The 57,671-nt window shown below is 37.0% G+C and carries 54 protein-coding genes and 2 pseudogenes (2 of these 56 cut by a window edge); 38 read left to right on the top strand and 18 right to left on the bottom strand.

Going from position 1 to position 57,671, the window contains the following annotated elements:
- Positions 1–2,114 (top strand): annotated as a pseudogene (locus J2S13_RS02305) (Tn3 family transposase); it begins 853 nt to the left of the window's first position.
- Between the two features lie 331 nt (positions 2,115–2,445).
- Here the strand turns inward: J2S13_RS02305 and J2S13_RS02300 are convergent.
- The 4 genes from J2S13_RS02300 to J2S13_RS02285 are packed head-to-tail and all read right to left on the bottom strand — an operon-like array spanning position 2,446 to position 8,991.
- Positions 2,446–3,165, bottom strand: coding sequence for a hypothetical protein (locus J2S13_RS02300; protein ID WP_307256071.1), 720 nt, complete (start codon positions 3,163–3,165; stop codon positions 2,446–2,448).
- Positions 3,155–4,906: a site-specific integrase gene (locus J2S13_RS02295; protein WP_307256070.1), complete on the bottom strand. Its 1,752-nt coding sequence runs from the start codon at positions 4,904–4,906 to the stop codon at positions 3,155–3,157. The genes J2S13_RS02300 and J2S13_RS02295 overlap by 11 nt, the downstream gene beginning before the upstream one ends.
- 4 nt (positions 4,907–4,910) lie before the next feature.
- A complete protein-coding gene (locus tag J2S13_RS02290; protein WP_307256069.1) occupies positions 4,911–7,661 on the bottom strand; it encodes a hypothetical protein in 2,751 nt (916 codons plus the stop codon).
- On the bottom strand, positions 7,642–8,991 hold the full coding sequence (locus tag J2S13_RS02285; RefSeq protein WP_307256068.1) for a site-specific integrase: 1,350 nt from the start codon (positions 8,989–8,991) through the stop codon (positions 7,642–7,644). Before J2S13_RS02285 ends, J2S13_RS02290 begins: the two co-directional genes overlap by 20 nt.
- Positions 8,992–9,236: 245 nt before the next feature.
- Here J2S13_RS02285 and J2S13_RS02280 point away from each other — a divergent pair.
- Positions 9,237–9,932 (top strand): annotated as a pseudogene (locus tag J2S13_RS02280) (topoisomerase C-terminal repeat-containing protein); the annotation flags it as partial.
- 132 nt (positions 9,933–10,064) lie between these two features.
- On the opposite strand, the gene J2S13_RS02275 reads toward J2S13_RS02280, so the two are convergent.
- Positions 10,065–10,253 (bottom strand): DUF8096 family protein, encoded by a 189-nt coding sequence (locus J2S13_RS02275; protein WP_307256067.1) that lies wholly within the window; start codon positions 10,251–10,253, stop codon positions 10,065–10,067.
- A 339-nt stretch (positions 10,254–10,592) separates the two neighbouring features.
- A complete protein-coding gene (locus tag J2S13_RS02270) occupies positions 10,593–10,868 on the bottom strand; it encodes a hypothetical protein (protein ID WP_307256066.1) in 276 nt (91 codons plus the stop codon).
- A 194-nt stretch (positions 10,869–11,062) separates the two neighbouring features.
- On the opposite strand from J2S13_RS02270, the gene J2S13_RS02265 reads away from it, so the two are divergent.
- The gene (locus tag J2S13_RS02265; RefSeq protein ID WP_307256065.1) at positions 11,063–13,642 is read left to right on the top strand and encodes an AAA domain-containing protein; all 2,580 of its coding nucleotides are present in this window, start codon (positions 11,063–11,065) and stop codon (positions 13,640–13,642) included.
- Between the two features lie 192 nt (positions 13,643–13,834).
- Here the strand turns inward: J2S13_RS02265 and selD are convergent, their stop codons facing one another.
- The 4 genes from selD to J2S13_RS02245 all read right to left on the bottom strand — a co-directional run bounded on the left by selD (position 13,835) and on the right by J2S13_RS02245 (position 16,943).
- Positions 13,835–14,890, bottom strand: coding sequence for a selenide, water dikinase SelD (gene selD / locus J2S13_RS02260; protein ID WP_307256064.1), 1,056 nt, complete (start codon positions 14,888–14,890; stop codon positions 13,835–13,837).
- 173 nt (positions 14,891–15,063) lie between these two features.
- Positions 15,064–15,243: a type II toxin-antitoxin system antitoxin gene (locus tag J2S13_RS02255; protein ID WP_307256063.1), complete on the bottom strand. Its 180-nt coding sequence runs from the start codon at positions 15,241–15,243 to the stop codon at positions 15,064–15,066.
- Positions 15,244–15,259: 16 nt separating this feature from the next.
- On the bottom strand, positions 15,260–16,099 hold the full coding sequence (locus J2S13_RS02250) for an SPFH domain-containing protein (protein WP_307256062.1): 840 nt from the start codon (positions 16,097–16,099) through the stop codon (positions 15,260–15,262).
- A gap of 463 nt (positions 16,100–16,562) precedes the next feature.
- Positions 16,563–16,943: an Hsp20/alpha crystallin family protein gene (locus J2S13_RS02245; protein ID WP_307256061.1), complete on the bottom strand. Its 381-nt coding sequence runs from the start codon at positions 16,941–16,943 to the stop codon at positions 16,563–16,565.
- A 146-nt stretch (positions 16,944–17,089) separates the two neighbouring features.
- Between J2S13_RS02245 and selA the strand changes: the two genes are divergently transcribed.
- On the top strand, positions 17,090–18,484 hold the full coding sequence (gene selA, locus J2S13_RS02240) for an L-seryl-tRNA(Sec) selenium transferase (RefSeq protein WP_307256060.1): 1,395 nt from the start codon (positions 17,090–17,092) through the stop codon (positions 18,482–18,484).
- A 74-nt stretch (positions 18,485–18,558) separates the two neighbouring features.
- On the opposite strand, the gene J2S13_RS02235 is transcribed toward selA, so the two are convergent.
- The gene (locus tag J2S13_RS02235) at positions 18,559–18,705 is read right to left on the bottom strand and encodes a small acid-soluble spore protein P (protein WP_307256059.1); all 147 of its coding nucleotides are present in this window, start codon (positions 18,703–18,705) and stop codon (positions 18,559–18,561) included.
- 115 nt (positions 18,706–18,820) lie between these two features.
- On the opposite strand from J2S13_RS02235, the gene J2S13_RS02230 reads away from it, so the two are divergent.
- Positions 18,821–19,078 (top strand): hypothetical protein, encoded by a 258-nt coding sequence (locus J2S13_RS02230; RefSeq protein WP_307256058.1) that lies wholly within the window; start codon positions 18,821–18,823, stop codon positions 19,076–19,078.
- An 87-nt stretch (positions 19,079–19,165) separates the two neighbouring features.
- Here J2S13_RS02230 and sspO read toward each other — a convergent pair whose 3' ends face one another.
- A complete protein-coding gene (gene sspO / locus J2S13_RS02225) occupies positions 19,166–19,318 on the bottom strand; it encodes a small acid-soluble spore protein SspO (protein ID WP_307256057.1) in 153 nt (50 codons plus the stop codon).
- A 125-nt stretch (positions 19,319–19,443) separates the two neighbouring features.
- On the opposite strand from sspO, the gene J2S13_RS02220 reads away from it, so the two are divergent.
- From J2S13_RS02220 to J2S13_RS02185, 8 genes are all read left to right on the top strand, one after another.
- A complete protein-coding gene (locus J2S13_RS02220; RefSeq protein ID WP_307256056.1) occupies positions 19,444–19,608 on the top strand; it encodes a hypothetical protein in 165 nt (54 codons plus the stop codon).
- A 337-nt stretch (positions 19,609–19,945) separates the two neighbouring features.
- Complete coding sequence (gene acnA, locus J2S13_RS02215) at positions 19,946–22,666, top strand: aconitate hydratase AcnA (protein ID WP_307256055.1); 2,721 nt, start codon at positions 19,946–19,948, stop codon at positions 22,664–22,666.
- 305 nt (positions 22,667–22,971) lie between these two features.
- On the top strand, positions 22,972–23,403 hold the full coding sequence (locus J2S13_RS02210; RefSeq protein WP_307256053.1) for a DUF1801 domain-containing protein: 432 nt from the start codon (positions 22,972–22,974) through the stop codon (positions 23,401–23,403).
- Between the two features lie 120 nt (positions 23,404–23,523).
- Complete coding sequence (locus J2S13_RS02205) at positions 23,524–23,664, top strand: FbpB family small basic protein (RefSeq protein ID WP_307256052.1); 141 nt, start codon at positions 23,524–23,526, stop codon at positions 23,662–23,664.
- A 58-nt stretch (positions 23,665–23,722) separates the two neighbouring features.
- Positions 23,723–23,866, top strand: a complete 144-nt coding sequence (locus tag J2S13_RS02200; protein WP_307256051.1) for an acid-soluble spore protein N — start codon at positions 23,723–23,725, stop codon at positions 23,864–23,866.
- Positions 23,867–23,908: 42 nt separating this feature from the next.
- Positions 23,909–24,142, top strand: coding sequence for a small acid-soluble spore protein Tlp (gene tlp, locus J2S13_RS02195; protein ID WP_307256050.1), 234 nt, complete (start codon positions 23,909–23,911; stop codon positions 24,140–24,142).
- 118 nt (positions 24,143–24,260) lie between these two features.
- Entirely contained in the window at positions 24,261–24,677 is a 417-nt protein-coding gene (locus J2S13_RS02190; protein ID WP_307256049.1) for an acyl-CoA thioesterase, read from the top strand.
- A 6-nt stretch (positions 24,678–24,683) separates the two neighbouring features.
- Positions 24,684–25,010 carry a hypothetical protein gene (locus J2S13_RS02185; protein WP_307256048.1) on the top strand — a complete coding sequence of 109 codons (327 nt, stop codon included), beginning with the start codon at positions 24,684–24,686 and terminating at the stop codon, positions 25,008–25,010.
- A gap of 24 nt (positions 25,011–25,034) precedes the next feature.
- On the opposite strand, the gene J2S13_RS02180 is transcribed toward J2S13_RS02185, so the two are convergent.
- Positions 25,035–25,328, bottom strand: coding sequence for a HesB/YadR/YfhF family protein (locus J2S13_RS02180; RefSeq protein ID WP_307256047.1), 294 nt, complete (start codon positions 25,326–25,328; stop codon positions 25,035–25,037).
- Positions 25,329–25,878: 550 nt separating this feature from the next.
- Here J2S13_RS02180 and J2S13_RS02175 point away from each other — a divergent pair.
- Entirely contained in the window at positions 25,879–27,873 is a 1,995-nt protein-coding gene (locus J2S13_RS02175) for a FapA family protein (RefSeq protein WP_307256046.1), read from the top strand.
- A gap of 65 nt (positions 27,874–27,938) precedes the next feature.
- Here the strand turns inward: J2S13_RS02175 and plsY are convergent, their stop codons facing one another.
- Complete coding sequence (gene plsY / locus J2S13_RS02170; protein WP_307256045.1) at positions 27,939–28,520, bottom strand: glycerol-3-phosphate 1-O-acyltransferase PlsY; 582 nt, start codon at positions 28,518–28,520, stop codon at positions 27,939–27,941.
- A gap of 366 nt (positions 28,521–28,886) precedes the next feature.
- On the opposite strand from plsY, the gene J2S13_RS02165 reads away from it, so the two are divergent.
- The 21 genes from J2S13_RS02165 to J2S13_RS02065 all read left to right on the top strand — a co-directional run bounded on the left by J2S13_RS02165 (position 28,887) and on the right by J2S13_RS02065 (position 52,148).
- On the top strand, positions 28,887–30,212 hold the full coding sequence (locus tag J2S13_RS02165) for a purine/pyrimidine permease (RefSeq protein WP_307256044.1): 1,326 nt from the start codon (positions 28,887–28,889) through the stop codon (positions 30,210–30,212).
- 80 nt (positions 30,213–30,292) lie between these two features.
- A complete protein-coding gene (locus tag J2S13_RS02160) occupies positions 30,293–30,703 on the top strand; it encodes a CoA-binding protein (protein ID WP_307256042.1) in 411 nt (136 codons plus the stop codon).
- Between the two features lie 265 nt (positions 30,704–30,968).
- Entirely contained in the window at positions 30,969–32,960 is a 1,992-nt protein-coding gene (parE, locus tag J2S13_RS02155; protein ID WP_307256041.1) for a DNA topoisomerase IV subunit B, read from the top strand.
- A complete protein-coding gene (parC, locus tag J2S13_RS02150) occupies positions 32,947–35,376 on the top strand; it encodes a DNA topoisomerase IV subunit A (protein WP_307256040.1) in 2,430 nt (809 codons plus the stop codon). Before parE ends, parC begins: the two co-directional genes overlap by 14 nt.
- A 343-nt stretch (positions 35,377–35,719) precedes the next feature.
- On the top strand, positions 35,720–37,153 hold the full coding sequence (locus J2S13_RS02145) for an alanine/glycine:cation symporter family protein (protein WP_307256039.1): 1,434 nt from the start codon (positions 35,720–35,722) through the stop codon (positions 37,151–37,153).
- Positions 37,154–37,564: 411 nt separating this feature from the next.
- A complete protein-coding gene (locus J2S13_RS02140; protein WP_307256038.1) occupies positions 37,565–38,317 on the top strand; it encodes a YybI family spore inner coat protein in 753 nt (250 codons plus the stop codon).
- Between the two features lie 429 nt (positions 38,318–38,746).
- Positions 38,747–39,463: a phosphoadenylyl-sulfate reductase gene (locus J2S13_RS02135; protein ID WP_370873931.1), complete on the top strand. Its 717-nt coding sequence runs from the start codon at positions 38,747–38,749 to the stop codon at positions 39,461–39,463.
- A gap of 61 nt (positions 39,464–39,524) precedes the next feature.
- The gene (gene sat / locus J2S13_RS02130) at positions 39,525–40,676 is read left to right on the top strand and encodes a sulfate adenylyltransferase (protein ID WP_307256037.1); all 1,152 of its coding nucleotides are present in this window, start codon (positions 39,525–39,527) and stop codon (positions 40,674–40,676) included.
- A 70-nt stretch (positions 40,677–40,746) separates the two neighbouring features.
- A complete protein-coding gene (gene cysC, locus J2S13_RS02125) occupies positions 40,747–41,340 on the top strand; it encodes an adenylyl-sulfate kinase (protein WP_307256036.1) in 594 nt (197 codons plus the stop codon).
- A gap of 12 nt (positions 41,341–41,352) precedes the next feature.
- Positions 41,353–42,978, top strand: a complete 1,626-nt coding sequence (locus J2S13_RS02120; protein WP_307256035.1) for a nitrite/sulfite reductase — start codon at positions 41,353–41,355, stop codon at positions 42,976–42,978.
- A gap of 80 nt (positions 42,979–43,058) precedes the next feature.
- The gene (locus J2S13_RS02115; protein WP_307256034.1) at positions 43,059–43,280 is read left to right on the top strand and encodes a DUF3906 family protein; all 222 of its coding nucleotides are present in this window, start codon (positions 43,059–43,061) and stop codon (positions 43,278–43,280) included.
- A gap of 60 nt (positions 43,281–43,340) precedes the next feature.
- Positions 43,341–44,114 carry a uroporphyrinogen-III C-methyltransferase gene (gene cobA, locus J2S13_RS02110; RefSeq protein WP_307256033.1) on the top strand — a complete coding sequence of 258 codons (774 nt, stop codon included), beginning with the start codon at positions 43,341–43,343 and terminating at the stop codon, positions 44,112–44,114.
- Positions 44,111–44,872, top strand: coding sequence for a sirohydrochlorin chelatase (locus J2S13_RS02105; protein ID WP_307256032.1), 762 nt, complete (start codon positions 44,111–44,113; stop codon positions 44,870–44,872). Before cobA ends, J2S13_RS02105 begins: the two co-directional genes overlap by 4 nt.
- Before the next feature lie 83 nt (positions 44,873–44,955).
- Positions 44,956–45,843, top strand: coding sequence for a sulfite exporter TauE/SafE family protein (locus J2S13_RS02100; protein ID WP_307256031.1), 888 nt, complete (start codon positions 44,956–44,958; stop codon positions 45,841–45,843).
- A 509-nt stretch (positions 45,844–46,352) separates the two neighbouring features.
- Positions 46,353–47,267 (top strand): UDP-N-acetylmuramate dehydrogenase, encoded by a 915-nt coding sequence (gene murB, locus J2S13_RS02095; protein WP_307256030.1) that lies wholly within the window; start codon positions 46,353–46,355, stop codon positions 47,265–47,267.
- A gap of 209 nt (positions 47,268–47,476) precedes the next feature.
- On the top strand, positions 47,477–47,842 hold the full coding sequence (locus J2S13_RS02090) for an ArsR/SmtB family transcription factor (protein ID WP_370873934.1): 366 nt from the start codon (positions 47,477–47,479) through the stop codon (positions 47,840–47,842).
- A 15-nt stretch (positions 47,843–47,857) separates the two neighbouring features.
- Positions 47,858–49,153, top strand: coding sequence for an arsenic transporter (locus J2S13_RS02085; RefSeq protein ID WP_307256029.1), 1,296 nt, complete (start codon positions 47,858–47,860; stop codon positions 49,151–49,153).
- Positions 49,154–49,167: 14 nt separating this feature from the next.
- Positions 49,168–49,587 carry an arsenate reductase (thioredoxin) gene (gene arsC, locus J2S13_RS02080; protein ID WP_307256028.1) on the top strand — a complete coding sequence of 140 codons (420 nt, stop codon included), beginning with the start codon at positions 49,168–49,170 and terminating at the stop codon, positions 49,585–49,587.
- 49 nt (positions 49,588–49,636) lie between these two features.
- On the top strand, positions 49,637–49,999 hold the full coding sequence (gene arsD, locus J2S13_RS02075) for an arsenite efflux transporter metallochaperone ArsD (protein ID WP_307256027.1): 363 nt from the start codon (positions 49,637–49,639) through the stop codon (positions 49,997–49,999).
- Between the two features lie 23 nt (positions 50,000–50,022).
- Positions 50,023–51,810: an arsenical pump-driving ATPase gene (arsA, locus tag J2S13_RS02070; protein WP_307256026.1), complete on the top strand. Its 1,788-nt coding sequence runs from the start codon at positions 50,023–50,025 to the stop codon at positions 51,808–51,810.
- A gap of 62 nt (positions 51,811–51,872) precedes the next feature.
- Positions 51,873–52,148 (top strand): adhesin, encoded by a 276-nt coding sequence (locus J2S13_RS02065; protein WP_307256025.1) that lies wholly within the window; start codon positions 51,873–51,875, stop codon positions 52,146–52,148.
- A 764-nt stretch (positions 52,149–52,912) separates the two neighbouring features.
- Here the strand turns inward: J2S13_RS02065 and J2S13_RS02060 are convergent.
- Positions 52,913–53,461, bottom strand: a complete 549-nt coding sequence (locus tag J2S13_RS02060; RefSeq protein ID WP_307256024.1) for a short-chain dehydrogenase — start codon at positions 53,459–53,461, stop codon at positions 52,913–52,915.
- A gap of 57 nt (positions 53,462–53,518) precedes the next feature.
- Here J2S13_RS02060 and J2S13_RS02055 point away from each other — a divergent pair, with 57 nt between their 5' ends.
- Positions 53,519–53,932, top strand: coding sequence for a hypothetical protein (locus J2S13_RS02055; protein ID WP_307256023.1), 414 nt, complete (start codon positions 53,519–53,521; stop codon positions 53,930–53,932).
- Positions 53,933–53,979: 47 nt separating this feature from the next.
- Here J2S13_RS02055 and J2S13_RS02050 read toward each other — a convergent pair whose 3' ends face one another.
- Genes J2S13_RS02050 through J2S13_RS02040 form a run of 3 tightly spaced genes read right to left on the bottom strand, consistent with a single transcriptional unit; the run spans position 53,980 to position 55,875 of the window.
- Positions 53,980–54,636, bottom strand: coding sequence for an ABC-2 transporter permease (locus tag J2S13_RS02050; protein ID WP_307256022.1), 657 nt, complete (start codon positions 54,634–54,636; stop codon positions 53,980–53,982).
- Positions 54,620–55,489, bottom strand: a complete 870-nt coding sequence (locus J2S13_RS02045; protein ID WP_307256082.1) for an ABC transporter ATP-binding protein — start codon at positions 55,487–55,489, stop codon at positions 54,620–54,622. Before J2S13_RS02045 ends, J2S13_RS02050 begins: the two co-directional genes overlap by 17 nt.
- Positions 55,490–55,500: 11 nt before the next feature.
- Entirely contained in the window at positions 55,501–55,875 is a 375-nt protein-coding gene (locus J2S13_RS02040) for a GntR family transcriptional regulator (RefSeq protein ID WP_307256021.1), read from the bottom strand.
- A 719-nt stretch (positions 55,876–56,594) separates the two neighbouring features.
- Here J2S13_RS02040 and J2S13_RS02035 point away from each other — a divergent pair.
- Both J2S13_RS02035 and J2S13_RS02030 read left to right on the top strand, forming a co-directional pair.
- Complete coding sequence (locus J2S13_RS02035) at positions 56,595–57,593, top strand: permease (RefSeq protein ID WP_307256020.1); 999 nt, start codon at positions 56,595–56,597, stop codon at positions 57,591–57,593.
- 13 nt (positions 57,594–57,606) lie between these two features.
- Positions 57,607–57,671: the 5' end (the start) of a TIGR03943 family putative permease subunit gene (locus J2S13_RS02030; RefSeq protein WP_307256019.1), read on the top strand. It continues 841 nt past the right edge of the window; 65 of the gene's 906 nt are visible here — the first part of the coding sequence; the start codon lies at positions 57,607–57,609; the stop codon falls past the right edge of the window.

The raw sequence follows: 57,671 nt of genomic DNA, 5'->3' as shown, positions 1-57,671 counted from the left end.
CTATTTATTACATCTTACTCAAGAGTTAACGGATAAAGCTTTTGAAATTCATGATAGACAAATACTTAGTCTGTTATCAAAAGGCCGTAAGGCTCAAGAGGAAATTCAGAAACAAAACGGTAAAAAGCTGAATGAGAAAGTTATACACTTTACGAACATCGGACAAGCTTTAATCAAAGCAAAAAAGGAAAAATTAGACGTTTTTGAGGTTTTAGAATCCGTTATCGAATGGAATTCTTTTGTCTCTTCGGTCGAAGAAGCTCAGGAGCTTGCACGCCCTGCCGACTTTGATTATATAGACTTACTGCAAAAACGATTTTATTCAATTAGAAAATATACGCCAACGCTATTAAGGGTATTGGAATTTCATTCTACAAAAGCAAATGAGCCACTTTTACAAGCTGTTGAGATTATCCGTGGAATAAACGAATCCGGAAAGCGAAAAGTGCCTGATGACTCACCTGTGGATTTTATTTCAAAACGTTGGAAAAAGCATTTATACGAGGATGATGGTACAACAATCAATTGTCATTACTATGAAATGGCTGTTTTAACAGAACTTCGGGAGCATGTTAGGGCAGGAGATGTTTCCATTGTTGGCAGCAGACAATATAGAGACTTTGAAGAATATTTGTTTTCAGAAGATACATGGAATCAAACGAAGGAGAATACAAGATTATCAGTTAGTTTATCATTCGAGGATTATATGACGGAGAGAACCAGCAGCCTTAACAAAAGGTTAAAGTGGTTAGCTACCAATTCCAACAAGTTAGACGGGGTTTCTCTTGAAAAAAGGAAAGCTGTCAATTGCACGATTAGAAAAAGATGTTCCAGAAGAAGCAAAAAAATTTAGTGCAAGCCTGTATCAGATGCTACCAAGAATAAAATTAACCGATTTACTGATGGATATTGCTTATATAACAGGATTTCATGAGCAATTTATTCATGCTTCCAATAATCGAAAACCGGATAAAGAAGAAACAATTATTATTATGGCTGCTCTTTTAGGAATGGGAATGAATATTGGTTTAAGCAAAATGGCTGAAGCAACACCCGGACTTACATATAAGCAATTGGCCAATGTATCACAATGGCGCATGTATGAAGATGCAATGAATAAAGCCCAAGCTGTATTAGTAAATTTTCATCACAAATTGCAATTGTCCTCCTATTGGGGAGACGGTACAACATCCTCGTCCGATGGTATGAGAATGCAGATAGGCGTTTCATCGCTACATGCAGATGCAAACCCACATTATGGAACTGGAAAAGGAGCCACCATCTATCGTTTTACAAGTGATCAATTTTCTTCTTATTACACAAAGATTATTCATACTAATTCAAGGGATTCGATTCATGTTTTGGATGGTTTGTTACACCATGAGACGGATCTAAATATAGTAGAGCATTATACAGACACAGCTGGTTACACAGACCAAATATTCGGACTGACCCATTTATTAGGATTTAAATTTGCTCCAAGAATACGAGATTTATCAGACTCGAAATTATTTACAATAGATAAGGCAAGTGAGTATCCAAAATTAGAAGTCATTTTACGTGGACAAATAAATACAAAGGTCATTAAAGAGAATTATGAGGATGTTTTGCGATTAGCTCATTCTATAAGGGAAGGAACAGTTTCAGCATCCCTTATTATGGGGAAAATAGGTTCTTATTCAAGACAAAACAGCTTGGCTACAGCCTTACGTGAGATAGGCAGAATAGAAAAAACGATCTTTATTTTGAATTATATTTCGGATGAATCATTAAGAAGAAAAATACAAAAAGGATTGAATAAAGGAGAAGCCATGAATGGACTGGCAAGAGCTATTTTCTTCGGAAAACAAGGCGAGCTTAGGGAACGAACCATACAGCATCAATTGCAAAGGGCCAGTGCCTTAAATATAATCATTAATGCCATCAGTATCTGGAATACTTTACATCTAACAAAGGCAGTTGAATATCAAAAACGGTCAGGTAGTTTTAATGAAGAATTATTGCACCATATGTCACCTCTAGGTTGGGAACATATTAATTTACTTGGAGAATACCATTTTAATTCGGAGAAAATGGTCTCGTTAGATTCTTTAAGACCCTTGAAACTTTCTTAACGTTGTTAAAACTGGGGGAATAGTCCAGGAAATGGGCTTAGCGTTGTAAATCCGCATTTTCCTGACTGTACCCCTAATAGTAAAAAAGAATATACAATCACCTGTTTCAAAAATGAAACGGTTAAAAGAGTATGCCTCAATCAATCCAAATTGTGAAAAAACAGAGTAGGTAATGAAATATTTTTAAGGGGCGTAATAGCGTTGGTTTAGAGATTCTAACAACACTAGAGATATCTCTAAATCAGTAACACCATTATCCTTGAGTTATTATGCACGCCGATCTTCATGATAAGGCGTATCAAAAAGGGGCTTATCAAACAGCCCCTCAAACTTAGAAGATATCCGAAAATTCATCTGCTAAAGTTTTCTCTTTTTTTAATGGAATCACGTTATCCTTTATATTTTCTGATGTTTCTAGCTTTGGTTCATACCAATTGTAAAAATCTGAGGGATTACTAAAGATATTTTCCAAAGATTTTTTAACAATGGTTGTCTGTTTATTACCTGTATCTAGATGATTAACTAAGGGAACACCTTTGACTGAACTATATCTCAGTAATTTAAATAAAAGATCTTGAAGGTATTCAAATCGATTATCTGAATCGGAAAGTTTGCTTTTGTATACTTGAACTTTTTCCTCGCTTTCTGTGAGTTTTAGTTCTAAGGTTTTTCTACGTTCAATATTTTTATAGAATTTACGTTCAATCACAATTAATTCCCTAATTAATGTTTCTTTATCATCGTAATATTTATTTACGATATCAGCTAGGTTTGGTAAATTGTCGTTCGGAAATTCTGAAGTGGACGGTCTAGAAGTAAAAACATTATTGGCTATATCTATCATCATTCTTCCAAGCCTGTTTTTCTTTCTCCAAAAGTCTTCTCCGGCTGCGGTAGGGAAGCGACCTTTCTGGACCAATTCCTTGTTGAATTGATACATTTCACCGTACTTAATTTCCCCATTAATCTGTCTCTCTGTTTTATATAAATAAATAAGATGGTTAACCTCCTTTTCAGTCAATTTTGTTTTTCGTCCGGCTTTATTGGCCATTATTATGAACCTCCAGTATTTTTAGATCTGCAATTTCTATGATGCTATCTTTAATCTGATAGGAAATAGATTTCAGTTTGTTAAGATTTGTTGGATTAACTCTAGAAAATTCATCAGAGAGCATAATGGAATGTAAACTTTTCATGAAAGTAATCAATTCATTAATGTTTCTTTTACTGCTAGCCAACTTCTCTTTAATAATATGAGATTTTTTATCTAATTCCTCAGGGGCAATTCTCCAATGATTACAAAAAATACAATCCTCAGTTTCACATCGTTGCTGTTCGTCTGAACAATATCCTATGTCTTTTAAAGGTTTTTTACAATCCGGCGTAGTAGGAGGTCTAAATGCTTTAAGTAATATGTCATTCGGAATATGAGGGGCTAAATCTAATGAAGCTCTCATGGTTCCCTTCCTTTTCTTATTATTTAAAGAATTTATTTCTGGATTAAATTGATGGGATTGCGCAAACTTAAATTTTTGTAGCAACGAAAAAACTTCAGAATCTATCCAGTATTCAGTATGGTGAGCATAATTCAATTGCATTGAAATGGTATTATGGTTTGCTAACCTGGCAATTTCAATTGGTGATATTCCTTGCATCATTAACGAAAATATGGCTAAATGTCTAGTGTCATTTGGCCGAAGTTGGTTTTTCTGAGGTATATTAAACACGTACTTGGAACGTACAATTTTTTCGTAAAAGCTTTGGATCAAAAAGTATAATTGATCTTTGTTAAAGACATTAATATTTATTTTCTGTGACTCTCTTATACTACGAATAAAATATGAGCTTGTTTTTAAGATTGAATTATAGGAAATAAGCGTGTCACTATTCCCAAATTTATCGGTCTCAGCAATATAAGTTGAAATTAACTCAAAGGTAATTTGATCAATTCGAACTTTATCGACTACATTTGGATGTTTTTTTGGATATTTATGTCTAGGTAAATGTAAGTAATAATTTCCTTCACCTTCGGAAAGGCAATCCCTTTCTATCGAACAAAATTCGGAAGGTCGTAAAGGGATAATGGTTGTGAGTTTCCACCAAATTATGATTGGATAGTACAATAATTTTTCATTTATACACTTTGTGTCGTTGCTGTTACTAGATTTAATTTCTTGATAAAAAAAGTCAATACTTTGTGAAAAGGCTAATATATCCTTAGAAGGAGGTAAAGTACGATTAGCTTTTTTTCTTACAATTTTTTTCTTTAAATTAAGGAGTGGTTTTATGTAGACTTCTCCGGCTTCAATGTCAGCATAATCTAAGAAATTTAAGATGACATAAATTGTATACTGTTTGTCCTTATTTGAAATAGTTTGTGTTGATGTAAACCACATTACAAATTCATCATCTTTCTCTTGATCAAATCCATCAGTATACTCTAGAAACTTTAGCAATTTTAAATAATATCCGGCAACTGTAGTAATATGGTGTTTCGAAATCAAATCAGCTATCCAGCATTTTACAACTACTTTAAAATTCTTCGGAATGTGACTAATGGATTCATATGGTTTCAGTTTATTAAAGTTAAAATTTCTTTTTAAGCCAGTATTTAAATTATCTCTGTAAAATATCCACTCGTCATCATCAAAATCACCACTAACATGCAAGGTTTCATTTTTCAGTATTTTTATAGCCTCGTTAATACTTTCATTGGTTAAAAATGACGTATCAGAAAGTGATTCAATATCTTCAACAATTGTTGATTGAAGTCTCGTCTGTTTAATATTCATCCGTTTACACCTCACTTTTATTAATGTTATAAGTCTTGTATTCATTTAAATCTGCAACGGAAATTTGCTTCATTTTTTCTTTGAGAGCTTGGCTTCCACCTTCTACAAATTTATAAATGATCTCTTTACCGAATTTTTCAGTAGCTTTTATCCACTGATCCATTTCGATGGAAAAGATATTAGCTATTTTTGTCTTTTCGGTTTTGCATTCCTCTTTTTCTAGACTTGTAAGTTGTTGAACCCTATTAGTCAAACTATCAGCAAGGGAAGAGAGGGCGTAAAAATTAGGGACCGACATCGGGCAATTTCTGCATGCAATATTATGTTTAATGCAATTTTCTAACCCTATAAGGCACTGCACATCGTCTTCTTTACTAGGTAACAATTGTGCATCCAGCTTAAACATATAATCAGCTGCTTCCTCAAATCCCATACTCAAAATCATATCAGAAACCTTTTTCTTTTCAGCCTGTAAAGTATTTAAAAAGCCCGCAGTGCATTCAATATTGTAAATATCCCCAAACATTTGTTTAACAGTTAAAATCTCTTTGGTTCTCTTTTCACGATCATCTTTATTTCCAAATAGTACCTCAGCGAACAGATCGGGGATGTATCCAAAATGTTCTCGGATAAATAATTGATGCGTTAAATTATTTAACTCTTCTTCAGGGATAAAAATATAAATATTAGTCGTTTCAAAGTCAAAGTGTGCACGTAGACGCTGAGCAACTTCTAATGCAGCCTGTGAATGTCCCTTTTTTACAAGCAAGTAATATGTATAGGATAATAAAGAACGATTCATTTTCCTGTTTTCAAATATGAATTCTGCATTAAAGCCTTTGAAAAAAGTTGACTTATGTCTTGATGCAAACTCGTTTCTTATTGTATTAAAATTTATCAGGTACTCATATTTCGGTGTGGTGGCAGCCCTGCGTAATTCACAAATAACTGCTACAGTAGCTAAAGATAGGGTTACATCTTTTGAACAAAAAAAACGGTTAGTAGCATTCGTTTTAGTTGTTCTTAAATCTTTTCGCATTACTTGATGAATGATACGACGGGCGTCTTCGTAGCATAAATCGTTTTGTTCTAACCAATCCAAATTAATATTCGGAACCGAAAGTTCGGTTAGATCAATCTTTGGAAATCTTATAACATCCTTATGACGCCAAGCATTGTTAAGATGTACAAGCACATAAAGCCAAGAAGAGTCATAGTTGTAAGTCTTTTGTCTCTTTATTTTGCCAGAAGCATTTTGAGTAAGAACTGTTTGGTTCATTTGTTTTTTAACATCTTCAATAGCATTCCTTTTGTGTAATGGAAAATTGGTGGCAAAATTAAATAATGATTTATAATCTTGGTAATCATAAATGGATTTATCTTTGGGGATAATTTCCTTTTCATGCGGATTTATGATACGTGCCAATTTTAACAGTTTCTTTTTATTTTTTTCAATAAGTTTGTTATAAATTGAATTAATGAAACTATAAAAAATTACTTGATACCGAAATGGAATTGTTTCGTTAAATAATGCAAGATTGATATGATTGGAAGTCAATTCGTATAACTCTTTATCAGAAAGAAATTCAATTAGTATTCCTGTACACTTGGCATATCTAAATATTGTGTAATGAATTGTCTCAACGCTTTCACTAGTATTTCGTAAAATACGGTGTACAAATTTCTTCCATTCTTTGCAGGTGAATGAGTTACTATTATGAAATTTAATTTCTAAACTTTCAAGCACGTATTCGTAGGCATCTATATTATCTGATATTGTTGTGACAACTTCTTTAAGTTCATTTTCTTGAACAATTTCATTAACAATTGATTTGGGGTAGATGTATTCTATTCTTTTTTGTGGATGAATACCTCGAAAAACAGTTGGAACTTTCTTCCTAGCATCGATTATTTTAGAATGTGAACTATGATATTGAAGTCCCAACAGTTCTTGTACCTCGTCTGAAATATAGTATTCAGCTTTAAGTTTCTGCTGATGAGCCCTTAACTGATCTATGGGTTCTTTTAGGCAATGACGAATACCTCCTAAAATAGTGTCGGTTATGTTTTCTTCCTTTCTTAGAATATTCCACTGTCTTTTAGTTAAATTCAAAAGTTTCCTTGCTTCACCACATGAATAATATAGTTCTGTGTTGTAAACTTTTCCTCTAATGAGTGTTCCTGTATCCATGGTATTATCAGGCAAAACGTTTAGATTATATTCTTCGATCAAAGATTCTACTATTTGTCTTGGATAGAATATATGATGTTGAGATACATAGATGTTGTTCACATTGTTCCTTTTAAGTATTTTCCCAAAGGTGATATTTCCGGCATTTAACTTTTCAAGTGCTTCTTCACGACTAATATAATCTAACAGAAATTGATTAACCGACTCTTTTGTAATGTAAGTTTCATTTACAAATGTAACGGATTTTAAAATCCCTCGATTCATTAAGTTAAATATATTATTTTTATACGTTTCCAATTTAAATTCACTTTTGAATCGATATTTATGACTGATTAGTTTTCGGGCAGCTTGTCCAATGGTGAAACATTGCTCAAAGACCTTTTTTTCCCCTTGTACATATTTTTCAAGAGAGCTCAAAACAACTTTGTCCTTTCCATCTGAATCGGCAATGACTTCTATAAGACCTTCTTTTTTTAACCTCTTCAACTTATTAGGTGAGGTTTTAACGTGTGCATACATAGGGTTTTTATATATTTGAGTAAAACTAACGAATTTTTCGGACACCTGTAGCCCCTCCATTTAACCATTTATTTTTGTAGTTCGTTTGATCGATGGAACCAAATTCCTCTATCGGAGCATTATGCAATTCATTTTGAAGCTCGTCGATATAATGTATTGTTGTTTTGGCATCAACGTAATCTAAAGCAGATTCAATGTTAGTATCACCTCTTGCAATAGCAATCTGTAAAATGCTCAAATCCATATCCAATAGGAAACTCGTAAAAATACCTCTACCAATATGCGTGGACCAGTAAGAATCTTTCAAAAACATATAGTCATCTTCTCTGCCGGCCGATTTAGATAATTTGGATAAAAATGACCTTTTTACTTTCTTAAATCTTTTTTCATAGACTCTCCCAGACATGGCCATACCATTTTTGTCATACAACAAGATCATTGGATTTTTTAAAAAGCCACTTTTTAATTTTATATCTAAATCTTTCATGTGAGCTTCATAGTAATCCCATAGTAAATCGCTATCTAATATCATTTGTTTAGCTAAATGTGTTTCTAAGTAATTCAAGCGTTTGGGGTTCTCAGCGCTGGTATCTTTTAGATGAGAAAAGAGAATGGAACGATTATCTCTAATTTGTACAGAAAGTGATTTTCTGAATTTAATATCCAAGTCAGCACGTGTGATATTCACCACTTCTCCACGTCTAAGTCCTCCAAAGAATTGTAAGCATAGTGCAAAAGCTATTTCCGGAGCCACATCTTTGGCTTCCTCTAAAAATTCGATAACCAGTTTATTTCTATTAGGACCGAAGTCTTTGAGCTTTATAAATTTATTGTTATTATGAGTTCTAGATGGATATTTTGTTCCTAAAGATGATGATTGAAAAGGGGAGTATTTCAGCCAATTTCCTTTCGGGTCTTGATAATAGCTGAAATCAATATCTTCGTTTAACAATGATTGTTCTTTTAAAAATAAATAAAATTCCTTTATGTAGTTTTCATAATAAAAAACGGTACTTCTCTTTAAGCCTGTATTAGTTAAATAGGTTATATATCGGCTACCATGTATTAATTTTAATCCACCTATTCCTTCATGGACTAATTGAATAAATTCTTCATCCTCTGCACTAATGCGGTCAATTATATAATTTAAGAAACGGCATAAAACATGAGCCGGAGCTTTTACTGTGTTAACACTTACGCCTTGATACTCATATCTACGACGAATAAAGTCTGTAATGGGGTGAGGAATAGTTATTTTGCTAATCTTGTTATATAACCCAATATTAACAACCCTTTTTTTCACAATTTTATTATCGATAAATTCTTCTATCTCATTTTCTTTGACGACAAATTTAAAATTAATCAGATTTTCCATGTAATATACATCCTTTTTGATTTGGTATATATATAAGATGTTCTTTTCTGGTTTTAAAAGCATAATCCAAAGGGAGACTAGTCGGGGCGCAGGGTGTTTGTGTGTCTTGCCCCTCCCCGGGGCAAGACACACAAACACCCAAAATCCCTACATCTGATTGTCTATCTATATTAAGCCATATTTATTATAAATGGGCAAAATTAATTGTGCCCCCCCTTTATTTTACTGTATTCTTATCATGAATAAGGGTAATAACCCAAAAGCGTACCTATAAAGCTGGTAAGCATTTGGACAATGGTGAACTGGAGAAAGTCTTGATGAAAACGGAGGGACTAGGAACAGAGGCGACACGAGCGGGAATTATTACCATGCTAAAAAATCGGCAATATATTGAAGTGAAGAAGAACCAAGTGTACGCAACCGATAAAGGAAGAGTACTGATTGAAGCGATTGGCGATAAAATTTTAGCCTCCCCTGAAATGACGGCGAAATGGGAACAGCGCCTGCGTGAAATTGGGGAAGGAAAAGCATCTGCACGACAATTTATGGAACAAGTGAAAAAAATGTCTAGTAAAATTATTGAAGATGCAAAAGAAATGTCCAGACATTGGGATTTTACCGGATTGAATGTCACGTCCATTAAACGAACGAAATCAAAGAGCAAGATAGGAAAGAAAATCGGGAAATGCCCGAAATGTGAGGGAGACATTGTGGACAAGGGACAATTTTATGGCTGTACGAACTACCCGAAAACAAAATGCAATTTTACGATTTCGAAAAAAATATTAGGAAAAACGATCTCCCAGGCAAATGTAAAAAAATTACTTGTTGGTGAAAAGACCAATGTGATCAAAGGATTTAAAAAGGGAGAGAAAATCTTTGATGCTTGCTTGAAGTATGAAAAGGAGAGAGAGCAATTATCCTTTGTGTTTGAAAAATGATCGTCATGGAAGCGATGAAGATGACGCTATAATATCAATAAGAAAAGTTGTTGCTAAAATCAATAGGGAAGTCCTAAAATGGGTACCTGACAGTTTCCATTAGGACTTCCCTTAAATGTGTTAAAAATCAATTCAAATACTTTTTTTCATCCCACAATTGCGGCATTCTCGAATAAACACAAAATCTTTAATCGAGCTTTTAAAAAGTGAATGATCGCAATTATCACATCGACCACTTACTTTATCGGGATATTCTTTGAAATCATAAACAATCGAAGTGTCATAGCCTTTCCATTCCGTTTTCTTTTTTTCATCAAGCAATGAAAATCACCTTCATCTATTATTTTCTACTCTTATTTTAGCGCGTAAAAACATAAATGAGAAGGGAAAACGGAAATCTTATCTTTATACACTATGTGCAAAATTCACAAAATATCAAGACATCCTGTTCTCAGACTATATGTGAGCGAATAAATAGGTTTATCCTGTCTTAACGGTCAGTAAAACCTCCACCACAAAATGATTTGGAAACAAGGAAGATAAGTGGAGGATCACGGCCCATAAAGGTCCGATAAGTTCAACGAACATTCAGTGGGGGATGAAGAACCCCCCCAACTGGATGAAGTTTCACTTTATTATTCCTCATCCATTTAGGGGAGATTACCAAAAGAAGAATGGCGCTACAGCTATTCCAACAATGGCTCCTAAAGCCAGGCCAATTCCGAATCCTCCCCAACCCCATCCATATCCATAACTGTAACCAGGATAACCAAATCCACCATAATTTCGAACTGGTCGATTCATTGGGCGAAGATAAACTCTTCTTTGGTCAACATGTTGAATAATCCCTTCGTGAACACGTCCATCACGAGTTTGAATCCGAACATGTTTTCCTCTGTGCTTTTGGCACATATTTCGATAATGATCAACTGACATTGTTTAGCACCTCCAATATTCATTTCACACAATTCATCATATGTACTGGAGGGACAAATGGGGAGGACAAGGACCCATTCTTATTGGAATTAGGTAAATATCTTTACTTAATTAGGTCGAGATAGATAGTGGAGGGGAATATGATTATTATGATAAAATAGGTTTTTCGTTTTCATTCAAGAAAGGAAGTTAGCATGAATCAAATTGTTCAATTATTCGAGGAGTGGAATGAGGCTCTTCAAATCGAAATCAATGAATTAAAAAAACAAGGTGGTCATCCTTTTCCTGTGTACGGTGGGCGTTGTGTTAGGTCAACTGAAAAAGGAAGTATCTATTTATTTTCGCTGCATACAGATTTACTTTTACAAGAGGGAATGCCGATTCAACTACAATATGAGGGACAAAAAATAAAAGGGATTTTGCTTTCATGTGAGATGTTTCAACTAGCGGTTGAAGTGGAGGCCTATTTGGGGGGAATGATCGAAGAAGCCACCATTAGGACAGAACCGTGGGAATTGATGGAAAAGTTAATGGAACGATTGAATGAAAGCAAACAGTCCAAGAAAAAAAGGATGAGAATCGAACAACTTCTATTCCCATCAAATATCGATCGCCACCCTCATGAAAAAGTAAAAAATGCCCTTCATGAAGTCATTTTACGAGCTAAATATAATCGTGTGACATATTTATGGGGGCCTCCTGGTACGGGAAAAACCTATACATTATCCCGATGTGCTGCTTGGCATTATTTGAAGGGAAGAAAAATACTGTTATTATCTCATAGTAATGCGGCGATCAATGTCTTGCTTTCCGAAGTAGAACGCTATTTAAAAAAGAAACAGGAATGGAAGCAAGGAGACATCATTCGCTACGGCACGGTCCATAAAGATTTCGCATCTACTCATAAAGAATTAACGATGGATTTCTTAATTGGTCAAGATGAACCACGATTATTTTCAAGAAAATTAGAGTTAGAAAGGGAGCGAAATGAAGTAACAAAGCAATTGACCACATCGAAAGCTTATCAAGTGGTCCAGCGCTTCATTACGATTGAAGAAGAATGGCAAAAACTTCGAGACAAAATGAAAAAATATGAAGAGACCATCTTAGAAGGGGTTGCGATCATCGGGACCACATTATCCAAAGCGACCATCGATCCCCTCATCTACGAAAATTCCTTTGATCTCGTATTCGTGGATGAAGCAAGTATGGCCTATGTTCCTCAGCTAGCCTTTGCCGCAAGCCTTGGGAAACATATCATCGTTTGTGGAGATTTCAAGCAACTTCCCCCGATTGCTGTATCCCATCATCCATTAGTGAACCATTGGTTGAAGGGGGATCTTTTTCACAGAGCAGGGATCGTGGAGGCGCTCCAAAAGCAAGACGGTCATCCCCAGTTATTTTTATTAAAAAAACAGCGGCGGATGCATCCGGATATTTCGGCCTTTACGAATCAATATATATATGGTGGGAAGGTGGAAGATCATTCCTGTGTAAAAGCTTTAAGAGAAAAAATTGTCATGAAAGAGCCGTTTGCAGGGAAGGCAGCTGTTATGCTAAATACTCATGCGAAAGGACATTTTTCTCTAAAGGAAACTCACTCTTATTCAAGATGGAATATTTGGTCCAGTTTTCTCGCCTTACAATTGATCGCCATTGCCAAGGAGAAGGGGATCCAATCGATTGGTTATATTACACCCTATCGTGCTCAAGCCAAATGGATGAATGTCTGCTTATCTGTATTTTTTAGAGAAGAATGGAAAAATCAATCCATTTCGGCCGCGACTGTTCATAAATTTCAAGGTTCTGAACGGGAGATGATTCTTTTTGATACGGTTGACAGTTCTCCTCAACAACAAGCGGGAAGGCTTCTGATCCATGGTGAAAGCGACAGACTCATAAATGTGGCGATGACAAGGGCGAAGGGGAAATATGTGTTTTTAGGAGATGAAGATTTCCTTGAACGACATATTTCAGAAGAAAAACCGATCCGAAAGCTGCAACAATTTTTTCAAAAAAATCACGATGTCGCTCAACTGCATGATAGGAATGAATTGATGCAAACGATCCATCCTCAATTACGTTTTTTTACAGTAGAAGCGGAAAAATATCTATTCGCTGATATGAGGAGAGCCGAAAAAGAAATCATTGTCGCCCTACCACCCAAAAATAAAGGAACGAAGAAACTATGGTCTATTTTAATGAAAAAACAAAATGAAGTGTCAATAAAAATATTATGTAAACTAAAAAACATACCACTTCAAAAAGTCGAAAAACAGTCGGTCATCATGCCTTTCTCATTTTTTATCATTGATCAAAAAATTTTTTGGATTGATCCATTAGGCCAAGGGGAAATGAGCATTCGTTTACATTCTCGCAAAATCATTCAATTGTTTTGGCGAATGTTTGATGCAAAAGGAAATCGAGAGGAAATCCTTCATCAAGTTAAAAGTGAAAACGGACCATCTTTCATTAAAAGGGGGGAGAGAACCCTTATAGATTATTTACACATATGGGATCGCTGTCCTGTATGTGAAGGAAAAAGGTCTGTAAAGGTAACGAAAAATGGATATATTCGTTTAGAATGTGGAAATTGTCTAGAAGGCGGATTTCTTTCTAACAGGCAACTTGATGACTATTTATATAAGAATGGAATCGAATGTAGGAAATGCTATGTACAGCTTCAAGCTGAATGGAAATCCAATCGACTCATCGCTCAATGTCCACATTGTTCAAATCAAATCACACTTTCTTCCCTAAGTGACAAGGGATAAAAGAACCAAAAGCGGAAGCGCCTGATCATCGGCGTACGGATTTCGTAGTCTTTGACTTATCGTACGCGAACGGATCGATCTGAAGAAGTGGACCACTTTTTTAAGAGCGATTCAATGGTCTAAATCTGAAAGTATGTTCAAAAAAAAGGGGCTGTCCCTCATGCTCTTTGGCTTCGAGGACAACTCCTTTTTCTATGGTTTTACGATGATTGCTTTTTCTTTTTTCCCCGTTACATTTCCGATAATCGACACATACTGATTGCCCAGTTCCTTTAATTGATCTACATATTCTTTCGCTTCATCCATTGGCAAACTAATTAGTAATCCACCTGAAGTGATTGCATCACAAAGAATCAATTGTTCGGATATGGATAGAGAGGCGTCACATTCTACCATCTCGTTGACAAACTGTTGATTAGCTTTCGAACCGCCTGGTACTACCCCTTGTTCACATAAATTGAAAGTCCCGTCTAATTGAGGGATACGTGAGTATTCTATTTCAAAGGTAACTTGACTGCCTTGAGCCATTTCGCTTGCATGACCAAGTAATCCGAAGCCTGTTACATCTGTTACAGCATGCGGATGGAAGGAGTGTAATAGCTCGGCCGCTTGTTTGTTTAATTCTGACATCACCGTGATGACTTGCTGTTCCTGCTCAGTGGATACGACCCCTCGTTTAATTCCTGTCGTCATTATACCAACACCAATTGGTTTCGTTAAAACGAGTACATCCCCACATTTTGCACCAGTGTTTTTCCAAAATTTCTCCGGATGAACAATCCCCGTCACAGCAAGGCCAAATTTAGGCTCTTGATCATCGATAGAATGACCCCCAACTGTTACAGCATTTGCTTCATGAACTTTATCTGCAGCCCCCTTTAAAATTTCTGCTAACACGTCCGCTCCTAATTTTTTGACAGGGAAGCCTACAATATTTAATGCCGTTTTTGGAGTTCCACCCATGGCAAAGACGTCACTGAGGGCGTTTGCTGCGGCAATTTGCCCAAATAAATAAGGGTCATCGACTATAGGTGTAAAATAATCAATGGTTTGCACTAAAGCGATTTCGTCTGTCAATTGATAAATACCCGCATCATCTGATGTTTCATTCCCTACAAGTAACTGTGGTACTTGAGGTGGTTTTGGTAATTGACACAAAACTTGTGTCAAGTCACTAGGACTCAGTTTGCAACCTCAGCCAGCTTTTGAAGAAAATTGAGTTAAACGAAGCTTTTCTTCTTCACTCATCTGGCCTCACCTCCTAAGTCATTATTGTACCAAAGGTGAAGGGGAAGTGGCTAATTTGAAGATAGATTCAAAAAAATTAGGCAATCGGTATACCCCAAATCGCCTAATCATTTCAAGCTTGGCTCTCCCTTTTAGTACAAGAGAGGCTTCATCATGCCAGTTTTACTTCTCGTTTATTCTTTTTCTTCTTCCATTCGTTGTTTTCTTGTTAATCGTCCTTCTCGTCTTGCGGCCTCTCTTAATAAAAATTCAATATGACCGTTGACACTTCGAAATTCATCTTGGGCCCATTGTTCGATGATTGCATACAATGCGGGATCGATTCGAAGTGGGAAGTTCTTCTTTTTTGCCATATACATTCACAACCATTTAATATAAACTTCCGGTATTCATTACCGGTTGTGTTCCTCGATCAGAAATAATGGCAATCATTAAATTATTTACCATTTGTGCTTTTCTCTCTTCATCTAACTCTAATAGGGCTTCTTTGTCAAGCTGTTCCACGGCCATTTTTGCCATGGAAACCGCTCCTTCCACAATGATTTGGCGAGCTGAAAGAATAGCAGCCGCTTGTTGTCTTTGTAACATCGCACTGGCAATTTCAGTGGAATAGGCGAGATGAGTTAGACGAGCTTCCATTACTTCAACTCCTGCTACTTTTAGACGATCCTGTAATTCCTCAGCTAGTTCTTTTGAAACTACATCGGCATTTCCTCGCAAAGTTAAATGATTATCTCCGAACGTGTCATAGGGATATCTTGTCGCAACGGCACGAATCGCGGTCTCGCTTTGAATTTCAACAAACCCTTCATATTGGTCAACGTCGAAGATTGCTTTCGCAGAATCAACGACTTTAAACACAATTACCGCTGCAATTTCAATCGGATTTCCTTCCACATCATTGACTTTCAGTTTCTTACTATTAAAATTTCGTACCCGTAAAGAAACAGTGCGGCGAAATGTGAGGGGAATGGTCAAAAATAAACCACTTTCTCGAATGCTTCCTAAATAACGCCCGAAGAAAATTAACACCTGTGACTGGTTTGGTTGAATGACGGTAATTCCGGTTGCGAGTACAATGCCGATCACAGCAAGGAGAATGCCCATGATTATCCCTTGAAAAAAGAGGTAAGCTCCGATAAGAAGGAGGGCCACAACCAATAAGATACCTAGAAATCCATTCATATACCAAGCTTTTCTTTCATTCATTCTAATATCCCCCTAATATTTATTTTATATTATTATGATATCACTTTTGCTAATAAGTGTAAATATATTTTTGCAAAGCAAGGGGATATAGGATGGGAGCATGGTGCAAATATGGTTGAAAAATGAACATAAAAATCAGGAAATAATCAAATCTTCGCCGAACGAGTGCAAATCCCCCGAGATTAAGCGCAAATCTCCGCGGGAAATAATCAAATGCGCCTGGGAAATGTTCAAACGTTCGATTTGAATTTTAAATAGAATGGGGAGACCGGCATGGTGCAAATATGGTTGGGAAATGAACATAAAAATCAGGAAATAATCAAATCCTGCAAGAACAGGTGCAAATCCCCCGAGATCAAGCGCAAATCTTCGCGGGAAATAATCAAATATGCCTAGGAAATGTTCAAATCGTCCGCTTTTCAACCACAAAAAAGAAACGTCATTATAACGTTTCCATAAAAATTCATCTAGGATTCCTTCGAATCTTGATTTCGTTACATATTGACTCGTTAGATGGGTTCTTATCGATAAAAATTTCTAACCAATCCTGTTCGTATTTCGCTGTAATGAGATGATTCGATAAATCGAAAGGAAATTGAACGGATCTTGCTCGCTCCTGATCAGATCCAGGATCCATCTTAATATATAAACGGTCTTTCTCACATTTTATCCATATTTCCTTGATGTGGAAGGTTTCTGTACAAACTTCCACGATGATGTCATTCGTAGTCTCAAATAAATCAAGACGGAACTGTGTTTCATCGAGAAGCGTTGAAATAGGGTCAAGAAACATCTTTTTCATCCACAATTCCCAATCATTCGGACAAAATTGATGATGATTCATAAGGAAACCCCTTCTTTTCGTTTTCAACATCATATTCGCTTGCGGTGATTTCGTGCTCTTATTGTTTGTTTTTGTATGCAGGCAAAGGATAAAATAGTATGATCGTATACAAAATACTTGATTACATTAGAAAAAGAGGGAGAAATGTGAAGGAGTTTGTTAGGCATATACCTCCGATACATGAGATACAACATCATCAGGAGTGGAGGCAATTAAAGCGAGAATTTCGGGTGGAGGATGGAATTTTAACGAATACTATTCGAACGAGTCTTCAAGAAATACGCACTCAACTTTTAAATGAAAGTTGGACAGGTCCAATGCCGGGTACGTCGGATTTTGAGGGTGTTTTGTTCCAGTATATCCGGAAGGTGTTAACGGTAAAATTTTCTTACACACTTCGAAGGGTTCTTAATGCAACAGGAACGGTCTTACATACAAATTTAGGGAGAGCTCGTTTAAGTGAGGAGTCGATTTCCCATGTAGTCGCCACTGCTAAAAATTATAACAATCTTGAGTATCAAATTTCAGAGGGAAGAAGAGGATCGCGACATGATCATATTTCTACACTACTCTGTGAAATCACAGGGGCAGAAGCAGCGATGGTCGTCAATAATAATGCAGCAGCCGTATATCTCATTTTAACGGCCTTAGCCAAAAATAAAGAAGTGGTCGTGTCAAGAGGACAATTAGTAGAAATTGGAGGATCTTTCAGGGTTTCTTCAATCATGGAAGAAAGTGGAGCAAAATTAGTGGAAGTGGGGACAACCAATAAAACACATCTTCGCGATTTTGAACAGGCCATCACTGAAGAATGTGCGATGGTTATGAAGGTGCATACAAGTAATTTTGTCATCAAAGGCTTTACAGCAAAGGTAGATTCAAATCAATTGGCCAAGCTTTGTAAAAAGAAACAGGTACTATTTTACGAAGATTTAGGCAGTGGTTTGCTCTATGATTTACAATCACATGGAATCGGTAAGGAGCCAACCGTGATGGAAGTGCTTCAAACTGGGGTTGATGTTGTTTCATTCAGTGGTGACAAGCTTTTAGGTGGACCACAGGCAGGGATTATTATTGGGAAAAAAACCATCATTGACAGGCTGAAACATCACCAACTAGCTCGTGTTGTTCGGGTGGATAAAATGACATTAGCTGCATTAGAAGGAACTCTTATGCATTATGTCAAAGGCGAAATAAAGAAAATCCCTACTTTTAGAAGTTTGTTCATGAAACCAACCGAGTTATATGAAAGAAGTAGTCAATTTTTACAAAGATTAGCAGAAGAAAATATAACGGGAAGAGTCAAGGAAGAAATAAGTCAAGTAGGGGGAGGAACGATGCCGGATGTAGAAATCCCTACTTTTGTCCTTGCCCTTCAACATCCTCAAATATCCGCACAAGAATGGGAGAAAAACCTGAGAATGGGAGATCCAGCAGTGATCGTTCGAATTCAACGTGAAGAAGTGATCCTTGATTTACGCACGATTGAGGAAGGGGAAGAAGAGGAATTATTATTTAGATGTTTAGTCGAGACGGTTTGATTTAATTTAAAAACCTGTCCCTAATGACTGTTTCATAAGGGACAGGTTTTGATAGACTGTTTGTATTTTCGACTTTACATATCATGTCCTTGATTATTTTTTTGGCGAGTATGATTGCGATTTTTCACTTTATGAGACCCGCTTAATGGTTCTGGTTGACCTGATTGATTCCCTTTTGGAGCGTTTTTTCGCATATCTTTGCCGTCGTTTTTGTTTGTCATATTCGTTATCCCTCCTTAAATATAGATTGTGCGGATTATTTTTACCTATACATGTATTTTTCTTATGCACTTGGGCAATCTAATGTTGCAACATGACGAAGGAGCTGACAATTTTATGCCATATCATAAAAATAAACAACAAGCTTTTCAAGCAGCCCAACAAGGGTTTGTTGAAGCTCAAAATGCCTATAATGATATTGTGATCGATAGTGCTGACTACGGTTCACAACTTTCTCATCTCAAAAATGAAGTGAACGAAGCCTATCAGCAAATTGAAAATGCCTTGGAAGTCGCTTCCGAGCATCAACGTGAACAGCTTGAAAAGTTTCGAAATGATTTAGGGACGATCGTGCAAGAAGTAAATAACCAATAATGTGAAACTTCATTAAGTGAGGTTTTAATTTCCGAATAATAGAAAATAGAGCTTGAATTCCAAGCTCTATTTTCTATTTCCATGAGTTCATTGTTTCTTCTTCCGTTTTTTATTATTTTGCTTTTGCATTTCACTTAATGGTTCATTGGCGAATTCTTCATTATAGCCTGCACCCATTCCTTGGGCTTTAGCTGCGTTCATGGTATTGGAATTCACGTGGTTCGCTTTTCTCTTTCCCATGATGTTCACCTCCTCTTCTTATTGTTTCACCATTTGAAAAAAATATGAAAATCACTTTCGTTAACGTAATTTGTTGTATCGTTTTATCGTGTTTTCAAATACTATGGACGAAAGGATGTGTTCAAATGGGAAAATGGAATGAAGAAGCAGCCCCGAACAATCAAATGCATTCATCTGTTATTCGTTCTTCTAAGTTGATAGAAGATAAGAAAGAGGAAAAAAGGGGTTTTCAAGAAGCATTATCTGATGGTGGGGAACGAAATGAAATCATTGAACAACAAATAAAGTAATAAAAATTTTTTGATGGAATCTATTTTTTCAGTAGATCGTTTAAAAGATATATGATATGTTAATGGAAATGAGGGAAATTCGTCAAAAACTCCCATATATCAACGGTTTTTCGTGAGAATTTACAACGCTGTAATGAAAAAAATGAAGGATAGCAACCATCTGATCGCTTGAATTTTTTTTCATAAGTAAATCTTATGATAAACAATAACATTCTTGTTATTTACTTATGTATGTGCTTATATTAATATGTAAATGTATGAAAAGTAAGAATCAGCCAAGTTTCTTGCTTTTTGACATCATTCTACATAATTTATTAATTAAAGAGGGGGAATCGGGATGACAAAGAACGATGTGTTTAACGCCCGTGCTCATTTTGATTTAAATGGCAAACGTTATAACTATTACCGGTTATCAGCACTTCAAGAAGCTGGTGTGGCAGATATTTCCCGCTTGCCATATTCCATTAAAGTGTTACTTGAATCTGTTCTTCGCCAATATGACGGTCGTGTCATTACGAAAGAACATGTTGAAAATTTAGCTAAATGGGGTTCTGATGCAGTAAAAGACGCAGAAGTACCATTCAAGCCTTCACGTGTTATTTTACAAGACTTTACAGGGGTTCCTGCAGTTGTAGATTTAGCGTCATTACGTAAAGCAATGGCAGATATGGGTGGAAGTGCAGACATGATCAACCCTGAAATTCCAGTTGATCTAGTTATTGACCACTCTGTACAAGTTGACCAATACGGTTCACAAGAAGCTTTACAAAGAAATATGGATTTAGAATTTGAACGTAATGCTGAGCGTTATAAATTTTTAAGCTGGGCTACTAAAGCATTCGATAACTATCGTGCTGTTCCTCCAGCAACAGGTATCGTTCACCAAGTAAACTTGGAATACCTAGCAAGTGTTGTTCATGCAGTTGAATCTGAAAATGGTGAACTTGAAACATATCCAGATACATTAGTTGGTACAGACTCTCATACAACGATGATCAACGGAATCGGTGTTCTTGGATGGGGTGTTGGTGGTATCGAAGCTGAAGCAGGAATGCTTGGTCAACCTTCATATTTCCCAATTCCAGAAGTAATCGGGGTAAAATTAACTGGAGAGCTTCCAAATGGAGCAACTGCAACAGACTTAGCTCTTAAAGTCACTCAAGTGTTACGTCAAAGAGGCGTTGTAGGTAAATTTGTTGAGTACTTCGGAGCAGGAGTATCTAGCCTTCCATTAGCAGACCGTGCAACAATTGCTAACATGGCACCTGAATATGGAGCAACTTGTGGATTCTTCCCAGTTGACGCTGAATCTCTTGGATACCTACGTTTAACTGGTCGTGACGAAGAACACGTTCAAGTTGTAGAACAATATTTAAAAGAAAATAACATGTTCTTTACTCCTGACAATGAAGATCCTGTTTATACAGATGTAGTAGAAATTAATCTTGCTGAAATTGAACCAAACCTTTCTGGTCCAAAACGTCCACAAGATTTAATTCCACTTTCAAAAATGCAACAATCCTTTGTAGATGCAATCAATGCACCTCAAGGAAACCAAGGTTTCGGATTATCATCTGATGAGTTAAACAAAACAGCTACAGTGAAATTCGAAAACGGAGAAGAAGTGGAAATGAAAACAGGTGCTGTTGGAATTGCAGCGATCACTTCCTGTACAAACACTTCTAACCCATATGTACTAGTGGGTGCTGGTTTAGTTGCGAAAAAAGCTGTTGAATTAGGAATGGAAGTACCGAAATATGTTAAAACATCTCTAGCACCTGGTTCAAAGGTTGTTACAGGTTACTTACAAAATTCCGGACTTCAAACTTACCTAGACCAAATTGGATTTAATACTGTCGGATATGGTTGTACAACATGTATCGGTAACTCTGGTCCATTGAAACCAGAAATTGAAAAAGCCATTTCTGAATCCGATCTATTAGTTACTTCTGTTCTTTCTGGTAACCGTAACTTTGAAGGTCGTATCCATCCACTAGTAAAAGGAAACTACTTAGCTTCACCACCATTAGTAGTTGCTTATGCATTAGCTGGAACTGTGAATATTGATCTTCAAAATGACCCGATCGGTAAAGGAAAAGATGGTCAAGATGTATTCTTCAAAGACATTTGGCCAACAACTGAAGAAATTAACGAAGTAGTAAAACGTACAGTAACACCAGAATTATTCCGTAAAGAATATGAGCGCGTATTTGAAGATAACGCTCGTTGGAATGAAATCAAAACAAACAATGACCCACTTTACACTTGGGATGAGGACTCTACTTATATTGCAAATCCTCCATTCTTTGAAGGATTATCAGCAGAACTTAGAGAAATCAAATCACTTACTGGCTTACGTGTCGTTGGTAAATTTGGTGATTCTGTTACAACTGACCATATTTCACCAGCAGGAGCGATTGGTAAAGATACTCCAGCAGGTAAATATTTACGTGCAAAAGGTGTTGAAATCCGTGACTTCAACTCTTACGGATCTCGTCGTGGTAACCACGAAGTTATGATGCGTGGAACATTTGCAAACATCCGTATTCGTAATCAAATCGCACCAGGAACAGAAGGTGGATACACAACTTACTGGCCAACTGGTGAAGTAATGGCTATTTACGATGCATGTATGAAATATCAACAAGATGGTACAGGTTTAGCTGTTCTTGCAGGAAAAGATTACGGAATGGGATCATCTCGTGACTGGGCTGCAAAAGGAACAAACCTTCTTGGAATTAAAACAGTCATCGCTGAAAGTTATGAACGTATTCACCGTTCTAACCTTGTCATGATGGGTGTATTACCACTTCAATTCAAACAAGGTGAAAACGCTGAAACTTTAGGCTTAAGCGGTAAAGAAACGATCGAAGTTCAAATTGACGAAAACGTAAAACCACGTGATATCGTGAAAGTTACAGCTACTGACGAAAATGGTAAGAAGACAGAATTTGAAGCACTTGTACGCTTTGATTCAGATGTTGAAGTTGACTACTATCGTCATGGTGGTATTTTACAAATGGTATTACGCAGAAAATTTAAGCAAGTTAACGCTTAATGAATCATTTTTTCAAAAACCCGACGATATGTCCTCGATGAACATTCGTCGGGTTTTCTATATCATCATCTATTGAAAAACTTCGCATTTGAAGGGCCCCACCTTAACGGGCAGTAAAACCTCCACCTCAAAACGATTTGGAAATAAAGAAGATAGGTGAAGGATCACTGCCCCTATAGATCCGATAAGTTCAACTAACGGTCAGTGGGGGATGAAGAAAACCCCACTGAATGTTAGTTGAACTTTATATAGAAGTGTTACTGTAGTTTGGATATTTTTTATACGAAGGAGATAGGTTCACGCGTATGTATATTTTAAAAACAAAGGAAACCGATCATAGTGTCATTGAGTATATTGAACAAGTTGAAAATCCGAAAAAACGTGAAGATGCTTATCAATTATTAGACATTTTTACGGAAACAACTGGATATGAAGCGAAAATGTGGGGACCCAGTATCATTGGATTTGGCTCTTATCATTATAAATATCCATCAGGCCATGAAGGGGATGCACCTTTAGTAGGTTTTTCACCTCGAAAAGCAAAAATTAGTTTATACTTTGCTACCGGGGATACAAAGCGAGAGCCATTACTAAAGGATTTTGGGAAACATACGACAGGAAAAGCATGTGTCTATATTAATAAAGTAGCCGATATTAACGTTGAAATACTGAAAGAATTGATCATCCAGTCCGTCCAGTTTTTACAGGAAGTGTATCCCGATAAGACGACCAAATGAAATCAGACAAGAAATATTATTTCATTTCACAAAATACACGAAAATATTAGAAAATTCAGTGTAAAATACCTCTCATTTGTGCATACTAAACTCAAAGTAAACAATGGGAGGTATTTTTTTATGAAAATGAAGAAAAAATCTTTTCATGAATTAGTAAAAGAAAATAAACAAGCATTATTGCGGGATCAACAGGCAATGGATGCGTTAGAAGAGCGCTTAGAGGCAAGATTAGAAAGACGGAGAATGGAAAAAGCCGAATAATTTTTTTCTCATAAATCCCCCTCAAAATGGAGAAACTTCTTATGAAGGGGTGATTTGAATGAGTAATCCGAAAAGAGATGCTAGAAAATTTAATCCCAATCATATTGGTACACAACCCCGTGCGGCAGGCGGGAATAAAGGAAAACAAATGCAAGATAAATCTGGTAAACATGCACAAGTGATGCAAACAAAAGGGGAATAGCTCCTTTAAAATCATCGATGAAAAACTTCAATGGAGGGATGGATGATGAACTACGAAAGCAAACCAAAACCGGATGATCGTAGCGATAATGCAGAAAAATTGCAAGAAATGATTCATAACACGATTGGAAACATGGAGGCGGCAGAAGAGTCGATGGCCCTAACGGACTCGGACGAACAAAAAGCTAAAATCGAAGCAAAAAATGAGCGTCGTCGCGAAAGTATTGAAGCATTTCGTAATGAAATCAAAGATGAAGCTCCACATCGAAAACAATAATAGAGGGATGGCTGTCTCACCAAAGGGGCAGCCATTACCTTTTTTTAGCATGGTTGTACAAGGTTTCTTCTATTTTATGATAAGATAAAAGTATATATACAATTTGAGGTGAGGAGATATGGTAGTATCCGAAAAGGAAATCCAGGTGCGCTATGCTGAAACCGACCAGATGGGGGTGGTTTATCATGCTAATTACATCATTTGGATGGAATTGGGTCGCACACAATTGATTGAAGATTTAGGATATCGATATGCCGATATGGAGAAAGATGGGTTTATTTCTCCCGTTATTGAAGTACAAGTTCGCTATAAATCACCAGTCAGATATGGGGAAAAAGCGGTGATCAAAACTTGGATTGAAGAATATGACGGGTTACGTGTTACATATGGGTATGAAGTATTAACCGAAAAAGGGGATGTCGCGATACAGAGTACGTCCCAACATGTTTGTGCGAAAAAAGATTCATTTCGTCCTGTCGCTATGCGGAAATATTTCCCCGATTGGCATGAAGCCTATTTAAAGGCGATGGAGTAGTAGAAAATGGCTTTTGGAATAAAACGTATAGAGTTACAACAGTGGAAACAGAAAATTGACAATGGACATATTGCATTTTTAACTCATTTTTGGCAAGATCCACGTTTCCCACATGTTCGATCTGTCACAAAAGTGGGATGTCAAGATTTAGTGAAGCTTGCAAGCTGGGGAAAAAACTACGGATTAAAAGAAGAATGGATCCATGTCCGTCAAGACGGTTATTCCCATTACGATTTACTAGGTCCAACGCAAGAAAAAATTTTAAAAGAAATGGGGTTAACCACCCATTTAAGTAAATTCTGCGGCCAGATCCAACAATCAGGGGGGGAATGAATTCTCCCCTGATTGAATTGGTTGTTAATTTTTTAAATAATGAAATTCTAATTCATCTAATTTGTCACAATATTGGACATGTAAATCATGTTCATCGAAAAACCATAAATCATTTTCTTCAATAAAAAAAGTAATTCCTTCATATTCAAGTTTTGTCCCGATTTCGAATGGTTCTTCCTTATTTACTCCTAATGAGAATGCTTCGTGTAAAGGGCTTGCCCCCCCATATCTTGCATAAAAACGGATAAAATCTCCCTTTTTTGCTTCCATTTCATTTTTAAACCATTGAAAAGCACGATCGGACAGGATGATGTTCATGATGGGACACCTCACTTATTCTCTATGATTATTTCTACTCATAGTTTACCATAATGATTAGAAATGAAAAAATATAAGCGAAAGGAGAGAGTCAAGTGTTTCGTTTAAGTGATTCAGCTTATGAAATGTTAGCGTATATCGTTCATCAAGAAAAAATAACAGAAGATGAACAATTATATATTCGTTTGTCCATGGGGGCCGGTTGAAGTGGCGCTAAATTAGCGCTGTCTCTGGAAGAGAAGCCATTTACAAAAAGATGAAATCATAAAATGGAAGGAATTATCTATTCTTATTCATGAACAAGACCGACCTCATTTTGAACAAATGACTTTAGATATTACGACAGACCGATCAGGTTATAAAACGATTCATCTCATAAAGAATAAATAATAATTAGCTCCTTCTTCAGCATTTTTTCGTTGGAAAGGGGCTTTTTACATATAAGAGTAAAATTTTTTGCAGGATAAAAGAATGATAAAAAATCGCATTTTATCTTGAATATATAGACAAAAGGTACTAAAACGATCATAATGAAAAAGGGGTGAACCATATGGACAATGCTGTCATTATAAAGGGACAAACGATAGAGGAAGCGATAGAGAAAGCCTTAACACAATTACATGCGAGTCGAGATCAGGTGGAAATAGAAGTATTACGAAAAAATAGCTCGACTTTGTTTGGTCTACATCAAAAGAAAGCCATTGTTCAAGTTACAAAAAAGGGAAAAACCATGGATCAAGAGCATTCTTCATACATCAAAACAGATCGTGAGACGAACAATGAAAATATCCTTGAAGAATCAAATCAACCTCTTGGTAAAGCATGGATAAAAAATGGAAAGATTTACTTTTCTTGTGATGAGAATCATTCCCCCTCCATTATTCCAAATGAAAAGCTGACCATTTTTGTCAATGGTCAAAAAATAACAGAAAAGACAGAGATCACTAGTCAAGACCGGATTGAAATCCAGTTAACCGAAAACAAGATGGCGAGTGAGTTTCATATTCAACTGGTTGAAAACAATATGAAAGTGCTTTTAAAGGTGAAACCGGGTAAAAAGATTATCTATTTACCAAAGGATTCAGAGGCTCGTTCGCCATTAACCATAGATGTTGAAGAAAAACTACTCTCACTGAATGATTTAACCGTATCAATGATTTTGAACGAATTGAATAAACAAAATATTGTGGAGGGAATCGATGAGAACGCGATTTTACAAGCGATCAAACAAGGAGAGGAGGGTGAATGGGTCATTGCAACTGGAACACCTGTCCAACAAGGAACAGATGGGAAGATCGATTTTCTAGTATCCTATGAAACAACGAATATATCACCGAGAATGACTGAAAAAGGTTCAGTTGATTTTCGAGAAGTGAAAAGGATTCCACATGTTGAAGAACGCCAATGGATTGCGACGATTCAACCATCTGTAGCTGGAAGTCCAGGGAAAAATGTCAAAGGGGAGATTTTGAAGCCCAAACCTGTTCATGAGTTTTCAATTCTTCCAGGGAAAGGGATAACTGTAAAAGGGGATCGTGTGTATTCTACTGTAAACGGAAAACCTCATATAGATCGTAGGGGAAATATTGTAAAAATCGAAGTGAATGATGAATTTTTCCATCAAGGGAATGTCGACCTATCCAGTGGAAATATACGATTCCAAGGAAATTTGAATATTGCAGGCAATATCGAAGAATCGATGGAAGTAGAAGCGAAAGGAGAAATTTTGGTTCATGGCACTGTTTCCAATGCAATTGCCTCAGCGGGAAAATCGTTCACTATTGTTAAAAACGTTTTTTCTTCTGATATTTCTGCTGGAGCTTCGAATGCAATCGTGGCGGATTTTACTGATCAATTAAATGAAATTAGGAATGATTTGAAGGAAATTCTACAATCTGTAAAAGCGATCTTGAAGCAAATGACAACTGAGCAACGTAAGAAACTTCGTGATCCTCAATTAATCAATGTTCTCATCGAAAAGAAATATCCAACTTTTCCTTTGCGTGTAAAGCTCTTTGTACAAAAGATTACTAAAAAACAATCTCATTTATCAGAAGAATGGATAGGACTAGGGAATCACCTATATCGTATAGTCATGAATTCCATTCATCAACCAGATGTCCGGGTATATGAACAGCTCTTAAAAGAGATCGATCAAATGTATGAATTCTATGCAGTTCAAAGGGATGAAGCGACAGTTTTAACCGTTCCTTATGCAATCAATAGCCAATTATATAGTAGTGGAGATGTACAAGTAACAGGGCAAGGGTTATATAATTCGGTCGTGAAAGCAAAAGGCAAAGTAAAAGTTGCAGGCTTTATTAAGGGCGGTGAAGTAACGGCGGGAAAATTGGTAGAAGCTGAGGAAGCCGGGTCAGAATTTGGCGTCCATACAGAGATTAAAGTAGATGAAGATGGAATGATCTCCATGAAAACAGTTTATGCCGATACGATGATTCAAATAGGAAAACGTCGCCACCACTTTGATCGTACATGCCATTATGTAAAAGCAAGGATTTCGGATGAAGGTGACATCATTTTTTAAGCGGAGATGTTTTCGAGTGATAGAAGTTGGGATGTAAGAGCAACCGGCTAAGGCCGATTACCGTCTTACATCCATTTTATTTTTGGTTCTGTTTTGTTTATGATTCGTTTAATATTGGCTCGATGTCGGTAAATAACGAAAAAAGCAAGTAAACTAATTGCGATGACCAATGGTTTGTCTCCATAAAAGAAGGAATAAATCACACCGACAATGGCAGCGATTATGGAGGATAGGGAAACCATTTTAGATAAATATAAGCTTAAGAAAAAGCAAGAAATGAGGACCAGAAATAAAATAGGATTGTAGGCTAAAAGCACTCCTCCAGAAGTTGCCACCGCTTTCCCACCGCGAAATCCGGCAAATACTGGATACATATGCCCGATGACGGCAAGTAAACCGGCAAGTAATGGGTGAAAATCAGATCCAAACCAAAAAGGGAGTGCCGTTGCCACCGTTCCTTTTAAAATATCGGCAATCGTGACGACTAAGCCTGCCTTCACTCCAAGAGTTCGAAAGGAATTAGTCCCACCTAAATTCCCACTCCCATGTTCGCGAATATCGATCTTGTAAAATACTTTTCCGACAATCAATCCTGATGGAATCGAACCTAATATGTACGCCAAAAATCCAATTATTGCATATACCATTGACATTGCCCCTTTATTCAGACTATAGCTTTTCATTCTTTTGAACGGAATATACCTGTTTACACAAAAAAGAAAGATGCTCGAAAGTTTTAAATGTAGAAGGAGATTTTCCCACTAACAATGAAAGTTTTACCTTATTTTATCACGAGAGAGTGATAAATGGTGAAAATTTTCGATAATAAAACCGTTTTCAACAAAGCATGGGGTTAATTGCTATAGATGAACTGTTTTTTTTCAAAGGATTGTTAGAGAATAGGATGAAGAGAAAATCCAAATAGTTGCTAGTTTGTTCGATTTATCTTAATCTATGTAATGAAACTTTCTAATAGATAACCTATTTTTTACATTTTGGAACAGGTGAAGAGCATGAAGAATTTATTATCGGCCATTCAATGGATGGCCTTTATGATGGCAAGTTCCATCGTCGCTCCCATTGCCATTGCAGGTATTTTTCATTTAAATGCCACGGATACGGCTGATTTCGTTCAAAGAACTATTTTTATCCTTGGTCTATCAGGTATTTTACAAGGAATCATTGGACACCGTTTACCTGTTAGTGAAGGTCCAGCTGGTTTATGGTGGGGAGTGTTTGCGATTTATGCAGGTTTTGTCGGCACCATCTATACATCTGAAACCGAGTCACTCCAAGCTTTACAAGGTGGGTTGCTAATGAGCGGTGTGATTTTTATCCTTTTGGCAGCATTTGGAGTGATTGAAAAATTATCCAAACTATTCACACCAACGATTACATTTATTTATTTAATGCTATTGATTTTGCAATTGAGCGGTTCATTTATGAAAGGCATGATGGGGCTACCCAATGAAGGGGGAATGATTCAGCTCCCAGTCATGATCAGTAGTATGATCACGTTGATCGTGGCCTTTTATTTCGGTAGTCATAAAATTGCGTTTGTACGCCAGTATTCAGTGATCATTTCCATTACAGTCGGTTGGGGATTATTTGCACTGTTAGGACTAGCTCCACATATTCCTGATACGAATGGAAAATGGATCCATCTCCCTCAATTATTTGTGTTTGGTGCTCCTATTTTTGATAGTGGGACGATGGTGACCGCCGCGTTTACGACCTTGCTTTTAATTGCCAATATGATAGCTTCCATTCGAGTGATGGAAGAAACATTAGCCAAGTGGGTGAAAGTGGAACCGAAACGGCGATACCGTGCATCTGGACTTACGGCAGGAATAAACCAAATGTTGGCAGGGGCTTTTTCAGCGGTAGGTTCTGTGCCGATTTCTGGTTCAGCGGGCTTCGTTATGCAAACAAAAGTCTTTTCGGTCAGGCCTTTTCTTGTAGGTTCAGGATTTGTTGTGATCGTCAGTTTAATTCCACCCGTGATGAATACATTATCGGCTATTCCAGCGCCTGTTGGATATGCGGTGACCTTTGTGATCTTTTCGAAAATGGTTGGACTCGCTTTTTCCGAATTAGATAAAGAAGAAGACATTAAGAGATCGCGGACCGTCGCAGGGGTTGCCTTTCTTAGCGGAGTGGGTGCGATGTTCTTACCTTCCTCCGCTTTTCAGGATCTGCCTGTCATCGTCACTTCTGTTTTGAATAATGGGCTTATTTTCGGTACGATTGTGGCCATTATCGTCGAGCAATGGCTGATCTATTTTTATAACCCAAAGAAAGACGGCATGAATCGGGCAAAAGAGCGGAAAGAAGCATGATTTTCTTTTCCTTAGGCAGGATAATAGGATAAGGAACGAGAATAAATGGTAATAGTACTATTTACTTAGGAGGCATATGTATGATTGAAAATCCTTCAAGAGAGGAACTTGGAAAAATCCTAAAAAAAGCCAAACGAATTGCAGTAGTGGGGTTAAGTAATAATCCAGAACGCACTTCTTATCAGATATCAGCGGCCATGCAAAAAGCTGGTTTTGAGATCATTCCTGTTAATCCGACTGTTAAGGAAGTACTAGGAGTCCAAGCGGTCGCTTCCTTGAAAGAAATTACAGAACCCATTGACATCGTGAATATTTTTAGACGATCAGAATTCTTGCCTGAAATCGCAAGAGAATTTGCTGAGATTGATTGCCCTGTTTTTTGGGCACAACAGGGTGTGGCGAATGAAGAAGCTTATCAATATTTAAATGAAAAAGGGTACACCGTCGTGATGGATCGGTGTATAAAAGTGGAACATGCCTTGACAAAATAAACAAGGAAGATAACAAGCGGATTTTCTTTCGCTTGTTTTTTTCTGAATTGGAACCCTTTTGCTTTTTTTTCGTATGATTGAATAGAATAGGCGAAATAGCCTTTATCGTGTAAAATCAATATGGATATTTTTTCAGGTAAGAATGAAGAATATCACGATCGAATCATGACAAAACATAAAGAAAGTGTTATGCTTGGTCTTAAGGAACATTTGTTCGTTTTTGGATCTCTACTTGTTGGGGATCTGTTTTGAAAGGGGAATGCTTGTGGCGAATAATAAAAAAATAACAGAATACAATGATGATGCGATCCAAGTATTAGAGGGTCTAGAAGCGGTAAGAAAACGACCCGGAATGTATATTGGTTCAACCGATACGAAAGGTCTTCATCATCTTGTATATGAAATTGTAGATAATGCTGTCGATGAGGCACTCTCAGGATATGGAAATGTCATTAAGGTTAGGATTCATAAAGATAATTCCATTAGTGTGGAAGATGAAGGCCGGGGAATGCCAACGGGAATGCATAAGTTAGGAAAACCGACACCTGAAATTATATTGACAATCCTTCATGCTGGCGGAAAATTTGGGCAAGGAGGGTATAAAACAAGTGGTGGTTTACACGGTGTAGGTGCTTCTGTAGTGAATGCTTTGTCCGAATGGCTGATTGTGACGATTAGCCGGGACGGTTACATATATGAACAGCGTTTCCACCATGGTGGGAAACCAGAAACGACGCTTGAAAAGATTGGAAAGACGAAGAAAACTGGAACGAAAATTCATTTTAAACCGGATGAAAGCCTATTTAGTACGACAAAGTATAATTATGATATTCTTTGTGAGCGGCTACGTGAATCTGCTTTTCTTCTAAAAGGTTTAAAAATCGAAATATATGATGAACGTCAAGATCAACAGGATGAATTCTGTTACGAAAATGGCATTCAAGCGTTTGTTGAATACTTAAATGAGGAAAAAGATTACCTACATCCAGTTGCCTTTATGGAAGGCGAAAACAATGGAATTGAAGTGGAATTTGCCTTTCAATTTAATGATGGATTCTCTGAGAACATATTATCATTCGTGAATAATGTGCGGACGAAAGACGGAGGAACTCATGAGGCCGGAGCGAAAAGTGCGATGACACGCGTCTTCAATGATTATGCTAGAAAGGTCAATTTACTAAAAGAGCGCGATAAAAACTTAGAAGGAACAGATGTTCGTGAAGGATTATCCGCGATTATATCGGTCCGAATTCCTGAAGAATTATTGCAATTTGAAGGTCAAACAAAAGGAAAATTAGGGACAAGTGAAGCGCGATCCGCAGTGGATGCGGTTGTCAGTGAACATTTGTCTTATTTCTTAGAAGAAAACCCCGATATCAGCTCCTTACTTATTAAGAAATCGATGAAAGCAGCTCAAGCACGCGATGCTGCCAGAAGAGCGCGGGAGGATGCTAGAAACGGGAAGAAACGAAAAAAATCTGAAACGATTCTTTCAGGCAAACTAACCCCTGCACAATCTCGAAATCCAAATAAAAATGAACTCTATTTAGTAGAGGGAGATTCGGCAGGTGGTTCAGCAAAACAAGGAAGAGATCGGCGCTTTCAAGCGATACTCCCACTGCGCGGTAAGGTGATCAATACCGAAAAGGCAAAACTTCAAGATATTTTTAAAAATGAAGAAATCAACACGATCATTCATGCGATTGGTGCGGGAGTAGGCCCAGAATTTAATATTGACGACATTAACTATGACAAAGTTGTCATTATGACCGATGCTGATACAGACGGAGCTCATATTCAAGTATTATTGCTCACCTTCTTCTACCGCTACATGAAACCATTAATCGAAGCAGGCAATGTCTATATTGCTCTTCCACCTTTGTATAAAGTGAGCAAAGGAACGGGCAAAAAAGAAGTAATAGAATATGCTTGGACAGATGAAGAACTCCAAGGTGCCATCAAAAAAATTGGAAAAGGGTATATCATCCAACGTTATAAAGGTCTTGGAGAAATGAACGCAGATCAACTATGGGAAACGACGATGAATCCGGAATCACGTACCCTTATCCGAGTTCGAATCGACGATGCCGCAAGAGCAGAACGTCGAGTGACAACACTTATGGGAGATAAAGTGGAACCCCGTAGAAAATGGATTGAAAATAATGTCGCTTTCGGTTTAGAAGAGGATGGAAGCATTTTAGATAATGAGCATGTGACGATCTTGGAAGGTGGGAAAGCAAAGGATGTCAACGAGTGAACGTTTTCAAGATATGCCTTTAGAAGAGGTATTAGGAGACCGTTTTGGACGGTATAGTAAATACATTATTCAAGAACGGGCTCTTCCAGATGCACGGGATGGGTTAAAACCAGTGCAAAGAAGAATATTATATGCCATGCATGTAGATGGAAACACTTTTGAAAAGGGATTCCGAAAATCAGCCAAAACCGTGGGAAATGTCATCGGGAACTATCATCCACACGGGGATACTTCGGTTTATGATGCCATGGTCCGAATGAGTCAAGAATGGAAATTAAGAAAATTATTAATTGAAATGCATGGGAATAACGGAAGCATTGATGGGGATCCACCTGCAGCGATGCGTTATACAGAGGCTCGTCTTTCGGCCATCGCATCCGAATTGCTTCGTGATATTGAAAAACAAACGGTTGGTTTTGTACCCAATTTTGATGATACAGCGAATGAACCAACCGTACTTCCAGCGAGATTTCCGAACCTTTTGGTCAACGGATCCACAGGAATTTCTGCGGGATATGCAACTGAAATCCCCCCCCATCATTTAGGAGAAGTTATCGATGGTGTCATGATGCGAATTGACCGTCCAAAATGTACGGTAGAAGAACTAATGACCGTTATTAAAGGCCCTGATTTTCCAACAGGAGGAATTATTCAAGGGATCGAGGGCATTAAGAAGGCCTATAAAACAGGAAAAGGCCGAATTATCGTTCGGGGAAAAGCGGAAATTGAAGATGTACGGGGAGGCCGTCAACAAATTGTCATTACCGAAATCCCATATGAAGTGAATAAAGCGAATTTGGTTAAAAAAATCGATGAATTTCGTGTAGACCGGAAAGTTGATGGCATTTCTGAAGTAAGGGATGAGACCGATCGTACGGGCTTAAGAATTGTCATTGAATTAAAAAAAGACATCGATGCAGAAAGTGTATTAAATTATCTTTATAAAAATTCTGATCTTCAAGTCGCTTATAACTTTAATATGGTGGCCATTCATAATCGTCGCCCAGAGCTTATGGGGCTGACGAGTTTACTTGATTCCTATATCCATCATCAAAAGGAAGTAGTGACTAATCGTTCCCGTTTTGAATTAAATAAAGCAAAAGAGCGTCAACATATTGTCGAAGGATTGATGAAAGCTTTATCGATTCTAGATGAAGTCATTGCGACGATTCGAGCTTCAAAAGATAAGCGGAATGCCAAAGACAATTTAAAGGTGGAATATGAGTTTACAGAAGAACAAGCCGAAGCGATCGTTTCGTTACAGCTTTATCGGCTTACGAATACGGATATTACGGCTTTGCGGAAAGAAGCGGAGGAACTGGCCAAACGAATCGAGGATTTAACCGCTATATTAGAAAGTGAACGGAAACTTCTAAATGTCGTAAAAAAAGAGTTAAGAGACATCAAGAAAAAATATGCAGATGATCGCCGGACGAAAATTGAGGAGAAGATTGAAGAAATTAAAATTAACTTAGAAGTGTTGATTCCAAGTGAAGACGTGATGGTTACGATCACAAAAGATGGCTATATCAAACGAACAAGCCTTCGCTCTTATACTGCATCCAATGGACAGGATTTAGCTATGAAGGAATCAGATCGAATTCTTGCGCAGTATGAATTGAATACAACCGATGTTTTATTATTATTTACGAATAAAGGGAGCTATTTGTATCTCCCTGTCCATGAACTTCCTGATATCCGTTGGAAGGATTTGGGGCAACATATTGCGAATATCATTTCGATTGATCGGGAAGAGCAAATTTTAACGGCGATACCAGTTAAGGATTTTGCTGAACCGAAATATATATTATTTATTACGAAAAATGGCATGACGAAACGATCAGAGCTCGCTCAATTTAAAGCTCAGCGTTACTCACGACCACTTGTCGCAATCAATTTAAAAGAAGAGGATGAAGTGATAGATATTCATTTAACGGATGGACTTCATGATCTCTTTTTGGCGACTCATTTTGGCTATGGGCTTTGGTTTTCTGAGGAAGAAGTGAATATTGTAGGACCCCGAGCAGCAGGTGTCAAAGGGATGAATTTAAAAGAAGGGGACAGAATTGTAAGCGGAAAGGTCTTTCCAAAGAATGAAACCCCATACCTCTTTTTAGCTACCCAACGTGGAGCGGTTAAAAAAATGAAGCTAGATGAATTTGAAAAAACTTCACGAGCAAAACGAGGACTTGTGATGTTGAGGGAATTAAAAAGTCATCCACACCGCATCATGAAAATTGAGTTGGTGAAAAATGGAGATCAACTAGCTGTTCAATCTGAAAAAGGGGAAATCGAGATAGTGGAGATCTCCCAATTACGTCCTAACGACCGCTACTCAAATGGTTCCTTTATCATAGATGAAAAAGAGAATGGAGAAGTCTCCGATGTATGGAAAGTAATGCCTCCTGTCGAATGACCTTTCGAGGCAACAAATGATTATATAAGAAAAACTTTAGTGCTTGTATAATATCGAGAAGTTTTTTTACATAAGGATGGTTCTAAAAAGGTACGTATGTCTTTACTTTTAGGACCATCCTTTTTGTTTTATTATATTAAAAAAATATTTATTCATCATATAATTTAAAAAGAACATGTTTACTAAATTAGATAAAGAAAGGTATAATAATTACTTGGTAAGTAATCTATTATATAAAGAGACATTTTTTATAATAAAATAAGTATTCATATTTATTAGAATATTATTCTTTATATATTAAAATCTGAAGATAGGAAATTAACTTTACAAGAGGGGGAATAACATGCAAGAAATATTAGATCTGGTGGATCAGACGGTAGTTCATGTGAATAATTATCTATATACGTATTTAATGATTGCTTTATTATTAATATTAGGTCTGTTCTTTTCTATTAAAACGAATTTTGTCCAGTTTCGTTATTTAGGGGAAATGTTCCGGGTTCTTTTTGATAAAGCGACCATTTCACCAGAAGGGAAAAAAGGAGTATCCTCATTCCAAGCATTTACGATTAGTACGGCTTCCCGTGTAGGGACAGGAAATTTGGCCGGAGTAGCAACGGCAATTGCTGTCGGCGGACCAGGTGCTGTTTTTTGGATGTGGCTAATTGCCTTTATTGGTGCGGCTTCCAGCTTTATCGAGAGTACATTAGCGCAAATTTATAAAGTGAAAGATCGTGACGGTTTCCGTGGTGGTCCAGCGTATTATATGGAAAAAGGATTGAACAAACGATGGATGGGGATTATCTTTGCCGTTACCATTACGATTACGTATGGGTTAATTTTTAACTCTGTACAATCCAACACCATTTCGGTGGCCCTAAGCAATAGTTTAGATATTAAAACATGGATGATTGGTCTCGTTCTAGCGATCTTAACGGCCGCGATTATTTTCGGTGGTCTAAAACGAATTGCCAATGTGACGCAAATTTTGGTCCCATTCATGGCGATTATTTATATTTTATTAGCTCTCTATATTTTAATCGTGAATATTCAAGAAATCCCTCATATGATCGCTCTAATAGTTAAAGGTGCATTTGGGATGGAGCAAGTAGTAGGGGGTGGTCTCGGAGCGGCCATCATGAATGGAATTAAGCGGGGCTTATTTTCCAATGAAGCTGGGATGGGATCAGCACCAAACGCAGCGGCAACTGCTTCTGTTTCTCACCCAGTAAAACAAGGATTAATCCAGACACTTGGGGTCTTTACGGATACAATTATCATTTGTTCAGCGACTGCTTTTATTATCCTTTTGTCCAATCAATATACAGGTGGATTAGAATCCATTGAATTAACCCAATCAGCTTTATCAGTGCATGTTGGGGATTGGGCAGGATTATTCGTCGGGATAGCGATTTTCTTATTTGCCTTTAGTTCTGTCATTGGAAACTATTATTATGGGGAAACAAATATTGAATTTATTAAGAACTCGAAAACGATGATGTTTATTTATCGACTTGCCGTGATTGGGATGGTCTATTTTGGTTCAGTCGCTAAAATTAGTCTTGTCTGGAATTTAGCGGATCTATTTATGGCAATGATGGCCTTCATTAACTTAATTGCTATCGCTATGTTATATAAAATTGCGATGGCCGCTTTAAAAGATTATCGAATTCAACGTAAAAAAGGAAAAGACCCGGTATTTTATGCCGATTCAATTGAAGGACTAGGGGAACTTGAAGGTTGGGAAAAGAAACCTGCAACGAATAAACAATCGTGAACTACCCGTCAATGAATTGACTGAGCTTCTCGCTTCATCGGGCGGTCTATCGACCTGCCCTCCACGAAGGTTCATTCCGAACCTTGCAATGGTTTCAAATGAGTGGGTCTTTCCCACATGACAGGCATTATTTTACGTGGTGACTGTTCTTTCTTCACCACAACCCCATATAATGCAGTTTTCAAAGAACACTCGTTCTTGTAAGTAGTATATCATGTTTTGTCTTGCCATCCCACAAGGGGATTTCGACAAAAGCGTACTCTCATCTCTACTCTAAAGAGGTAGAGGATTCCCGTCCGCAATCCTAAATCTATTTAGAAGCTAACGATTATGGGTTAGCCTCTTTTTGTTTTCCGATTTTCTCATATTTTTTCCTTTTAAGGGGAAAATATGAGAAGGAGGCGATAGTTGATGAAAAAGCGAATGATCATTCTATTTTTAGCAGGCCTGATCATTTTTTCTGTGAATCAAAAAATAGCAGTGAATGCCCATGAAAACAAAAACAATGTGGAGACGATCGCAACATATGAAGAAGATGTAACAGGCGATGGTCAAAAAGAGATCATCGAATTAAAAGGGAAGCGTTTTGAACCTGATTCTCATTTTTATAAACATGTGTGGGCCGAAATTGATGGGATTCCACCTAAAAAAGTCATCATAGAATATGAAGGAGGATTTGAACCTGAAATTCAATTTGTTGACTTAAATCATGATGGTGTCAAAGATTTATTTTATTCAAGTGCGACAGGTGGAAGCGGTGGTTTTTACAACTATGCCCTTCATACATTGAAAGATCAAAAACTTAAGGACATTGGGTTACCAGATTCTTTAGCGATTGAATCAAGTTTTGAACCGAATTTTAAAGGAAAGATCCAAATCCCCGGCATGGCATCTCCTATTATTGTCGATCTTCAAGATCGAAAGCAGGATTACTTAAGGCTAGGAATTTATTTGCCCAATGGAAAACTCAATGAACCAACTGAATTGATGGTTTTGCCAATCGCTCTTATGAAACCAGTAAAAATGAACGAGGGAAATGGATTAGAAGCCTATCAACAAGTGAGTGGAGCTTATCATGCGGATGGAATCGGTACTGTCATTTCTAAATGGAGTTACGAACAAGGGAAATGGCAATTAAAAGAGACAAAATGGGAGGAAAGTTAAAGAAATATTGAAAAAAATAGCGTATAAATCGAGGGGTACGAACGTATGTTCAATTCCCAATAGGGGCGAAAAGGAACAGAGTCTCCTTGCTATTATATAAAGGCTATTCTTTTCAACCTCATCATAAATATCATGATTAAGCGGAGAAGAGAAAGGACGAAAAGAAGTTTCCACCCCATGATTTAAAATAGGAAAAATCAAAATCTGCAAATTCCTATAAAAAAACTAGGAAAAGTACAGAAATACCATTGACTTTCATACACGAACTGCTTAAAATAGTAAACAATTCAACTACGAAATGAATAACACGCTGACTAGACAACTAGAGGCGGTTTTAACCAAAAGTGCGAACAGTACTTCCGGTTAAAGCGGCCTTTTTTCTATTGTTGTCTCATTTCGGGAATTTTCACGTAGAGAGAAGGGATCCATTTGAACAAACCATTAACTTATGAAACCTGGGATGAGTGGGAAGGAATAGAAGTGGATGAAACGACTGCTGATCGTGGCGCATTGGCTGTTCTCACATGGGCTTATGATCAGTATAAAGAGAAATTGGTTTATGCTTGTAGTTTTGGAATTGAAGGGATTGTGTTAATCGACTTCATTTCAAAGGTGAACCCAACAGCGACCATTGTTTTCTTAGATACGAACCTTCATTTTCAGGAAACCTATGATTTAATTGATAAGGTAAAAAAACGGTATCCGTCCTTGCAAATCCGAATGCAGCAGCCAGAGCTTTCTTTACAAGAGCAAGCTGCAACATTCGGCGATGAGCTTTGGAAAACCGATCCGAATAAATGCTGTGAAATGAGAAAGATCATCCCACTAAGAAAAGCACTTGAACCTGCAATAGCATGGATTTCCGGATTAAGAAGGGATCAATCTGAAACGAGAAGACATACTAATTATTTTAATCGGGATGATAAATTTCAAAAAATTAAAGTTTGTCCACTGATCCATTGGACTTGGAAAGATATATGGAGATATGTTCATAAACATGATCTTCCATATAATGAATTACATGACAAAGGCTATCCTAGTATTGGGTGTGCTCCATGTACATCCCCTGCTTTCAATTTAGATGATTTGCGATCCGGAAGATGGTCTGGAACACAAAAGATTGAATGCGGGCTACACGAAGGATAATTATTTTTTTAATCTAATTCATAGTAAAATGATATGAAAAGTATATTAAGGAGGAATTACCATGACAGCTATTCAGCCACATGGCGGTTATTTAGTCAATGCCTACCAACCAGACGTGAACACAGATCAAATTGAAAAGGAAATTGTATTAGATTTAACAGCTCTCAGTGATTTAGAACTCATTGGAACAGGTGCATACAGTCCGATTCAAGGATTTTTCAATCAGCAAGATTATGAACAAGTTGTCCATCATTTACGATTATCATCAGGAGCTGTGTGGAGTATCCCAATTACATTGCCTGTTTCTTCTGAAAAAGCAGAGGAACTTTCGATTGGGGATACGGCAAAGCTAACATATGAAGGGGTTACTTACGGAATTATTACAATTTCAGATATATATGAACCTGATAAAACAATTGAAGCATTGAATGTATATAAAACAGTTGAAACCGCCCATCCAGGAGTGAAAAAACTGTACGATCGCGGGGAGGTTTATATTGGGGGTCCTATCACATTAATCAAAAGAATCGAGCGAGATCAATTTAGTTCATTCTATTACGATCCAAGTGAAACAAGAAAAATCTTCGAAGAAAAAGGGTGGAAAACGATCGTTGGTTTCCAAACGAGAAACCCTGTTCATCGTGCCCATGAGTATATTCAAAAAACTGCTCTGGAGATTGTAGACGGATTACTTTTAAATCCACTTGTTGGTGAAACGAAAAAAGATGATATTCCAGCGGATATTCGGATGGAAAGTTATCAAGTGTTGCTGAAAAATTACTATCCACAAGATCGTGTTTTCCTAGCCGTTTTCCCTGCGGCCATGCGTTATGCGGGACCAAGAGAAGCCATCTTCCATGCGCTCGTTCGTAAAAATTATGGTTGCACCCATTTTATAGTTGGGAGAGACCATGCAGGTGTCGGCAATTATTACGGAACATATGATGCCCAACAGATTTTTTCTCAATTTACGAAAGATGAGATCGGCATCACTCTCCTATTCTTTGAACATAGTTTTTATTGCACAAAATGCGGAAACATAGCCTCAACGAAAACATGCCCACATGATATAGAGGATCGTGTCATCCTATCAGGGACAAAGGTAAGAGAAATGTTGAAAAATGGTGAACTTCCACCAAGTACATTTAGCCGAAAAGAGGTCGTGGAAGTACTGATTAACGGGTTAAGAAAGAAAGCGAAAATTCATTCATAACACGAGATGAACATAAAACGATGGGGATGTGAGACACCACACCCCCATTTGGATAAAGGAGAGAAATGAATTGGCCCAAAATATCGTATGGCATCAACAGTCCCTAACTAAAGCGGATCGCCGCGAAAAAAATCAGCAACATAGTGCTGTTTTATGGTTTACGGGGCTTTCGGGATCTGGAAAATCAACCATTGCAAATGCTGTTGCTGAGAGGCTATTTAAGGATGGATTTCAAACGTATGTACTAGATGGGGATAATATCCGCCACGGTTTAAATAAAGATTTAGGTTTTACAGAGGAAGATCGCAAAGAAAATATTCGTCGAATTGGCGAGGTCTCCAAATTATTTGTGGATAGTGGCCAGTTCGTCCTTACCGCCTTTATCTCCCCATTTCGAGAAGATCGAGAATCAGTACGTTCGCTTTTAAAAGAGGATGAGTTCGTTGAAGTGTTTGTCGATTGTCCGATTAACGAATGTGAGGCTAGGGATCCAAAAGGCTTATATAAAAAGGCAAGGACCGGAGAAATTCCTCATTTTACAGGAATTTCATCTCCATATGAAGCGCCAACACAACCTGAAATTGTGTTAGAAACCGCCCGTTTTTCAGTAGAAGAATGTGTCGATCGGCTCATTCATTATCTAAAGGAGAAAAACTGGATTTAAGGAGGAAGGCAAATGGCTTATGAAAAAATTTGGGCTAATGACCCAAAATTAAATAAAACCGAACTAAAAAAGCTTGAAAAAGATGGCTTGGAAGTCTTAAAGGACATTCCATACTATGCGGAAAATGGGTTTTCATCTATTCCGAAAGAAGAATGGGATTCCTTTAAGTGGGCGGGTTTATACTTGCAACGCCCGAAAAAGGATGGCTATTTCATGATGAGAGTGAAAGTGCCTACAGGAATACTATCTTTCGACCAACTCGTCACTTTAGCACAAATTTCAAAGGATTATGGCCGTAGTATTTTTGATATTACAACGCGACAAGCAATCCAATTTCATTGGCTTACCATTGAAAACATTCCAGATATTTTTCATCGACTCTCACATGTGGGTCTTTCAACGACGGGGGCATGTGGGGATATTCCAAGAAATATTATCGGTAACCCTCTAGCAGGGATTGACCGTGATGAAGTACTGGATACACGACCGATTGTCAAACAAGTAAGTGATTTTTTCCAAAACAATGAGGACTTCTCCAATTTGCCACGGAAATTTAAGATGTCGATCAATGCCAATATCTATAATGCGGGCAATGCAGAAATTAATGACTGTGCCTTTATTCCAGCAGCAAAAGTGATAAAGGGAGAACGAAAAGTGGGGTTTCATTTAAAAGTTGGGGGAGGATTATCGTCTGCACCAAAGCTTGCTCAACTTGTGGACATTTTTATTTTACCTGAACAAGTATTAGAGGTGGCTAAGGGTGTGACGACCATTTTCCGAGATTTTGGTTATCGCGAAAAACGCCATCGTGCACGCTTAAAGTTTCTTGTTGAGGACTGGGGTGTAGAAAAATTTAAAGATACGTTACTGAAATATACAGGTCCGCTGGAAGGAGCGGGGGAAGATTTAACAAATGGCTGGAATGCGGGTTATTTTTACGGAGTATATCCGCAAAAACAAGCGGGGTTGCATTATGTTGGAATCAATATTCCGCTTGGCCGTCTTCATGCAGATGACGTATTGGAACTAGCACGTGTCGCTAAGTTATATGGGGATGGAGAGGTACGTACTTGCGGAACCCAAAATATTATTATTGCCAATGTTCCAACTGAAAACATTGAAGCATTGTTAAATGAAAAACTATTTGAAAAATATCCGCTTAAGCCTCCACAATTTACAGGGTATGCGGTCTCTTGTACAGGAACCGAGTTTTGCAATCTAGCCTTAACTGAAACAAAAGAACGGATGAAGCGAATCGCCCTGTTTTTAGATCAGGAATTATCGATTGATGTGCCAGTACGGATGCATATGACAGGTTGCCCGAACTCATGCGGACAAAGACAAATTGCTGACCTCGGACTGCAAGGAGTATTGATGCGAAATAAAGAGAAAAAAATGGTGCAAGCTTTTGAAATATATGTAGGAGGAACCTTATTAAATAATGGGGAAATCAATCATAAATTGAAAGGGAAAATCGCAGGAGAACATTTGCCCAATGTGTTAAAGCAATTTTTAGAATACTTCCGAGATACGAAACAACCAAAGGAAACATTTTATGAATATGTTCAACGGGTTGGAGTGGAATCTTTACAAATAGAACTTGACCGAATTTTAGGAACGACGGTTACGACTGCTTGATGGTTAATCAACAAATGTAAAGCGGTGTGGAGCATGCAAGACAGCTGCTTCCCCGCTTTTAAAAGAAAGAGAGGAACAATATGAATGTATATCGATTTGAAGTCACGACCGCCGATCAAAAAGTCATTCCGGCCGTTATCGTGGCTTCAACAGATGAAAAAGCTTTTTCCTTAGTAGAGGTCGAATTGGAGAAATATTATTTGAAACTACCAGACATTGAGAATATTACTTTATTTGAAAAGAAAAAGCTTCGAAATGGCGGTGGATTTGTCGTTCCGTATGAAACAAACTCAAGACGATAAGAGAAAAAATGACAACAAGAATTTCTATTTAACGTGGGATGAGAAGAAGGAGGGAGCAGGATGGGAAAAGTATACTTAGTGGGTGCAGGACCAGGCGATCCAGAATTAATCACGGTGAAAGGTTTAAAGGCGATTCAAGAAGCTGACGTAATTTTATATGATCGGTTAATCAATAAGAAATTGCTTACTTTTGCAAAAGAAGGAACTGAACTTATTTTTTGCGGAAAGTCACCGAATCACCATCATTTGCAACAAGAGACAATTAATTATTTATTAGTGAATCAGGCAAAGATGGGGAAAATCGTTACACGTTTGAAAGGTGGAGATCCATTCGTTTTCGGAAGAGGGGGAGAGGAAGCGGAGTTTTTAGCCAAACACAATGTGGCATTTGAAATTGTTCCTGGTGTAACTTCGGGGATTGCGGCACCTGCTTATGCCGGGATTCCAGTGACACACCGTGATTATAGCACCTCCTTTGCTGTTGTAACGGGGCATCGAAAAAACGGGGAATGTGAAGAAATTAAATGGGAAGCCCTTGCTAAAGGGATTGATACATTGGCCATTTATATGGGGGTAAGTAATTTGCCTTATATTCAAAAACAGCTCATTCAACATGGAAAGTCGCCGAATACGCCTGTTGCTTTAATCCACTGGGGAACGACAAATGACCAACGTACAGTAACGGGAACATTGGAAACTATTGTGGAGATCACTCTTCGTGAAAAAATCGAAAACCCAAGTATGATTCTTGTAGGTGAGGTTGTCCAATTACGGGAAAAAATCGCTTGGTTTGAAGAGAAATTAAAGCAAGACACTTTGGAGGTAAGCTCATGAAAGCTGTTCTTTATATATGTCATGGAAGTCGGGTGAAGGAGGGGTGTAATCAAGCGATTGAATTCGTACGACAAACGAAAACAAACGTCAATATTCCCATTCAAGAGGTCTGTTTTTTGGAATTAGCGAAACCGACGATAGAAGAGGGGGTGACTCGTTGTGTAAGGCAAGGCGCAACCGATATGATCGCCATTCCAGTCTTCCTACTAGCGGCTGGGCATGTGAAACATGATATTCCTGCAGAATTAAATCGCTTAAGAAACAAATTCCCGTTTGTGAGAATTCACTATGGTCAACCTTTTGGAGTTCATGAAAAGATTATAGATATTTTATTAGAGAGAATGGAAGAACAATTAGGGGAAATCCAAGAAGACGCAGCTATTTTACTCGTTGGTCGTGGAAGCAGTGATCCTGATACACTACGAGATTTTCAGAAAATCACGCAGTTTTTTCGATATAAAACCAACTTTTCAGATGTGAATAAATGTTTTTTAGTTGCTGCCACCCCATCATTTAACCAAGCTCTAACCCAGGCTCTCAAAAGGAATTCCTCCCAAATTATCATTGTCCCTTATTTATTATTTAGTGGTCTGCTAATGAAAAGAATGAAGAAAACTATTCAATCGCTTGAAACAAGTCAAGAAATTATTTTATGCAATTATTTAGGTTATCATCCATTATTGCAACAAGTATTAATTGAACGTGTACAACAAGTGAATGAAACGATCGAAGAAGTGTGTATTTCTCGTTTTGGGTGATGTTAAACTGGGGAATTTTACGAAAAAATCAAGTGTCCTTCATGGGAAAAGTGACCCGGACACAAGGAAAGCGAGGAGAAACAATGCAAAAATTACTGATATTAGCCATCGTCGGTTTTGCTGCTCAATTAGTAGATGGTGCTTTAGGAATGGGATATGGATTAACATCGACATCCCTTTTATTGCTATCAGGAATTGCTCCAGCTGTTGCTTCTGCTTCTGTCCATATAGCGGAAGTCGTGACAACCGCAGCATCTGGAGTGTCTCATATGAAATTTGGAAACGTAGATAAAGAGTTAGTATGGAAACTCGTGATTCCTGGTTCCATTGGTGCTTTTTCAGGTGCTTGTTTTTTGAGTAGTATTCCAGGGGAAATCATGAAACCTTTTGTCTCCACCTTTTTGATTTTGTTGGGACTATATGTTCTGTTAAGATTTTTAGTTTTAAATGATCGAAAGTCCAAAGTAAGGAAAGCAACAAATAAATTCTATGTTCCCCTTGGGTTTATTGCAGGCTTTTTTGATGCAACAGGAGGAGGCGGTTGGGGACCGATTGCGACGCCTTCTTTAATGGCAAAGAAAGAGTTGGAACCGAGAAAAGTCATTGGGTCTGTAGCTGCCAGTGAATTTGCGGTCGCAGCCTCTTCCTCCATCGGATTTATCCTCGTATTAGGTTGGAATCAGGTGAATTGGTTATGGGCAGGTGCCATCATGATAGGAGGAATTTTTGCAGCTCCATTTGCAGCATGGTTAGTGAAAATATTTCCGGCACATCTACTCGGAATCGTCGTAAGTGGGATGTTAATCTTAACGAATATTCATACCCTATTAAAAATTGCGGGGATTTCATCCGATCATAAGAAATATGTCTATATTGCTCTCGTTGTCGTTTGGATTAGCTGCATTACTTTCGCAATTATAAAAGGCCGACAACTTAAAATTCAAAATAAACAATCTTATATGGAATCATGAAGGGATCAGGGATGTGGACTTGATTCCTATTTTATTGGAACATTGATCTAGCTTATGGCTCCTAACGGCTCGAGGTCATCTGCCCATCATTTCTGTGGCAAAGTTCATCACGCCAAGGCGATTCAAATGCTTGTCACCACTGGACAGTTGCTCTGCTTTTCTCACTTTGTGCAAAATTCACAGTATATTCAAAATTTTCGATCCCAGACAAAGTATTTCCTTCACACTTTATTACAGTCATATAAAGTCATTAAGGGAATACCATGAATTGAAGTACAAATACGCAAGCGCCTTTTGATCATCGGTGTACCGATTTTGTAGTCGCAGGCGAGCTAAAGGAAACACGGCTACAGCAAAGAAATGAAAAAGACAATGTTACTATTATGAATATCATCATATATTGATAAAGGAATTTGCCAGTTAACCCTTCAGACTTTCCAAAAATCATCTTTTTGATTAGAATGGAAGAGAAAGCAATTTTCAACAATAAAAAATAAAGAGGTATATACATGCAAGGTCAATATGATATTTATAAAAAATTAGTGAACATATGTGGAGAAGAAAATGTGTTGATGGATGAACCAATGAAGGATCATACATTAGTGAAAATTGGCGGAAAGGCCGATTATTTAGTGATTCCGAAAACATACGATCAAGTCGTGGAAGTGATTCGATTAAAAGAAGAACTTAATGTTCCTTTTACACTTCTAGGAAATGGCTCGAATGTGTTGATTCAAGATGGAGGATTACGAGGAATTGTACTGCAATTTAGTCAGCTTACAGAAATTAACGTGGAAGGCACTCGTTTAATTACTCAAGGGGGTGCCCATATAAAAGACGCTTCTCGAGTCGCTCTTTCGCATGGATTAACAGGTCTTGAATTTGCTTGTGGAATTCCAGGTTCCATCGGAGGCGCTGTATTCATGAATGCTGGGGCCTATGGCGGTGAAGTGAAAGATGTGATTGACCATGTGAAAGTGGTAAGTCCTACAGGAGAATTACGGACGTATACGAATGAACAATTAAAGTTAGGTTATCGCACAAGTTTGATTAGTGAAACGAAAGATATCGTATTAGAAACGGTTTTCCAACTTGCTGAGGGAGATCCGGCATTAATCAAAGAAAAAATGGATGATCTCACTTTCAAAAGGGAATCGAAACAGCCTCTAGAATATCCATCCGTTGGGAGTGTATTTAAACGGCCACCAGGTTATTTTGCTGGAAAATTAATTCAAGACAGTGGACTCCAAGGAAAAGGTGTCGGTGGGGCAGAAGTATCCACGAAACATGCAGGGTTCATTATTAATAAAAATAATGCAACTGCATCAGATTATGTTGCAACGATCCGCATGGTTCAAGAAAAGGTTAAAGCAACATTCGGGGTGGATCTCGAACTTGAAGTGAAAATTATTGGAGAGAAGTAAAATTAAAAACACTTGACCTCTAAATTCCACAACAGGAGCAGAAGTCGGGTGTTTTTTAGCCTTTAAATATGAGTAAGTGCTTTTAGTGGGAAAATATTGTGTTTAGGATCTTGTGTTGTGTATTAGGTCATCTTTGTAAAAAAATTCATAAAACACTTGCCATCTCTATATTAGTGAATTATTATATAAGCAACCTATTATATATTAGGATGGTAGGAGTAGGAGGTGTTATTTTGAATAACTCAATTGAAATAGAGGCAGCTGCAGCATTATTAAAACTATTAGGTGATAAGACAAGATTATCTATGGTGAAAATGTTGGATACGAATGATTATTGTGTTTGTGAATTTGTCGAAATTTTTAAAATGAGTCAGCCTGCCATTAGTCAGCATATTCGTAAGTTAAAAGATGCAGGATTAGTACAGGAAACAAGAAGAGGACAATGGATCATCTATTCATTAAATAAGGAGAATGTTTATTATCCATTCGTCCACAGCCTGCTTTTGCATCTTCCAAGCCAAGATTTTAAATTAAAAGAATTAGAAGAACAAGGACTACGCATCTCTTGTGATTAATGGAGGATTCATACAGTGACAACTGCCATATTAGCAACAGCCATATTTTTAGCAACACTCATTTTAGTGATCTGGCAGCCTAGTGGATTGAATATCGGTTGGTCTGCTTGCGGTGGAGCAATTCTCGCCCTTTTAGTAGGAGTAGTTGGATTTCATGATGTCCTCGAAGTTATTGACATCACATGGAACGCAACCTTATCGTTTGTGGCGATTATCCTTATTTCCTTAATATTAGATGAGATTGGTTTATTTGAATGGGCTGCCCTACATATGGCAAGGGCTGCGAAAGGTCATGGAATGAAGATGTTCATTTATGTAAGTATTTTAGGGGCCATTGTGGCAGCACTTTTTGCCAATGATGGGGCCGCTTTGATCTTGACACCCATTGTACTGGCAATGGTTCGTAATTTGAATTTCAAAGAAAAGATGATCTTTCCCTTTATTATGGCGAGTGGATTTATTGCCGATACCACATCACTTCCATTCGTGGTAAGTAACTTAGTGAACATCGTATCGGCCGATTTCTTTGATATTGGATTTGTGGAATATGCTTCAAGAATGATCATTCCGAACCTTTTTTCTCTATTAGCCACGATCACGGTATTATTGATTTATTTTAGAAAAAACATCCCAAGGACATATGATCTATCTAAATTACGGCAACCAGTTGAAGCCATTAGGGATCAAAAGATGTTTCGTCTTTCCTGGTTTGTTCTTGGAATCTTATTGATTGGTTATTTTTCTAGTGAGTTCATTCAAATTCCTGTTTCTATCGTAGCAGGATTGGTAGCGATTTTCTTTTTATTCACAGCAAGAAAAAGTCATGCGGTTAACACGAAAGCTGTTATTAAAGGGGCTCCTTGGAGTATTGTATTTTTCTCTATCGGAATGTATGTCGTCGTATATGGTTTAGGAAATGCATGGTTAACTCATTCGTTAGCGAGTGTCATTCAAACAACGGCTGAACAAGGATTATTTGTCGTGACGATTGGAATGGGCTTCATTGCTGCTTTCTTATCATCTTTAATGAATAATATGCCGACCGTCATGATCGATGCCTTGGCAATTGCTGAAACCAAAACTTCAGGTGGAATCCGGGAAGCACTGATTTATGCCAATGTCATTGGCTCTGACCTCGGTCCCAAAATTACTCCTATCGGTTCATTGGCAACCCTTGTTTGGCTCCATGTGTTATCCCAAAAAGGGGTGAAAATATCATGGGGAACATATTTCAAAACAGGGATTTTGCTAACGATTCCCATTTTATTCATGACGTTACTAGGCCTATATGTAGCATTAATACTTTACTAAAGGAGAAACAGGACATGTTAAAAAAATCAATTTACTTCCTATGTACTGGAAATTCTTGTAGGAGCCAAATGGCAGAAGGGTGGGCGAAGAAATATTTAGGAGACGAATGGGAAGTCAATAGTGCAGGGATTTGTGCCCATGGATTAAATCCAAATGCAGTGAAAGCAATGAAAGAAGTGGGTATTGATATTTCCAATCAAACTTCAGATACAATCGATCCTAATTTGTTAAATCATGCGGATTTAGTGATCACATTATGCGGTGATGCTTTTGATAAATGTCCGATTACGCCAAAAAACGTACAATGTAAGCATTGGGGATTTGATGACCCAGCAAAAGCTGAAGGAACGGAAGAAGAAAAATGGGCAGTCTTCCAGCGTGTACGTGATGAAATCGCTGAAAGAATCAAACGTTTTTCAGAAACAGGAAAATAGTTTAAATCATAAGCATATGCTTATGTTATCAAAATTGGGAGGTTTTATAATGAACAAAATTGAAATTTTTGATCCAGCGATGTGTTGTTCAACTGGAGTGTGTGGCCCTAGTGTGGATCCGGAATTAACAAGAGTGGCATCTGCCGTATACTCATTAGAGAAAAAGGGATTGAATATTAAAAGATATCAATTAACGAGCAACCCTGAAAAATTTGCGGAGAATGGGGAGATAACCCGTATTCTAAATGAAAAGGGGCCCGATGCTTTACCTGTTGTGTTAGTGAATGATGTGTTGGTGAAAGTGGGAAGTTATCCGACAGATGAAGAATTTTCCGAATGGTCTGGGGTTAGAGTAGAAGACTTAAATGAAAAACCAAAAGCTCGACTATCAATCGATCTACGTCAACTATAATCTCGATGGAAGAAGGAGAAATTATGTACCCAACATTCAGTCCCAATCATATTCAAACCCCATTTTTATTTTTTACAGGGAAAGGCGGGGTTGGAAAAACCTCAACGGCTTGTGCGACAGCTGTCGCACTTGCAGATCGTGGAAAAAAAGTATTGTTGATTAGTACCGACCCAGCTTCCAATTTACAAGATGTATTTGGAATCGAATTAACGAGTACACCAAAATCCGTCCCAATGGTTGAAAATTTATTTGCTAGTAATATTGATCCGGAATCTTCAGCAAAAGTCTATCGTGAAAAGGTTGTGGGCCCATATCGAGATCAATTTCCAGAAGCAGTTATTGCTACAATGGAAGAACAATTATCAGGGGCTTGTACGGTCGAGATTGCGGCATTCGACGAATTTACCGGTTTTCTTACCAATAAGGAAATCCTAAACAGTTATGATCATATTATTTTTGATACAGCCCCAACAGGTCATACATTACGACTGTTACAGCTTCCAACTGCTTGGAATGGATTTCTAGAAGAAGGGACGCACGGTGCCTCCTGTCTGGGACCTTTATCTGGGTTAGGGGACAAAAAAGAACTATATTCAAAAGCTGTTTCGACCCTTTCTGATTCAACCAAAACCTCTTTAATTTTAGTCACAAGACCAGATGTTTCAACTACTTTAGAAGCAGATCGTGCCTCAAAAGAGCTAAAAGAAATTGGTATCCAAAATCAAATGTTGATCATAAATGGTCTGCTTCAGAAACAAAATGAAGGAGATAAGGTCTCAGCCGCGTTTTACCATCGACAAAGAGAGGCATTAAAGCAGATTCCTGACAATCTAAAAGAGACCGCTACTTATTCGTTGCCATATGTTTCTTATTCTTTAACAGGAGTGGAAAATCTTCGACATCTATTTAAACTATATGATCAAGTTCCAGCAACACATCTATTTACAGAAGATCAAGCTATTCAACTACCAGGATTAAAAACGGTCATTGATGAATTGGCAGCGAATAAAGCAAAGTTGATTTTTACGATGGGGAAAGGGGGAGTAGGAAAAACAACCGTCGCATCTGCGATAGCAGTGGGACTCGTGGAAAAAGGGCATCGTGTTCATTTAACCACAACAGATCCAGCAGCACATCTAGAATACCAATTTCAAAGCAATCAAGTGAATCAAAATTTGAGTATTAGTTGTATTGATCCAAAAGTTGAAGTTGAAAAATATAAAGCTGAGGTCGTAGCCAAATCAAGCAAGGAATTGGATGAGGCAAGTCTTGATTATTTAAAAGAAGACTTAGAATCACCATGCACAGAAGAGATTGCTGTGTTTCAAGCTTTTGCAGATGTAGTTGCAAGGTCGGAAGAGGAAATAGTGGTCATTGATACGGCACCAACGGGTCATACCTTATTATTACTAGATGCCTCTGAAGCTTATAGTAAGGAAATTGCACGATCAACAGGTGACGTTCCGGAAAACGCCAAAAGACTACTTCCTAAGATTCGAAATCAAAAAGAAACAGCCGTCGTGATTGTCACACTCGCAGAAGCAACACCTGTCTTAGAAGCTTCCCGACTACAGGATGATCTAAGCCGAGCGAATATTTTTCCACAGTGGTGGGTGATTAACCAAAGTTTATCTGTTACAAATACGAAGGATCCATTTTTAAAAGGCAAAGCAAATGCAGAACAAGAATGGATTCAAGAAATAAAGGATAAACGGGCAGAGAAATGTGCAATCATCCCTTGGTTTCCTGAAGAAAAGATTGGGTATAACAAGTTAAAAGATTATAATAATGAAGGAACCACACTAAAGTAAGTCCATTAACGTAATAGGTAGAAATTGAGGAAGAATATAAATAATTGGAGGAGGAAATTGACATGAGAATTACAGATGAAGCGAAACAACTCTTACAAAATGTTTTTGATACAAAGGGTGTAGAAGGAATTCGCCTTACGACAACGGCGGGTTGTTGTGGTCCACAAATTGCCTTAACGATAGATGCCCCACAGGAATTTGATAGAGTACAAACGATTAATGGAATTAAAGTGGCCTTTGATCCGGCAGTAACAGGAACAGAAGAATTAACATTAGATAGAGAAGAAAATCAAAATGGGGTAGGATTGGTTTTAATAGGTGGAAGCAACTGCTGCTAAATATTCGATTGACTAACAACGTTTCACCGAAAAAATAAATCACCCTTTGAGTTAATGGCGGGGTGATTTATTTTCACGAATACCGATTCCCTTCAAGAGAACTAGGCTTTTGTATAGGCCATAGGTGAAGCAGCACTTGATGTAGGGGGAGGAGAAGAGGGACTTTTTTTACCTGATTCAATATTATTCATATGTAGTGCATATATACACGGGAAATAAGCATAAATTTTGGGAAATGTGCAAATATCCACTGAACTAGTGCAAATAACTCCAGAAGTAGCGCATATCCAATTGGGAAATAGGCATATGTTAACGGGAAATAAGCAAAATCCCTAAAATGCTAGCCCCACACTTGTTAGAATAAGTTGTGTTCCGCATAATAGCACATACTCACGTGGAATATTCATCGATTTTGTGAAAAGAACATGTAAACATTCGAAAGCAGCCTTAAAATAATACTTTCTAATAACTAGATTTTCTATTCTGTCTCACTATTAAAAGTTTACTTATAATATGAGACCAGGAATAAATGACTTCCTATAATATATATTATGTAAACTAGAAAAAATCTTATTGTTTAGTTAGGTGGTTCCCCTCTCAAGTTCTGTCCAATGAAATGAATTTGGTGCACAATCCATTGTTAGCTTTCTTATTGAGAAATGACTACGAACAGAAAAACGTCTAAATTCAAACGAGATACCAATAAATTCCTATAATTCAAGAACAACTTCTCAAATGCTTCATGAATGTCCGTTTTTATTGTTTTATGAGTGCTTTTCCCAAGAGTCAATTTGTCCAATGGTTAGTATTTTATTTCTTTTCTTAATAGCTTCAATTACCCCATCAGAAATTTCCTTATTTGTTAACCACCTTGAACGGGAACCATCTATTACAAAACCCAACTGAACTTGATAATATGAACAACTTAAAGTCATTGTAACTTCTCTCTCAATTCTTTTTAAATCTGAACTACTGCCTAAAACGTGGAATAACTCCCATTCACTTTTACTAATTGAAACCTCTTTCGCTATTATTTTAAGTGCATTTGGAGCAGTCGAGTGAATCCATGCTATTACAACATCAATAGCACCATTTCTATTTATTGTTGCATGCACTTTCTTTTGCAATTCATCATGATCACTATAATCAACAAATAGTGGTGTGATGTGACTATCTAAGTCCGTCTGCTCTATTAAATCCTTCATGCGTTTAGAATTTCTTGCGATGATTGAAACATGATACCCTTGGTCTAATAACCAGAGTGATACCCCTGATAACATACCTGTTCCACCAACTACTAATGCGTGTTTCATTTATTATTTTCCTCCTCATTATGATACAATTTTTATATTAACTAAGAAGGTGATTATGTGAGCTCAACAAAATTACTACTAGAAAACAATAATGGAGGTTTCTTATTTAAAAAAGATTTCAGCCAAGAGCGCAACTGGCGTTCAGATAATTGTTATAAATTTATTTACTCCTTTAAAGGAACTATAGATTACCAAACGCACAGAAGTCAGATTACCCTTAATAATCAACAATTTATTTTATTCAACCCCAAAGATGAACATAAACAATTAGCAATAGATGACAGGAAATTATTAATTGAATTAAACCCTTCTTTTCTTAGTGAGGTTTCTCAAGCTCTATATCCTATTCACCATGATATTCAGTTTGCTACAAGTACCCAGAAAAACTTTCAGATAACAAATTGGTTTAAGTTCGTATTAGATTTCTCACAACTTGAAAAAGAAGACATAAGATCCATGGAAATCTTTTAGTCACTTATGCCTCAAAATCTTATTCATTACAAATCCCTCTTTTAATTTTAAAATTCTCTTTTCCTATAAAAAGTTAATGAAATAAAGTATGAGCAAATAAGAATTAGAAGCAGTAGAACCATCGATATTATTAATATTACAATATCTGATCCATTGCTCAAGAAAGTCATTATATCTTGACTCAACATCAATTTATTGTTTTCGCTTAAATAACTTACCAATCCAGTTCCTCCAAATACAAATACGAAGAAAATAATTAAGTTAGCCATTTTCGCTTTTATAAAGCCATACTTAAAAATTAAAGGAAAAGAAATCGAGCAAAACAAAGTAACGGCAATAATTGCACCAATAAGGCCAGTAAAATTAAAAGGAATATCAGGACGAAGATTTAATAAGTTTATAATCAAATTGACCAGATAAAATCCCAGAATTGCATACGCAGCATAAATATAGATTGACACGTATTTAGATAAAACAATGATAGTTCTCTTGATCGGTAAGCTCATTAGAATGATATCACTATTATTCTTATCTTCTAATGCACTTGCTCCTAAAGCTAATTGATATGTTATAGCCAATACTCCGATCGTCAATCCAGCTGGCCCAATATTTGAAAGTGTGAAAGTAAAAAAGATTATTAATAAAACAGATAATTTTATAGCTTTCTTTTGCATTAAGATATCCTTTTTAATGAGATGATACATGATGATCACTCCTTCTCGTATAAAACACCATAATATCTTCTAGTGTCGGTTTTTCAATCTTTATGGAATCACCAAATTGTTTCATTACTTCTTTTTTATTTTTACTTAACGCTTCGAAGCCAAAATCATTTTGTTTTAATCCAATAAAGTTCCTTTGATTATTATTATTTAATTGTTTTTTACTCCCTTTTACGATATAGTGTTCATCTAAAAGTTCATCCTTTGTTTTGCTCAATATAATTTCTCCATTATTAATTAAGGTGATAAAGTCGGCAATTTTGTCTAAGTCGGAAGTAATATGTGTCGAAAAGAAAATTGACTTGTTTTCATCTAGTAACAATGACTGTAAAACATCTAATAGTTCAGATCGAATAAGTGGATCTAATCCTGAAGTTGGTTCATCCATTATTAAAAGTTCAGCTTGATGTGAAAGTGCAATGGCTAAAGCGAACTTCATCTTCATCCCTTTTGACAAATGCTTAATTTCTTTATTTAAAGGGAGTTCAAAGTCTTTAGCGTATTTATTGAAAATTCCTTCATCCCATTTGGTATAAAATGGACTTATGACATCCTTCATTTCTTTTACAGTTAATTCTTCGTAAAAATGATTTTCATCATAAACGAAACCAATTCTCTCTTTAATCGAGATATTATTTGATTCGTTGTCTAAACCAAAAATTTTAATTTCACCACTATCTTTCCTTATTAAATTCATAATAAGTTTTATGGTAGTACTTTTTCCGGAACCATTAGGACCAATAAAGCCCATTATGTACCCTTTTTCAAGGGTAATATTAATACCTTTCAAAGAAAAATCTTTATAGCTTTTGGATAAATTGTTAATTTCCAAAATCTTATTCACCTTTACCACCCCTCATAAATTATTTTGAGCATATCTTGCATCTCTTCTAAAGTTAAGCCCACCAGTTTTGCTGTATTGATTGCTTCAGTCATTTTTTCTTCAATTACTTTTACTTTGGTTTCACGGAACATTTCTTTGTTGATTGCTGCAACATATGAACCTTTTCCGGCAATAGTAACGATAAATCCTTCTTTTTCAAGCTCATCATAGGCTCTTTTGGTTGTAATAACACTAATTTTTAGTTCTTTGGCTAAATTCCTAATTGATGGGAGCGATTGTGATTCTTCCAGTTCTCCCTGAACGATTTGTTCTTTCAATTGATCTACTATCTGTAAATAAATTGGCTCATCTGAAGTGTTTGAGATAATAATATTCACTACATAACATCCCTCTTTTGTTATATCTGTATATAATCAGTATATACAGATATAACAGTAATGTCAATCTTATATAACATTTTTCACCTTGAAAGTAATTTAATGGTTTAAACAATAAATTAAGACCTCCAGTTATTTGAAGGTCTTAATTTATTTTAATTGCAGTATTTATCTGAAAATATGTAAGTTCTACATATTGTCCAATGCTATTCGAATTTTGAAAACATGGTATTCTGTTTCATAGAGGACACTTCTTCTCGTGAATGTTTGGTAGCACATCCATTTTACAAGAAGGTGTCCCTTTTTGTGGTCTTTTTATGGAAGATTATGCGTAATCAATACGCTTGTCTCTTCATTTTACTCATATTATTAACAATGACTGATATCCTTTTGGGATTTTTTGAAATAAAAGATTCATGTTTTTACAAGAATAATCATAATAATATTATAGAGTTTAAAACGTAATCGTTACGACTTATTAAAAGATTGGAGTGATAAAACATGTAGCCATTTCTGTTCTATTAATATCAAGTTTATCACTTAGTCAAGAACAGAAGAAAGTATGCAGAAGAATTTAAAATCAATAAAAACTGCTTCAATTGAGTAAAACCGCTTTTAGCCCAACAAAAAGCAAGAATGACAGTGCAGGCCATTTTTTGTACATACTCTTATTAAAACTCTTGTATATTTTATTGATAATACTTATTTTGGAGGTTTATATGAATCGAATTCTTAGTCATCATATCTTAGATTTAACAGGGATGATCCTCATTGGTTTAGCGCTAATGTTGCTTTCCTTTAGTTTTCAATTTAAACTTCCCATTGATTTCCCCCCTTCTCTGTTAAATCTCAACACGGTTTTTCTCAGTATTTTAATAGAGGCCTTCCCTTTTGTATTAATTGGGGTTTTGATTGCTGGAATCATACAAGTTTTTGTGACAGAAGAATCTATTCAACGGTGGATTCCTAAAAATCGGTTTATGGCGATCATTATGAGTTGCATTGCAGGTGCCTTATTCCCTGCCTGTGAATGTGGGATTGTTCCTATTGTCCGCAGACTTGTAGGAAAAGGAGTCCCTATTCATGCGGCCATTGGATTTATGCTAACAGGCCCGCTTATTAATCCAATTGTCATCGTTTCTACCTACATGGCCTTTGGAAATGATATTAAAATGGCAGGATGGCGGATGGGATTAGGATTTTTGATTGCCATTATTATCGCTTTTTTTGTCAGCATGTTTTTTAAAGGCAACCAACTAAAATCCCCCGCCTACTTAGAAACGTCACACTCCCATTCTAAAAAGGAAGCTTTTTCAAAACGATTTTGGGACATGTTAATTCATTCTATTGACGAGTTTTTTGATATGGGGAAATATTTAATCTTTGGTGCTTTTTTAGCTGCTTTTGTACAAACTTATCTTTCCGCCAAAACCTTTCTAGAAGCTGGAAGTGGAGCAACCTCTTCCATTGTCATCATGATGGGGGTCGCATATGTTTTATCCTTATGTTCTGAAGCAGATGCCTTTATCGGTGCTTCCTTCAGTAGTATTTTCCCATCTTCCGCTATTTTAAGTTTTCTAATCTTTGGGCCCATGATGGATTTAAAAAATACCCTCATGATGCTGAGCGTATTTCGTTTCAAATTTGTCATCGGGGTGTTGACTTTAACCATTATGACGATCTTTATGACAATCACGCTGTTACAAGGCTTTTTATAAGGGGGAAAAAATCGTGAAATTTCACGTACAGCAGGCGATTAGAGCGTTTATTTTACTTGCCTTTTCGATTTTACTTTT

Source organism: Oikeobacillus pervagus (assembly GCF_030813365.1).
Taxonomy (GTDB): Bacteria; Bacillota; Bacilli; order Bacillales; family DSM-23947; genus Oikeobacillus; species Oikeobacillus pervagus.
Note: the sequence above shows the minus strand (reverse complement) of the source record. Positions and strands in the feature narration are given on the sequence as shown.

Excerpts from the sequence above, each read along its gene's own strand:
- J2S13_RS02300 (WP_307256071.1), bottom strand. The coding sequence starts at position 3,165 with ATGGCCAATAAAGCCGGACGAAAAACAAAATTGACTGAAAAGGAGGTT.
- J2S13_RS02295 (WP_307256070.1), bottom strand. The coding sequence starts at position 4,906 with ATGAATATTAAACAGACGAGACTTCAATCAACAATTGTTGAAGATATT.
- J2S13_RS02285 (WP_307256068.1), bottom strand. The coding sequence starts at position 8,991 with ATGGAAAATCTGATTAATTTTAAATTTGTCGTCAAAGAAAATGAGATA.
- J2S13_RS02270 (WP_307256066.1), bottom strand. The coding sequence starts at position 10,868 with ATGTCAGTTGATCATTATCGAAATATGTGCCAAAAGCACAGAGGAAAA.
- J2S13_RS02265 (WP_307256065.1), top strand. The coding sequence starts at position 11,063 with ATGAATCAAATTGTTCAATTATTCGAGGAGTGGAATGAGGCTCTTCAA.
- J2S13_RS02255 (WP_307256063.1), bottom strand. The coding sequence starts at position 15,243 with ATGGCAAAAAAGAAGAACTTCCCACTTCGAATCGATCCCGCATTGTAT.
- J2S13_RS02250 (WP_307256062.1), bottom strand. The coding sequence starts at position 16,099 with ATGAATGAAAGAAAAGCTTGGTATATGAATGGATTTCTAGGTATCTTA.
- J2S13_RS02245 (WP_307256061.1), bottom strand. The coding sequence starts at position 16,943 with ATGAATCATCATCAATTTTGTCCGAATGATTGGGAATTGTGGATGAAA.
- J2S13_RS02235 (WP_307256059.1), bottom strand. The coding sequence starts at position 18,705 with ATGACAAACAAAAACGACGGCAAAGATATGCGAAAAAACGCTCCAAAA.
- J2S13_RS02230 (WP_307256058.1), top strand. The coding sequence starts at position 18,821 with ATGCCATATCATAAAAATAAACAACAAGCTTTTCAAGCAGCCCAACAA.
- sspO (WP_307256057.1), bottom strand. The coding sequence starts at position 19,318 with ATGGGAAAGAGAAAAGCGAACCACGTGAATTCCAATACCATGAACGCA.
- J2S13_RS02220 (WP_307256056.1), top strand. The coding sequence starts at position 19,444 with ATGGGAAAATGGAATGAAGAAGCAGCCCCGAACAATCAAATGCATTCA.
- acnA (WP_307256055.1), top strand. The coding sequence starts at position 19,946 with ATGACAAAGAACGATGTGTTTAACGCCCGTGCTCATTTTGATTTAAAT.
- J2S13_RS02210 (WP_307256053.1), top strand. The coding sequence starts at position 22,972 with ATGTATATTTTAAAAACAAAGGAAACCGATCATAGTGTCATTGAGTAT.
- J2S13_RS02205 (WP_307256052.1), top strand. The coding sequence starts at position 23,524 with ATGAAAATGAAGAAAAAATCTTTTCATGAATTAGTAAAAGAAAATAAA.
- J2S13_RS02200 (WP_307256051.1), top strand. The coding sequence starts at position 23,723 with ATGAGTAATCCGAAAAGAGATGCTAGAAAATTTAATCCCAATCATATT.
- tlp (WP_307256050.1), top strand. The coding sequence starts at position 23,909 with ATGATGAACTACGAAAGCAAACCAAAACCGGATGATCGTAGCGATAAT.
- J2S13_RS02190 (WP_307256049.1), top strand. The coding sequence starts at position 24,261 with ATGGTAGTATCCGAAAAGGAAATCCAGGTGCGCTATGCTGAAACCGAC.
- J2S13_RS02185 (WP_307256048.1), top strand. The coding sequence starts at position 24,684 with ATGGCTTTTGGAATAAAACGTATAGAGTTACAACAGTGGAAACAGAAA.
- J2S13_RS02180 (WP_307256047.1), bottom strand. The coding sequence starts at position 25,328 with ATGAACATCATCCTGTCCGATCGTGCTTTTCAATGGTTTAAAAATGAA.
- J2S13_RS02175 (WP_307256046.1), top strand. The coding sequence starts at position 25,879 with ATGGACAATGCTGTCATTATAAAGGGACAAACGATAGAGGAAGCGATA.
- plsY (WP_307256045.1), bottom strand. The coding sequence starts at position 28,520 with ATGGTATATGCAATAATTGGATTTTTGGCGTACATATTAGGTTCGATT.
- J2S13_RS02165 (WP_307256044.1), top strand. The coding sequence starts at position 28,887 with ATGAAGAATTTATTATCGGCCATTCAATGGATGGCCTTTATGATGGCA.
- J2S13_RS02160 (WP_307256042.1), top strand. The coding sequence starts at position 30,293 with ATGATTGAAAATCCTTCAAGAGAGGAACTTGGAAAAATCCTAAAAAAA.
- parC (WP_307256040.1), top strand. The coding sequence starts at position 32,947 with ATGTCAACGAGTGAACGTTTTCAAGATATGCCTTTAGAAGAGGTATTA.
- J2S13_RS02145 (WP_307256039.1), top strand. The coding sequence starts at position 35,720 with ATGCAAGAAATATTAGATCTGGTGGATCAGACGGTAGTTCATGTGAAT.
- J2S13_RS02140 (WP_307256038.1), top strand. The coding sequence starts at position 37,565 with ATGAAAAAGCGAATGATCATTCTATTTTTAGCAGGCCTGATCATTTTT.
- sat (WP_307256037.1), top strand. The coding sequence starts at position 39,525 with ATGACAGCTATTCAGCCACATGGCGGTTATTTAGTCAATGCCTACCAA.
- J2S13_RS02120 (WP_307256035.1), top strand. The coding sequence starts at position 41,353 with ATGGCTTATGAAAAAATTTGGGCTAATGACCCAAAATTAAATAAAACC.
- J2S13_RS02115 (WP_307256034.1), top strand. The coding sequence starts at position 43,059 with ATGAATGTATATCGATTTGAAGTCACGACCGCCGATCAAAAAGTCATT.
- cobA (WP_307256033.1), top strand. The coding sequence starts at position 43,341 with ATGGGAAAAGTATACTTAGTGGGTGCAGGACCAGGCGATCCAGAATTA.
- J2S13_RS02105 (WP_307256032.1), top strand. The coding sequence starts at position 44,111 with ATGAAAGCTGTTCTTTATATATGTCATGGAAGTCGGGTGAAGGAGGGG.
- J2S13_RS02100 (WP_307256031.1), top strand. The coding sequence starts at position 44,956 with ATGCAAAAATTACTGATATTAGCCATCGTCGGTTTTGCTGCTCAATTA.
- murB (WP_307256030.1), top strand. The coding sequence starts at position 46,353 with ATGCAAGGTCAATATGATATTTATAAAAAATTAGTGAACATATGTGGA.
- J2S13_RS02090 (WP_370873934.1), top strand. The coding sequence starts at position 47,477 with ATGGTAGGAGTAGGAGGTGTTATTTTGAATAACTCAATTGAAATAGAG.
- arsC (WP_307256028.1), top strand. The coding sequence starts at position 49,168 with ATGTTAAAAAAATCAATTTACTTCCTATGTACTGGAAATTCTTGTAGG.
- arsD (WP_307256027.1), top strand. The coding sequence starts at position 49,637 with ATGAACAAAATTGAAATTTTTGATCCAGCGATGTGTTGTTCAACTGGA.
- arsA (WP_307256026.1), top strand. The coding sequence starts at position 50,023 with ATGTACCCAACATTCAGTCCCAATCATATTCAAACCCCATTTTTATTT.
- J2S13_RS02065 (WP_307256025.1), top strand. The coding sequence starts at position 51,873 with ATGAGAATTACAGATGAAGCGAAACAACTCTTACAAAATGTTTTTGAT.
- J2S13_RS02060 (WP_307256024.1), bottom strand. The coding sequence starts at position 53,461 with ATGAAACACGCATTAGTAGTTGGTGGAACAGGTATGTTATCAGGGGTA.
- J2S13_RS02050 (WP_307256022.1), bottom strand. The coding sequence starts at position 54,636 with ATGTATCATCTCATTAAAAAGGATATCTTAATGCAAAAGAAAGCTATA.
- J2S13_RS02035 (WP_307256020.1), top strand. The coding sequence starts at position 56,595 with ATGAATCGAATTCTTAGTCATCATATCTTAGATTTAACAGGGATGATC.